53 protein-coding genes and 8 pseudogenes (2 of these 61 only partly in view) are annotated in these 55,786 nt (G+C 57.4%); 36 read left to right on the top strand and 25 right to left on the bottom strand.

Annotated elements, in window-relative coordinates:
• From QK293_RS15565 to QK293_RS15540, 6 genes are all read right to left on the bottom strand, one after another.
• On the bottom strand, positions 1-414 hold the 5' end (the start) of the coding sequence (locus QK293_RS15565; protein ID WP_282378414.1) for a zonular occludens toxin domain-containing protein. Its footprint begins 678 nt before the window's first position; the window shows 414 of its 1,092 coding nt (coding positions 1-414); its start codon is at positions 412-414; its stop codon lies beyond the left edge, outside the window.
• The gene (locus QK293_RS15560; RefSeq protein ID WP_282378412.1) at positions 414-701 is read right to left on the bottom strand and encodes a DUF2523 family protein; all 288 of its coding nucleotides are present in this window, start codon (positions 699-701) and stop codon (positions 414-416) included. The genes QK293_RS15565 and QK293_RS15560 overlap by 1 nt, the downstream gene beginning before the upstream one ends.
• 9 nt (positions 702-710) lie before the next feature.
• The gene (locus QK293_RS15555) at positions 711-2,015 is read right to left on the bottom strand and encodes a hypothetical protein (RefSeq protein ID WP_282378410.1); all 1,305 of its coding nucleotides are present in this window, start codon (positions 2,013-2,015) and stop codon (positions 711-713) included.
• Positions 2,016-2,152: 137 nt separating this feature from the next.
• A complete protein-coding gene (locus QK293_RS15550; RefSeq protein ID WP_282378409.1) occupies positions 2,153-2,380 on the bottom strand; it encodes a hypothetical protein in 228 nt (75 codons plus the stop codon).
• Positions 2,381-2,625: 245 nt separating this feature from the next.
• Positions 2,626-2,958, bottom strand: a complete 333-nt coding sequence (locus tag QK293_RS15545) for a DNA-binding protein (RefSeq protein WP_282378408.1) — start codon at positions 2,956-2,958, stop codon at positions 2,626-2,628.
• A 260-nt stretch (positions 2,959-3,218) separates the two neighbouring features.
• Positions 3,219-4,508 carry a phage/plasmid replication protein, II/X family gene (locus QK293_RS15540; RefSeq protein WP_282378406.1) on the bottom strand — a complete coding sequence of 430 codons (1,290 nt, stop codon included), beginning with the start codon at positions 4,506-4,508 and terminating at the stop codon, positions 3,219-3,221.
• 137 nt (positions 4,509-4,645) lie between these two features.
• Between QK293_RS15540 and QK293_RS15535 the strand changes: the two genes are divergently transcribed.
• The 3 genes from QK293_RS15535 to QK293_RS15525 all read left to right on the top strand — a co-directional run bounded on the left by QK293_RS15535 (position 4,646) and on the right by QK293_RS15525 (position 6,793).
• Positions 4,646-4,849, top strand: coding sequence for a hypothetical protein (locus QK293_RS15535; RefSeq protein WP_080520536.1), 204 nt, complete (start codon positions 4,646-4,648; stop codon positions 4,847-4,849).
• A 215-nt stretch (positions 4,850-5,064) separates the two neighbouring features.
• A complete protein-coding gene (locus QK293_RS15530; RefSeq protein ID WP_282378389.1) occupies positions 5,065-5,472 on the top strand; it encodes a hypothetical protein in 408 nt (135 codons plus the stop codon).
• 1,015 nt (positions 5,473-6,487) lie between these two features.
• Entirely contained in the window at positions 6,488-6,793 is a 306-nt protein-coding gene (locus QK293_RS15525; RefSeq protein ID WP_282378387.1) for a hypothetical protein, read from the top strand.
• A 96-nt stretch (positions 6,794-6,889) separates the two neighbouring features.
• Here QK293_RS15525 and QK293_RS15520 read toward each other — a convergent pair whose 3' ends face one another.
• Positions 6,890-6,997 carry a bacteriocin immunity protein gene (locus QK293_RS15520; protein ID WP_282378403.1) on the bottom strand — a complete coding sequence of 36 codons (108 nt, stop codon included), beginning with the start codon at positions 6,995-6,997 and terminating at the stop codon, positions 6,890-6,892.
• A 37-nt stretch (positions 6,998-7,034) separates the two neighbouring features.
• Positions 7,035-7,169 (bottom strand): annotated as a pseudogene (locus tag QK293_RS15515) (replication initiation protein); the annotation flags it as partial.
• A 137-nt stretch (positions 7,170-7,306) separates the two neighbouring features.
• Here QK293_RS15515 and QK293_RS15510 point away from each other — a divergent pair.
• The 3 genes from QK293_RS15510 (at position 7,307) to QK293_RS15500 (ending at position 9,454) form a co-directional block, all read left to right on the top strand.
• A complete protein-coding gene (locus QK293_RS15510; RefSeq protein ID WP_080520536.1) occupies positions 7,307-7,510 on the top strand; it encodes a hypothetical protein in 204 nt (67 codons plus the stop codon).
• A gap of 215 nt (positions 7,511-7,725) precedes the next feature.
• Positions 7,726-8,133: a hypothetical protein gene (locus QK293_RS15505; protein ID WP_282378389.1), complete on the top strand. Its 408-nt coding sequence runs from the start codon at positions 7,726-7,728 to the stop codon at positions 8,131-8,133.
• Between the two features lie 1,015 nt (positions 8,134-9,148).
• Positions 9,149-9,454: a hypothetical protein gene (locus QK293_RS15500; RefSeq protein ID WP_282378387.1), complete on the top strand. Its 306-nt coding sequence runs from the start codon at positions 9,149-9,151 to the stop codon at positions 9,452-9,454.
• Between the two features lie 96 nt (positions 9,455-9,550).
• On the opposite strand, the gene QK293_RS15495 is transcribed toward QK293_RS15500, so the two are convergent.
• The 4 genes and pseudogenes from QK293_RS15495 to QK293_RS15480 form a co-directional block, all read right to left on the bottom strand.
• Positions 9,551-9,805, bottom strand: a complete 255-nt coding sequence (locus QK293_RS15495; RefSeq protein ID WP_282378385.1) for a bacteriocin immunity protein — start codon at positions 9,803-9,805, stop codon at positions 9,551-9,553.
• 8 nt (positions 9,806-9,813) lie between these two features.
• Positions 9,814-11,055, bottom strand: coding sequence for an S-type pyocin domain-containing protein (locus QK293_RS15490; protein ID WP_282378492.1), 1,242 nt, complete (start codon positions 11,053-11,055; stop codon positions 9,814-9,816).
• A gap of 419 nt (positions 11,056-11,474) precedes the next feature.
• Positions 11,475-11,895 (bottom strand): annotated as a pseudogene (locus QK293_RS15485) (cupin domain-containing protein); the annotation flags it as partial.
• A 187-nt stretch (positions 11,896-12,082) separates the two neighbouring features.
• Positions 12,083-12,607: a transporter suffix domain-containing protein gene (locus QK293_RS15480; RefSeq protein ID WP_282378381.1), complete on the bottom strand. Its 525-nt coding sequence runs from the start codon at positions 12,605-12,607 to the stop codon at positions 12,083-12,085.
• Between the two features lie 118 nt (positions 12,608-12,725).
• Between QK293_RS15480 and QK293_RS15475 the strand changes: the two genes are divergently transcribed.
• From QK293_RS15475 to QK293_RS15465, 3 genes are read left to right on the top strand one after another with little or no spacing between them, the layout of a single operon-like run.
• The gene (locus tag QK293_RS15475; RefSeq protein WP_282378379.1) at positions 12,726-14,282 is read left to right on the top strand and encodes a TolC family protein; all 1,557 of its coding nucleotides are present in this window, start codon (positions 12,726-12,728) and stop codon (positions 14,280-14,282) included.
• A complete protein-coding gene (locus QK293_RS15470) occupies positions 14,275-15,414 on the top strand; it encodes an HlyD family secretion protein (RefSeq protein WP_282378377.1) in 1,140 nt (379 codons plus the stop codon). Before QK293_RS15475 ends, QK293_RS15470 begins: the two co-directional genes overlap by 8 nt.
• A complete protein-coding gene (locus tag QK293_RS15465; RefSeq protein ID WP_282378375.1) occupies positions 15,404-16,432 on the top strand; it encodes a DUF2955 domain-containing protein in 1,029 nt (342 codons plus the stop codon). The genes QK293_RS15470 and QK293_RS15465 overlap by 11 nt, the downstream gene beginning before the upstream one ends.
• Here the strand turns inward: QK293_RS15465 and QK293_RS15460 are convergent.
• Positions 16,417-16,872, bottom strand: coding sequence for a YMGG-like glycine zipper-containing protein (locus QK293_RS15460; protein ID WP_282378372.1), 456 nt, complete (start codon positions 16,870-16,872; stop codon positions 16,417-16,419). The genes QK293_RS15465 and QK293_RS15460 overlap by 16 nt on opposite strands.
• Positions 16,873-17,023: 151 nt before the next feature.
• Here QK293_RS15460 and QK293_RS15455 point away from each other — a divergent pair.
• Positions 17,024-17,719, top strand: a pseudogene (locus QK293_RS15455) (mechanosensitive ion channel domain-containing protein); the annotation flags it as partial.
• Between the two features lie 2 nt (positions 17,720-17,721).
• On the opposite strand, the gene QK293_RS15450 reads toward QK293_RS15455, so the two are convergent.
• Positions 17,722-18,624 carry a helix-turn-helix domain-containing protein gene (locus tag QK293_RS15450; protein ID WP_282378370.1) on the bottom strand — a complete coding sequence of 301 codons (903 nt, stop codon included), beginning with the start codon at positions 18,622-18,624 and terminating at the stop codon, positions 17,722-17,724.
• Between the two features lie 161 nt (positions 18,625-18,785).
• Here QK293_RS15450 and QK293_RS15445 point away from each other — a divergent pair, with 161 nt between their 5' ends.
• The 10 genes from QK293_RS15445 (at position 18,786) to QK293_RS15400 (ending at position 30,086) form a co-directional block, all read left to right on the top strand.
• Positions 18,786-20,144, top strand: coding sequence for a glutamine synthetase family protein (locus QK293_RS15445; protein ID WP_282378368.1), 1,359 nt, complete (start codon positions 18,786-18,788; stop codon positions 20,142-20,144).
• A 129-nt stretch (positions 20,145-20,273) separates the two neighbouring features.
• Positions 20,274-21,362: a polyamine ABC transporter substrate-binding protein gene (locus QK293_RS15440; protein ID WP_282378366.1), complete on the top strand. Its 1,089-nt coding sequence runs from the start codon at positions 20,274-20,276 to the stop codon at positions 21,360-21,362.
• Complete coding sequence (locus QK293_RS15435) at positions 21,359-22,660, top strand: FAD-binding oxidoreductase (protein WP_282378364.1); 1,302 nt, start codon at positions 21,359-21,361, stop codon at positions 22,658-22,660. Before QK293_RS15440 ends, QK293_RS15435 begins: the two co-directional genes overlap by 4 nt.
• A 137-nt stretch (positions 22,661-22,797) precedes the next feature.
• Entirely contained in the window at positions 22,798-23,394 is a 597-nt protein-coding gene (locus tag QK293_RS15430) for a paraquat-inducible protein A (RefSeq protein ID WP_282378362.1), read from the top strand.
• Positions 23,391-24,047 carry a paraquat-inducible protein A gene (locus QK293_RS15425; RefSeq protein ID WP_282378360.1) on the top strand — a complete coding sequence of 219 codons (657 nt, stop codon included), beginning with the start codon at positions 23,391-23,393 and terminating at the stop codon, positions 24,045-24,047. Before QK293_RS15430 ends, QK293_RS15425 begins: the two co-directional genes overlap by 4 nt.
• Positions 24,028-25,683 carry an MlaD family protein gene (locus tag QK293_RS15420; protein ID WP_282378357.1) on the top strand — a complete coding sequence of 552 codons (1,656 nt, stop codon included), beginning with the start codon at positions 24,028-24,030 and terminating at the stop codon, positions 25,681-25,683. The genes QK293_RS15425 and QK293_RS15420 overlap by 20 nt, the downstream gene beginning before the upstream one ends.
• Before the next feature lie 16 nt (positions 25,684-25,699).
• Entirely contained in the window at positions 25,700-26,260 is a 561-nt protein-coding gene (locus tag QK293_RS15415) for a PqiC family protein (protein WP_282378355.1), read from the top strand.
• A 143-nt stretch (positions 26,261-26,403) separates the two neighbouring features.
• On the top strand, positions 26,404-27,417 hold the full coding sequence (locus tag QK293_RS15410; protein WP_282378353.1) for an iron ABC transporter substrate-binding protein: 1,014 nt from the start codon (positions 26,404-26,406) through the stop codon (positions 27,415-27,417).
• A 3-nt stretch (positions 27,418-27,420) separates the two neighbouring features.
• Positions 27,421-29,019 carry an iron ABC transporter permease gene (locus QK293_RS15405; protein WP_282378351.1) on the top strand — a complete coding sequence of 533 codons (1,599 nt, stop codon included), beginning with the start codon at positions 27,421-27,423 and terminating at the stop codon, positions 29,017-29,019.
• Entirely contained in the window at positions 29,016-30,086 is a 1,071-nt protein-coding gene (locus tag QK293_RS15400) for an ABC transporter ATP-binding protein (RefSeq protein WP_282378349.1), read from the top strand. Before QK293_RS15405 ends, QK293_RS15400 begins: the two co-directional genes overlap by 4 nt.
• A 10-nt stretch (positions 30,087-30,096) precedes the next feature.
• Here QK293_RS15400 and QK293_RS15395 read toward each other — a convergent pair whose 3' ends face one another.
• Entirely contained in the window at positions 30,097-30,942 is an 846-nt protein-coding gene (locus QK293_RS15395) for a tyrosine-type recombinase/integrase (RefSeq protein WP_282378489.1), read from the bottom strand.
• Positions 30,943-31,364: 422 nt separating this feature from the next.
• Here QK293_RS15395 and QK293_RS15390 point away from each other — a divergent pair, with 422 nt between their 5' ends.
• The 3 genes and pseudogenes from QK293_RS15390 to QK293_RS15380 all read left to right on the top strand — a co-directional run bounded on the left by QK293_RS15390 (position 31,365) and on the right by QK293_RS15380 (position 33,712).
• Positions 31,365-32,744, top strand: a complete 1,380-nt coding sequence (locus QK293_RS15390) for a UDP-glucose/GDP-mannose dehydrogenase family protein (protein WP_282378346.1) — start codon at positions 31,365-31,367, stop codon at positions 32,742-32,744.
• A 3-nt stretch (positions 32,745-32,747) separates the two neighbouring features.
• A pseudogene (locus QK293_RS15385) lies at positions 32,748-33,105 on the top strand (glycosyltransferase); the annotation flags it as partial.
• Between the two features lie 112 nt (positions 33,106-33,217).
• Positions 33,218-33,712, top strand: a complete 495-nt coding sequence (locus tag QK293_RS15380; RefSeq protein ID WP_282378344.1) for an Hcp family type VI secretion system effector — start codon at positions 33,218-33,220, stop codon at positions 33,710-33,712.
• 510 nt (positions 33,713-34,222) lie between these two features.
• Here the strand turns inward: QK293_RS15380 and QK293_RS15370 are convergent.
• Positions 34,223-34,493 (bottom strand): annotated as a pseudogene (locus QK293_RS15370) (LysR substrate-binding domain-containing protein); the annotation flags it as partial.
• On the opposite strand from QK293_RS15370, the pseudogene QK293_RS15365 reads away from it, so the two are divergent.
• The 4 genes and pseudogenes from QK293_RS15365 to QK293_RS15350 form a co-directional block, all read left to right on the top strand.
• Positions 34,489-35,153, top strand: a pseudogene (locus tag QK293_RS15365) (MFS transporter); the annotation flags it as partial. The pseudogenes QK293_RS15370 and QK293_RS15365 sit on opposite strands and share 5 nt — an antisense overlap.
• A gap of 160 nt (positions 35,154-35,313) precedes the next feature.
• Positions 35,314-36,021: an HPP family protein gene (locus tag QK293_RS15360; RefSeq protein WP_282378342.1), complete on the top strand. Its 708-nt coding sequence runs from the start codon at positions 35,314-35,316 to the stop codon at positions 36,019-36,021.
• A 143-nt stretch (positions 36,022-36,164) separates the two neighbouring features.
• The gene (locus QK293_RS15355) at positions 36,165-37,271 is read left to right on the top strand and encodes an enoyl-CoA hydratase/isomerase family protein (RefSeq protein WP_282378339.1); all 1,107 of its coding nucleotides are present in this window, start codon (positions 36,165-36,167) and stop codon (positions 37,269-37,271) included.
• A 3-nt stretch (positions 37,272-37,274) separates the two neighbouring features.
• A complete protein-coding gene (locus QK293_RS15350; RefSeq protein ID WP_282378336.1) occupies positions 37,275-38,426 on the top strand; it encodes an acyl-CoA dehydrogenase family protein in 1,152 nt (383 codons plus the stop codon).
• Between the two features lie 99 nt (positions 38,427-38,525).
• On the opposite strand, the gene QK293_RS15345 is transcribed toward QK293_RS15350, so the two are convergent.
• From QK293_RS15345 to QK293_RS15320, 6 genes are all read right to left on the bottom strand, one after another.
• Positions 38,526-39,299, bottom strand: a complete 774-nt coding sequence (locus tag QK293_RS15345; protein WP_282378487.1) for an enoyl-CoA hydratase — start codon at positions 39,297-39,299, stop codon at positions 38,526-38,528.
• A 28-nt stretch (positions 39,300-39,327) separates the two neighbouring features.
• On the bottom strand, positions 39,328-40,455 hold the full coding sequence (locus tag QK293_RS15340; protein WP_282378334.1) for an acyl-CoA dehydrogenase: 1,128 nt from the start codon (positions 40,453-40,455) through the stop codon (positions 39,328-39,330).
• Between the two features lie 9 nt (positions 40,456-40,464).
• The gene (locus QK293_RS15335; RefSeq protein ID WP_282378332.1) at positions 40,465-41,658 is read right to left on the bottom strand and encodes an acetyl-CoA C-acyltransferase; all 1,194 of its coding nucleotides are present in this window, start codon (positions 41,656-41,658) and stop codon (positions 40,465-40,467) included.
• A gap of 12 nt (positions 41,659-41,670) precedes the next feature.
• Positions 41,671-42,432, bottom strand: a complete 762-nt coding sequence (locus tag QK293_RS15330) for an SDR family NAD(P)-dependent oxidoreductase (RefSeq protein ID WP_282378330.1) — start codon at positions 42,430-42,432, stop codon at positions 41,671-41,673.
• A gap of 16 nt (positions 42,433-42,448) precedes the next feature.
• Positions 42,449-44,113 (bottom strand): AMP-binding protein, encoded by a 1,665-nt coding sequence (locus QK293_RS15325; protein ID WP_282378328.1) that lies wholly within the window; start codon positions 44,111-44,113, stop codon positions 42,449-42,451.
• A 151-nt stretch (positions 44,114-44,264) separates the two neighbouring features.
• Complete coding sequence (locus QK293_RS15320; protein WP_282378325.1) at positions 44,265-45,281, bottom strand: AraC family transcriptional regulator; 1,017 nt, start codon at positions 45,279-45,281, stop codon at positions 44,265-44,267.
• Positions 45,282-45,435: 154 nt separating this feature from the next.
• Between QK293_RS15320 and QK293_RS15315 the strand changes: the two genes are divergently transcribed.
• From QK293_RS15315 to QK293_RS15290, 6 genes and pseudogenes are all read left to right on the top strand, one after another.
• Positions 45,436-47,139, top strand: coding sequence for a molecular chaperone HscC (locus tag QK293_RS15315; protein WP_282378323.1), 1,704 nt, complete (start codon positions 45,436-45,438; stop codon positions 47,137-47,139).
• Positions 47,136-47,264 carry a J domain-containing protein gene (locus QK293_RS15310; protein WP_282378321.1) on the top strand — a complete coding sequence of 43 codons (129 nt, stop codon included), beginning with the start codon at positions 47,136-47,138 and terminating at the stop codon, positions 47,262-47,264. The genes QK293_RS15315 and QK293_RS15310 overlap by 4 nt, the downstream gene beginning before the upstream one ends.
• 15 nt (positions 47,265-47,279) lie before the next feature.
• Positions 47,280-48,815: a hypothetical protein gene (locus QK293_RS15305; protein WP_282378319.1), complete on the top strand. Its 1,536-nt coding sequence runs from the start codon at positions 47,280-47,282 to the stop codon at positions 48,813-48,815.
• Positions 48,812-49,819: a DUF3829 domain-containing protein gene (locus QK293_RS15300; RefSeq protein WP_282378317.1), complete on the top strand. Its 1,008-nt coding sequence runs from the start codon at positions 48,812-48,814 to the stop codon at positions 49,817-49,819. The genes QK293_RS15305 and QK293_RS15300 overlap by 4 nt, the downstream gene beginning before the upstream one ends.
• A gap of 117 nt (positions 49,820-49,936) precedes the next feature.
• Positions 49,937-50,705: pseudogene (gene efeU / locus QK293_RS15295) on the top strand (iron uptake transporter permease EfeU); the annotation flags it as partial.
• A pseudogene (locus QK293_RS15290) lies at positions 50,700-51,280 on the top strand (EfeM/EfeO family lipoprotein); the annotation flags it as partial. The pseudogenes efeU and QK293_RS15290, both read left to right, overlap by 6 nt.
• 93 nt (positions 51,281-51,373) lie before the next feature.
• Here QK293_RS15290 and pssA read toward each other — a convergent pair.
• Positions 51,374-52,717, bottom strand: a complete 1,344-nt coding sequence (pssA, locus tag QK293_RS15285; protein WP_282378315.1) for a CDP-diacylglycerol--serine O-phosphatidyltransferase — start codon at positions 52,715-52,717, stop codon at positions 51,374-51,376.
• A 215-nt stretch (positions 52,718-52,932) separates the two neighbouring features.
• Between pssA and QK293_RS15280 the strand changes: the two genes are divergently transcribed.
• From QK293_RS15280 to QK293_RS15270, 3 genes are all read left to right on the top strand, one after another.
• A complete protein-coding gene (locus QK293_RS15280) occupies positions 52,933-53,496 on the top strand; it encodes a TetR family transcriptional regulator (protein WP_282378311.1) in 564 nt (187 codons plus the stop codon).
• A 56-nt stretch (positions 53,497-53,552) separates the two neighbouring features.
• On the top strand, positions 53,553-54,029 hold the full coding sequence (locus tag QK293_RS15275; RefSeq protein ID WP_282378309.1) for a nuclear transport factor 2 family protein: 477 nt from the start codon (positions 53,553-53,555) through the stop codon (positions 54,027-54,029).
• A gap of 122 nt (positions 54,030-54,151) precedes the next feature.
• Entirely contained in the window at positions 54,152-54,922 is a 771-nt protein-coding gene (locus QK293_RS15270; protein ID WP_282378307.1) for a TSUP family transporter, read from the top strand.
• Here QK293_RS15270 and nudC read toward each other — a convergent pair.
• The gene (nudC, locus tag QK293_RS15265; protein WP_282378303.1) at positions 54,890-55,720 is read right to left on the bottom strand and encodes an NAD(+) diphosphatase; all 831 of its coding nucleotides are present in this window, start codon (positions 55,718-55,720) and stop codon (positions 54,890-54,892) included. The genes QK293_RS15270 and nudC overlap by 33 nt on opposite strands.
• Before the next feature lie 6 nt (positions 55,721-55,726).
• A protein-coding gene (locus tag QK293_RS15260; RefSeq protein ID WP_282378302.1) for a crotonase/enoyl-CoA hydratase family protein crosses the window boundary here: on the bottom strand, positions 55,727-55,786 show its 3' end. Its footprint extends 753 nt past the window's final position; the window shows 60 of its 813 coding nt (coding positions 754-813); its start codon lies beyond the right edge, outside the window; it ends in the stop codon at positions 55,727-55,729.

Raw genomic sequence — 55,786 nt, 5'->3', positions numbered from 1 at the left:
AGTTGTTTCTATAAGAGTTCTTGCCCAACTGGGAATCTGCGAGAGGTCTTGCGTAACAATGACAATGCGCATGGAGTTGTTTTTAGCATCAACCATATGTCGATGCTCGGCTAACAGTTTTTTATCCCACGGATTAGCCTGATTAGACTTTTGACCTTCCGGCCACCGTCGCCATGCTTCATCAATGATCAAAACACAGCCATTAATCACATATTCAGCCAGATCAGGAAGCTCAAACCATTCAACAGGAAGCTGCTGAATAGTCCCCCCAAAATCAGCCAGCAAATCATCAGCATTCAACGGAATATTGGTTACCACATGTCGGCCCTGTTTTAAGGAGGGAATAATGACACGCTCAACAACACCGTAGCTTTTGCCGTGACCTGGTTTGCCCACATAAGCATGAATAGCCATCAGCCCACCACTGGAAGTCGACGAATAAAGAAGCGCAACCCATAAGCCGACATAATCAAACCCAAGCCAAATTGAATTTCAAACATATTCATAAAATACCAAACTGAATCTGGTATTGAGTCGAACGCATGGGCGGCTCCTTCAACTTGCTCTGCTATACCCAATGTATCAAGAAGCGCGATGAAAGCTGACCAAATCCAACCAAGGACTAAGAACACGGTATCTATAGCAAATTGCGCTAGCTGTTCAAAAACCCCTTTAAGCCATGCAGCAAAACTAGAAAGCATATCCATTCCTTAAGCCGACAATACAATACGCACAGCAAGCAACATCCACATCGCTATAAACACCATTCTTAGAATGGGTGCGATCATTGCAAACAACTCACAGTGAGCATCGAATATGATATTTTTCCCAAACAAGAACACTGACCCAGTTGGGCATGTCGCGGCAGAATGATTACTGCCGCCGAAGGCATTGTTAAGTGATTGAAAGGTTTTGCTTGATTCGATGTCACTTTTAAATTCGGCGAACTGTTGTTTGACTTCTGCACCTCGTTGCTCATTCTTACCATTGAGATCTAATTCACCTGGTGACGTAAAACCTTCTTCCGTCCCACCATCAGAACCATCGCCGTCGGTACCTCCCGAAGAGCCGTCTCCACCGGTAGTTCCTCCTGGGTTTGTACCTCCGCCTGTACCACCAGTGCCGGTGCCTCCGTTGCCGCCAGTGCCGGTTTCTCCGCCGTTACTGCCAGTCCCGCCAGTGCCCGAACCAGTGCCTGAGCCTTCGCCTGAGCCGCTTCCAGAGCCGCTTCCGGAGCCAGAGCCTGAACCTTCGCCAGATCCGTCATCGGTTCCTGAACCATCTCCATTACCGTCTCCATCACCACCCTCCTCTGTGCCCGGATCGGTCGGTTGTGGCGGTTCTTCTTTGCCGTCGAGAGGATCACCTTCGTCTCCTTCCTCAAGCGCTGGATCTGATTCGCAAGCTTGCTTTTTTCCGTCCGAACCAAGTTCAGCCTTATATTCAAAATTGCAGAATCCTTCGTTTGTTTTGCCTGTTACTAAGTAGCAGTCCACGGATTTCGGCGAGGCGTATTTGCAATTATTGGTGCAGATGTTCTCACCGGGATTTCTGGACAATACATACTTTTTGGCACCCGAAACAATAACGGTGCCAATACTTCCTTTTAGTTCCGCAGTGTCATTACAAATTACTTCTTCTATCTGCTGTTTGTTGATGAGAATCGGTAACGGCTGTTTCAGAAATACCGAGGGTTTTCCCTCTGCATCCAGCTTGTGATAGGTGAGCTGAGCAACACATTGCAAAACATACTCCATCCCGTAGTAACTGGCGCAGGAGTCGAGCGTATAAGTTATCTCGGAGTAGCCCGTCTGCTGAGCAATAAAAGCCTTGATCACGGGCAATGCAGCTGCTTGTGCGCTGGAGTAAATATAGGCAGGGTTCGAACACCATCCTTGCATCACATAGTTATCACAGCTGAATTTTTCAGCATCAGCAGCCTTACTAAAAGAGGAAAAAAATAAAATCGCTACCAAGTAGGCGCACACAACGAGCTTGAAAATAATCCCCCTCATGTCACCAACCCCAGAAAGCCGCATATGCGCAGGACGCACCTATTACAAAAAAGGAAAATATATATAACTGATCCATGACGACTGCCCATATGAAAAAGGGCTCAACGAAGAGCCCTTTATATCTGTGGCTTTTGCTCTTAGCGTAGGAAGGCCAGAACGATCTTTGCACCTTTAATGCCTGCATATACAGCTGCTAGCAATGCTGCAACGGCGAGAACACCTGTGCCGATCTGAGAGAAGTCGATTCCAGAGGTCAGCTTAGTGTAATCCCAAGCTACAGCACCTTCAGCTGCGAAAGCATTTGCCGAGACAACCGAAGTGAATGCCACAACAGCGAGAGCTTTATTGCTTACTTTTTTGAACATGATGAAACCTCAACCTTGTTTGATGAAACTTAAGAATGCACGGATACCCATTGCCATAACCATGAAGGTTGCAACCAAAGTGAATCCGGCGCCGAATGCTTGACCCAAGATGAATGGATCTAGCTGGGATGGATCAAAAGGAGGTTGAACTTGAACAGCCTCCCAAGATCCCGAACACTGAGGATAACCACCCTCAGTTCTTAGCTCGCCAGTGCAGCGAACAAAATCGGACATTGGGCCTACCGCTATGAAGCCTTGGAAGGAGTGATTTCGAAGTTCTGCGGTTTGCCATCGCCGGAAAGGTAGAAGTCGAAGCCTGCATTGCCGGCTTTAGAGGCCCATGCTGCGACGAATACAGGAACAGATACAGCCTTACCTTTGTGTTGATTCCAGACGTTATTGAGGCCCAGCTCCATATTCTTTTTGGAGAGTTTCACTTTGAGGGTCTTCACTTCTGGAAGGCCATATTGGTTGACGTCTTGAACCTCAAGCAGAATGAGATTTTCGGTAAAAGTGTTTTGGCCGACAGTACGGTTGTCAGTATGAAAACCGTGGCACAGGCCAGTTAAAGTCAACATGGTTTACCTCACAGGATTATATTTTGGGCGAATGCCCGGTTCACGATATGCCCAGCCAGGAATTTGGGCGTTTGGATCTCGACGAAAACCACGCAGAGCAAGGCGTCCTTTATGTCTCTGGACGACTTCAGCGCATGAAAACGAAAGGAAGTGGCGCATGATCGAATTGATCAAAGCGTTCGACTCGGCGGTGACGCCGAGCTGATCAATCACTTCAAGTTCAACGGTGCTACGCAGGATTAAATACTTTGACCGTTCCATCATGCTGCCTCGACAGTAGGTTCTACGTACCAGCCCGGGCGCTGGCCATTGAAGTCGACCTGCACAAACCGAAGAATCGGGACAACGTTATTTTGCTGGTCCGACACTTTGAGTTTCTGCAAAGCGGCCTTTGAAATTCCACATTCACAGATGTCTCTGATGTGGTTGTAAAAACTGGCCCGATTCATCGACGCCTGGGTTTCTTCCCAGCCATAATCTTTCAAGCTACGGTACGTACGAAACAGGCTACGAGCGTAAGCGTCAGAGGTTTTACCAGGGACAAAGATTGGCGGCACCAAGATCCCACCGACCATTTTTTCCTTGGTGTAACGGCCTTTGCCTTGTTTAGTGTGTTTTTCAAGAAGTGCGGCCAGCACTTTTTCATCGTTAATAACTCGCATCTGGATTCCCTCAAAGGCCGCAAAAAGGTCTTTAGTCACTTGCTCCCAACACCACTGAATAAAACAAATGCCCTGCTCTGACAGCGCTTGCTGATGACGAATCAGGTCATTAAGTAAATTTGAAATTCCGCGACGGTTGAACCATCGCTTTGCAACTGTTACTTCAAGACGAAGCAGATTTTCTGACCACGCTTGTAGGTCTGGATTGCTGAGGACTTTTACAGTCCTTGCAGCGGACAGATCGCCGCGACCGGCTTTCTTTGCATCCTCCAACTGCTTCATGAACTCGGGATGCTTGAGGTAAATCTTCAGCCGTCGCAGGCGAGAGTCTTTGGCTCCGAAATAAGCCGTTGTTTCGTAGTCGTCTCCCCTGCCCTTCATTTGGCCGTTCGAAACGCCGCGAATGGCCTGAATGGCTTGGCGCGCGGTGCGTTCGTCGGGCAATCGACTGGAGTAAGTGCAATCGATGTCGTAGACCTCACAGCTGTCTACCGCGAGCATTTCAAAAAGTTTGGGGTACGTGCCTGCAAGCCACTTGAGCATTGTCAGAGCGCCCTTCTCGATGCAGGTCGGGCCAAAAACGTTGTGCCCCTGCATCAGTTTTGCGGGTGAGGCTTTCAGTTCAACACCCGGCATCAGGCGTTTACCCATGCTTTCGTGGAAAACTTTCATGGCCATCGGGGTGAAACCAGTCCCCAAAGACTCCCAAGCGTGACGCAGGTAATCGGCGTGTTTATTGCCCTCCTCGTCGACGGTGATTTGCGCCTGAAGTGGAATGCCTAACGACTCGATATCGACCAGATGCACAGGATCAACTCGACCATCAACACCCAGTAAGGTGATGTGCTCAAGCTTGAACGGCACAAAGAGGTGGATTCGATCTAGCACTTGTATACACGCAACAAATCACAATTCAGGCAATCGTATGCGAGTGACAAGTAACGTGTCAATACGCAACTTGTATACACGCAACTGTTGAGCAAGAATCAGCGCTTACGTGATTGCACCGGCATACAGGAAACGCGATGAGCACCGTCAGAATCGATCAGGAACGCTGGGAGCGGCTGGAGAAGAAGGAAGTAGAATTCACCCTGAAACGCAAGAAACTGACCAAAAAGTCAGAGATCATTAACATCTTGTTGGACAGGGTTTTGGACAAGGTAAAAATGAATGCCGATGGAGAAATCTACATCGAGCAGGATGATGGGAAGCCACCAGTAAAAGTCTAACCGTTAGACAAGAGTCCACCATTAGAGATAGTGGACCCTGCTGCGCAGGGAGTGCCCGTTCTCTCCCCCTCCTTCGCCTCGATCTGAGCTGGTTATCCAGCTTTTTTCGCGTCCGCGAAAATGGGGTTTTTAACGCAGTTTCAATGCGTTAACCTCGCGGAATCCCAAGCTAAGCGGCTGTTCAAGCCGCTGAAAGCCCCTCTAAGGAAGTAACCATGGCATCAGATAAAAAGCAGGCCAAACGGGCTAAGCGCGCCAAAGCGAAAGCCAAGCAGGCACGGGCAGTCCGTAATAACACGCCTCAAGGATTGTCTGAAGAAATGCTAGATGACATCGCAGAAGGATTGGTCGCCATACTCTGGCGGTTGGCAGAAGCAGAGGCCATTAGCCAGGTCGAAATGCTCACCACCCTGATCATTGAAACGGGCATGTCTAAAGCAAAAACGTTGGACGACGAAATCGATAATCAGATCGTCATTCTCACGACGTACGGAAGGAAGATCGTGGGGCGACCAGAAAATTGGATGGAAGACGCTGGATTCCTAGATGCCTATGCAGAAGCTGCACGTAAGCTCGGCCGGGAAGAGCTAATCGAAGCTTGGCATGACGCTCACGACTTTTAATATCTAGTCGCTAGAAAATCGGACCTACCGGGACCTGTCCAAATGCGGCGCTGCCCGTCATGGATCCGCGGAGGCTTCGCAGTAGGTTACGTGCATAAAAGCTTGGTTAAACAATGCGCGAAGTGCCTTCCTCGTGACCTGGTAAAACTAGTCCGCGAATAAACCCTCAGTGACTTAACGATCGCTGGGGGTTCTTCTTTGCCTGAATACCGGCCGGCGTTGCCGGGTATCGGCGCGGAAAGAGCTCCTTTCCACTGTGAAAAACCATGGCGCCTAATGCCCTTCGGGCAGTCGAGGAACGCCTGATTCACAGTGCTCAGCTTGAAGGATGTTTTTTCGCGTACGCGAAAATGGCTGGTTTTCACGCTGAAAAAGCATAGGCCGATGTCCCTGCCAGCTCAAAAGAATTACTCCCTAAAATGTACATTTAGGGGAGTAATCAACGCGGCCGAAGGTGATTTTCGCGTACGCGAAAACGATGGCCTCCACGGTGAAAACCATCCTCAGGCTCAGGCGGGAAGTTTCCGATTCGGAAACTTATGCGGAGACTCAGCCGGAATCCTTCCCTGATTGATCACAACCGAGGCCAAGCGAAAGTTTTCGCGGGCGCGAAAATGCTGGTTACCAGGTGAAGTTTCCGATTCGGAAACTCTCGCCGAAGACCTAGCCGGAATCCTTCCCTGATTGGTAGTCACCGAGGCCGGACGAAAAGTTTCGCGGACGCGAAACTGCGGGGTTACAGGGCCAGTTTCCGATTCGGAAACTTACGCCGAGGGGGTTAGCCGGAATCCTTCCCTGATTGGTCGTAGCCAAGGCAAGGCGAAAAGTTTCGCGGGCGCGAAACTGCGAGGTATCAGAGAGAGTTTCCGATTCGGAAAATCATGATGAAAGGCATAGCCGGAATCCTTCCCTGATGGGCAAAAAGCCAGCAGGTTTTTCGCGGACGCGAAAAAGCTGTGACAGAATCTCAGGCGTTCAATGAAGAACACTTACTCATGAGTCAAAGGAGTCATTGATGTCGAAGAAATTTATCACCACCTGGTTCTACAGCCCGGTCGATTCAGAAGAAAAAGCGGCGGGTCTTTTCGGAAACAAAATCAAAAAGGTTTACGACCCTCGATCTGTAAACTTTGACCTTTTCGCACAAACCTTGGAGGAAACCTACAACAGCTTCGATGACCAGGGCTATGACGTGGTGAACGTTATCCCGGTCGCAATGGGGACCTCGGAGCATTGCAAGCAGAGCAATGGCAACTATGTCGGCGATGTAGGTTTTTCCCTTACCCGAGGGGCGGTTGTTGTAGGAAAGCGCAGGGACTAAGGTTCAGGCTTCCGCAAATTTCCGATAACGATCAGTTATCGGAAATCGCTACGGAAATCCTAAGCTGTCGAGCCAGTAGGACTTAATGCTCTGCAGTCAGGCGTCTTTGAAGCCGGGCAGACCATTGGAAAGGCAGTAGCTTTTGATTGTTTGTACTACGCCGTCCGGCGAGTCATCTAGGCCATCTTCTGGGTAGAACAGCAAGTCGCTAATCGGCGTGTTTATTGCCCTCCTCGTCGACGGTGATTTGCGCCTGAAGTGGAATGCCTAACGACTCGATATCGACCAGATGCACAGGATCAACTCGACCATCAACACCCAGTAAGGTGATGTGCTCAAGCTTGAACGGCACAAAGAGGTGGATTCGATCTAGCACTTGTATACACGCAACAAATCACAATTCAGGCAATCGTATGCGAGTGACAAGTAACGTGTCAATACGCAACTTGTATACACGCAACTGTTGAGCAAGAATCAGCGCTTACGTGATTGCACCGGCATACAGGAAACGCGATGAGCACCGTCAGAATCGATCAGGAACGCTGGGAGCGGCTGGAGAAGAAGGAAGTAGAATTCACCCTGAAACGCAAGAAACTGACCAAAAAGTCAGAGATCATTAACATCTTGTTGGACAGGGTTTTGGACAAGGTAAAAATGAATGCCGATGGAGAAATCTACATCGAGCAGGATGATGGGAAGCCACCAGTAAAAGTCTAACCGTTAGACAAGAGTCCACCATTAGAGATAGTGGACCCTGCTGCGCAGGGAGTGCCCGTTCTCTCCCCCTCCTTCGCCTCGATCTGAGCTGGTTATCCAGCTTTTTTCGCGTCCGCGAAAATGGGGTTTTTAACGCAGTTTCAATGCGTTAACCTCGCGGAATCCCAAGCTAAGCGGCTGTTCAAGCCGCTGAAAGCCCCTCTAAGGAAGTAACCATGGCATCAGATAAAAAGCAGGCCAAACGGGCTAAGCGCGCCAAAGCGAAAGCCAAGCAGGCACGGGCAGTCCGTAATAACACGCCTCAAGGATTGTCTGAAGAAATGCTAGATGACATCGCAGAAGGATTGGTCGCCATACTCTGGCGGTTGGCAGAAGCAGAGGCCATTAGCCAGGTCGAAATGCTCACCACCCTGATCATTGAAACGGGCATGTCTAAAGCAAAAACGTTGGACGACGAAATCGATAATCAGATCGTCATTCTCACGACGTACGGAAGGAAGATCGTGGGGCGACCAGAAAATTGGATGGAAGACGCTGGATTCCTAGATGCCTATGCAGAAGCTGCACGTAAGCTCGGCCGGGAAGAGCTAATCGAAGCTTGGCATGACGCTCACGACTTTTAATATCTAGTCGCTAGAAAATCGGACCTACCGGGACCTGTCCAAATGCGGCGCTGCCCGTCATGGATCCGCGGAGGCTTCGCAGTAGGTTACGTGCATAAAAGCTTGGTTAAACAATGCGCGAAGTGCCTTCCTCGTGACCTGGTAAAACTAGTCCGCGAATAAACCCTCAGTGACTTAACGATCGCTGGGGGTTCTTCTTTGCCTGAATACCGGCCGGCGTTGCCGGGTATCGGCGCGGAAAGAGCTCCTTTCCACTGTGAAAAACCATGGCGCCTAATGCCCTTCGGGCAGTCGAGGAACGCCTGATTCACAGTGCTCAGCTTGAAGGATGTTTTTTCGCGTACGCGAAAATGGCTGGTTTTCACGCTGAAAAAGCATAGGCCGATGTCCCTGCCAGCTCAAAAGAATTACTCCCTAAAATGTACATTTAGGGGAGTAATCAACGCGGCCGAAGGTGATTTTCGCGTACGCGAAAACGATGGCCTCCACGGTGAAAACCATCCTCAGGCTCAGGCGGGAAGTTTCCGATTCGGAAACTTATGCGGAGACTCAGCCGGAATCCTTCCCTGATTGATCACAACCGAGGCCAAGCGAAAGTTTTCGCGGGCGCGAAAATGCTGGTTACCAGGTGAAGTTTCCGATTCGGAAACTCTCGCCGAAGACCTAGCCGGAATCCTTCCCTGATTGGTAGTCACCGAGGCCGGACGAAAAGTTTCGCGGACGCGAAACTGCGGGGTTACAGGGCCAGTTTCCGATTCGGAAACTTACGCCGAGGGGGTTAGCCGGAATCCTTCCCTGATTGGTCGTAGCCAAGGCAAGGCGAAAAGTTTCGCGGGCGCGAAACTGCGAGGTATCAGAGAGAGTTTCCGATTCGGAAAATCATGATGAAAGGCATAGCCGGAATCCTTCCCTGATGGGCAAAAAGCCAGCAGGTTTTTCGCGGACGCGAAAAAGCTGTGACAGAATCTCAGGCGTTCAATGAAGAACACTTACTCATGAGTCAAAGGAGTCATTGATGTCGAAGAAATTTATCACCACCTGGTTCTACAGCCCGGTCGATTCAGAAGAAAAAGCGGCGGGTCTTTTCGGAAACAAAATCAAAAAGGTTTACGACCCTCGATCTGTAAACTTTGACCTTTTCGCACAAACCTTGGAGGAAACCTACAACAGCTTCGATGACCAGGGCTATGACGTGGTGAACGTTATCCCGGTCGCAATGGGGACCTCGGAGCATTGCAAGCAGAGCAATGGCAACTATGTCGGCGATGTAGGTTTTTCCCTTACCCGAGGGGCGGTTGTTGTAGGAAAGCGCAGGGACTAAGGTTCAGGCTTCCGCAAATTTCCGATAACGATCAGTTATCGGAAATCGCTACGGAAATCCTAAGCTGTCGAGCCAGTAGGACTTAATGCTCTGCAGTCAGGCGTCTTTGAAGCCGGGCAGACCATTGGAAAGGCAGTAGCTTTTGATTGTTTGTACTACGCCGTCCGGCGAGTCATCTAGGCCATCTTCTGGGTAGAACAGCAAGTCGCTACCCGCAGGGTGCGGCACGACCTTGTTGAAGTGTTCCACCAACTCCCCGCGATCCTCTTCCGTTCCAGCATCGTCAATAGCGTCAATCAGGGCTTTGAACTCCTGCTCTGTGTAGTCGGCAAGATCACTCTTAAATTCCATTACTCACCTCATCTATGTATGTCGATATGACGTCTTGGCGTAACAGCTCGCAGATTGTCGGCATCGTACACAGCACCACCGTCTTTGATTAATTCTACGTGGTGCAACTCGAATGCGATTCGCTTTCCTGCATGCTCACTTTTCGGTGCTGCGGGAGCCAAGCCTTTCGCCATGCCGGACAGGTTGCGTGAGCTGAACTGCTGACTTAACTCAGAGTCATTAGCTACCGCAATCCAAAATGCCTTCCTGAACGCATCAAAACTACTGAAATTTTTGCCACGGAGCTGATCGGCAATACGAGTCGGAATCGGTGCACCAAGCCCAGCCCCTGCACCGGCTAACCAGATCCCCGAAACGTCCTGCCCCTGCCCTGTCACTGTCCCCGGATCGAGGCGCACGTTCATCACGATGTAGAGCGGTTTTATGCCCGAGCCAGCCGGAAAAATGAGGATAAAATCCTTGTAATCAGGCGGATGAATCGGGTTAACGATCATCGTGTCAGCTTGTTCTGTCGGTGGGTAAATCCAGATCTGCGGGGCTTGCGGAGCAGCCTCAAGCGCGGGAATTCCTAGCGTGTCTGAGGGATTGGCGGCAGGTGTCCAAATCAGGGTGACACCATCACCAAAATCAGCCACCTGCTGTTCGCCCTGGGTAATGAATTGCACTACAGGAATCATCTCCCAATCGCGGCGCTTCTGAGTGTTGTAACCGTAACCTTTCAGAGTGCCATCGGCTTGTTGCTCGATATGCAACCGAACACGTGTGCGGCCTTCCTTGAGCGACTTAAGCTGTTCGTCGGTGTACAGACTGCTATCACCGAGGCTTGATGGCCAGAGCAGTGCAACCACACCGGCCAAGGCACCGGCAGCAACACCTGCCGTGACTACACCTGCTCCAGTCCCCGCACCGGTTGCAGCAGTCCCTGTACCCGCAGCAACGGCCGCTCCAGCGGTGCAAAGACCGCCACAGGATGCACCGGCAGAGGCAAGAGCCGACCCGCCCAGTAAGAGGGTTCCCAGTGCAGTAGGTAAGGCATTACCGCTGATTTTCTTAAGCGGGATGTTGCCCAAGGCATCCGTTTGACGACCGCCGAGCAAGGCAAACTCGCCATACTCTTTGACCGCATCGGTGGGAATGGCCCCAGATGGACTGACGTAATTAATGGAGCCATCAGGCAGCTTGCAAGGTTTGGTAAACGAACACCCGGCAGGTTCCGGCTTTTCCAGAGGGGCAGGCTTTGGAGGCGGCATGTATTCGCGAGTTTGAGCTACTGGAGCATCCGGCGCGCGTTTGGGTGGACCATTCTTTAATGCCGGTCGTAAGACGTTCGGCGCTGGCCCGGGGCCTTGATTACTTGCCATAAGACATCCTTGTTTCGTATACAAAAAAGCCTCCATACAAGGAGGCCAAAAAGCAAAGCAGTAGTATTCCAGTCAGCCCAACCTTACCCGAAAAACCAACGCTGATGATGTAGGAATTGTCTGAAAGTAAGGCAGGAAAAGCCTCGCATAATGGACGTTATGGCTAAATTCAGCGCCGGAGCTTCGCTATTATCCCGGCGCTAAATTCGTCGATCACGACGGCAGAGCTACCATAACGTCATCGATATTACGCGTAACAAGATGCTTCGAGACTAGCCCGGTTGCACGCAGATTTTGAAGCGCTCAATTCACCTCAGCCAATCATTCCTTGTTAGCTTCTCAAACAGCTCCGCATACTCCGGAAATTGCTCGCTAAGCTGCTGCTGACTGCCCAACTCCATATCTGCCAAATCAAGTCCTGGTGAAACCGCTTCACTGATCAGACCGTATCCCGCCAATCCATTTGTAAGCTGCGAAGCTTTCCAGACGCCACCAGGCACACGCAACTGCAAACATTGGCCGGCGATGATATCGCTGCCCATCACAACCGTTTTCAATGTGCCGTCCGGAAATATCAGGCTGTACTGAATCGCATCTCCTAGATGGTAGTAATGCACGATGTGCGATTGATTCAGATGAAAATGACCTATCGGCGAATCCTTGGTCAGCAAGTAATAAATAAATGGATATCATCAAATAGCGCCGGCCGCCCGCGGTCTCGACCATCGAAGCTTTTGCCAGTCATTTTGATTGGGTTCTCCAGCCTTGAAATAGCACCCACTAAATACATGGCATCTATCTACAACATACAACCAATTAATATTAACTATTCTAAATAGCTCTTTAGTAGAGCTAGCTGTTAGAGCCGGGACGCACCGTATTGCCTCGCCCACAGCTGCTATGTCGATTTTTTTATTCACACCGCATTTGTGTTTGCCACACGAGCGGTGCGAATAAACAAGGCGCGCACCTTCTCCCAGAAATTTCCCCCCAGCACAAAAAAGCTGCCGATCAGCATTGCGTCGCCCAACGCTTGAAGCTGCCAGAGGTTGGGCCTGAGCCCTGGCCAAAGGCTGTCGACGTAGGGTTCAAGCAGCGATGAGATCAGCGGCAAACAAAACATGACGATGCCGATTCGATGACGAGCCGACCCTACTTCGAGATCTGCTTTGGGCGCGAGCGTGGACACGTAACCGAATACGCTGCGTTTGAGTTGCTGGAAGCCCGACTTGCCCATGATGGTGATGACAAGAATCAGCAGAACCTTGTTGCTGATGAACAGCACGCCGGTCAGCGCAGCGATCTTTGAGCCCGGTACACCGGCCGCTGCTGCGGCAGGCACCATCAGCCAGGACCCCAACATCAGGCAGATAATGGTTATGCCCACTTTGAAGCGCCAACCGGCTGAATGAGGTTCAACACTGCCCTGGGTGTTATTCATGATCGTCGTACCTTTTTAGCCGGTTGCAGCAGATGTGAAGGAGCTTGAAAAGCGTAGCAGCCGCCTGTCGATTTGGGCGGCTATGCTCCAGTGATCTTCGTTGGTCGGGAAAGGGTTAATGCATCCAAGTAGACCTCTGCTGAATCGGTCAGGCCAGCTCCTGCTGCTGGGTGTGTTCGGCCTCAGTGGTTGCGTACGGCTGGGTCCGGACTTCCAGTCGCCCAGCGAAGAATGGGTCAAGCACTGGAACACTCCTGCCCTCCAGCAATCCAGCCAACGCGGGCTTCACCCGGATCTGCGTCAGTGGTGGCAAGTCTTCGCCGATCCGGTTCTCGACCACCTGATTGCCGAATCGGATGCACACAACTCCAGCCTTAAGATCGCCGGCCTGCGCGTGATGGAAGCCCGCGCCCAGTTGGGCATCGCCCAAAGCGGGCTTTACCCGCAACTGCAGCAGGCCAGCGCCGATATTCTGTACTTCAATCGAAGACAATCTGGCGGCAGCAATCCGCAGGACAGCCATTTCTGGCAATACAGTGCCGGTTTTGACATTGGCTGGGAGCTGGACTTCTGGGGACGCTTCAGTCGTGCCATCGAGTCGTCCGATGCCAGCTACTTCGCCGCCCAGGCCAACTATGAAGACGTGCTCGTGCTGTTGCGGGCGCAAGTGGCCGACACCTACTTCTCGCTGCGTACCACCGAAGCGCGTTTGCGTGTCGCCCGGGAAAACGCCAGGCAGCAAAAACGCAGCTTCGAGATCACCGATAAGTTGTTCAACAGCGGTCAGACTGCCGAGCTCGACCTGCAACAAGCCAAGACCCAGTACCTGGGCACGCTGAGCACGATCCCCAATCTCGAAGACCAATTGTTGCGCACCCGCAATGCGTTGGCCGTGTTGATCGGTCAGCCGCCCGGCGCGCTGCCGCAGTTGATCGAAAATGAAGGATATATCCCGCTGGTCGACCGTGCAGTGTTGCAGGATGTTCCGGCCAATTTGCTGCTGCGTCGGCCCGACGTGCGCGCCGCCGAGCTCAATGTCGCGGCCCAGTCGGCGCTGATCGGCGTGGCCGAAAGCGATTTCTACCCGTCACTGACCTTGTTGGGCAGTATCGTCTGGTCGGCCGACACGCTGAAGGGCACCTCCAAAAGCCTGGACCTGATCGGCGGCCCCAGTCTGCGCTGGAACCTGTTCGACCACGGCCAGATCAGCAACAACGTGCGCGTGCAGGATGCCCGTTTGCAACAACTGATCGAGGCCTACCGCGACAAGGTTCGTCAGGCTGCACGCGAAGCTGACGATGCCGCCAGCGGCCTGATCAAATCACTGGAGCGTGAACGAATCCTGCGTGAGGCCGAAGTGTCGGCCAAGCGTTCGCTGGTGTTGGCCAGTTCGCTGTACCGCGAAGGGTATTCGGATTTCCAGCGGGTGCTGGATGCGCAGCGCGCATTGTTCGAACAGCAGGACAACTACTTGATCGCTCGCAGCAACGCGGTGAGCAATGTGATTGCGCTGTACAAATCCCTGGGCGGCGGTTGGTACAGCGCCCAGCCGAACGTTGACTACCTTACCCGCAAGCAGATGGAAAAACGCACGGACTGGGGCGATATTCTGAGTGAGCCTACCGCTGCGCAGCCAGCCTTTCCCATCCCACAGAAGGTAAAAAAAGATGAGTGAAGCCGCGCAGCCCTCCCCCGACGCGCCCTCCTCCAAGGCGCCAGCGCCGGCCCCCGACTCGGCGAAAAAAGGCATCAAGTGGGTGTTGCTGTTGATCATCCTGAGCCTGGCCTGGTACCTGTTGGCGGACCGCTTCACACCCTATACGCAGCAGGCACGGGTGGGTGCCTTTGTGATTCCGGTGGCCGCGGAAGTGGCAGCCCGAGTGACCCGTGTAAACGTGCGTAACAACCAGGACGTCAAGGCCGGCGAAGTCCTGTTTGAGGTGGATTCTCAGCCCTATCAGATTGCCGTCGATCGCGCGCGCGCTGACCTTGAGTCGACGCGCCGGCAGATCGGTGCCAGCACTGCCGGAATCGCGTCGGCGCAAGCGTCCTTGCGTGCTGCTCAGGCCAACGAACGCAAGGCCCGACAGGACAATCAGCGTCTTGAAGGTTTGTATCGCGAAGACCCGGGCACCGTATCCGTGCGCCTGCTTGAAGTGTCCCGCGCCAACCATGAACAGGCGGTCAGCCAGGTGGCCGCCGCCCGTGCCGAAGTTCAGCGTGCGCAAGAGCAGGAAGGTGGCAGCGACGAAGAGAACGCCCTGCTGCGCAGCGCCGCCACGGCGCTCTCAAAAGCCGAACTGGACCTGGCCAATACGCAGATTCGCGCGCGCTCGGCCGGCCTGATCACGGACCTGCGCACTGACGTTGGGCAATTCGCAGCGGCCGGTACCCCGGTCATGACCCTGATCGCCATCCGCGATGTGTGGATCAGTGCGGACATGACCGAGAACAACCTCGGCCTGGTGAAGCCCGATACTGCGGTGGCGATAGTACTGGATGCGTTGCCAGGCCAGGTTTTCGAGGGCCGCGTGCGCAGTGTCGGCTACGGTGTCAGCGTGGGTCAGACGCCTGCGCCCGGCACGTTGCCCAGTGTGCAGAACAGCCGTGACTGGCTGCGTCCGGCACAGCGCTTCCCGGTGATTATCGAGTTTTCTACTGACTCAATAAACACTCTGCGTGAAAGTCACGCCATCCGGGCCGGTGGACAGGCCGAAGTCATGGCCTTCCCCACCCAGGGCAACCCGCTCAACCCGCTCGGTCGCGTATTCCTGGGACTGATGAGTTGGCTGTCCTATGCCTACTGAACGCCCCCCCCGGGTTCAACGCGCACTGCGCCTCGCCACCGGCACGGCGTTGTGCCTGGCGACCAGTTTCGGCCTGGGTTTGCCGATCCCGTTTATCGCGCCAGTGCTTTGCTTGCTGCTGCTGGCCACGCTCAATCGTGCGCTGCCATTTAAGGCTGGAGTAGTGCTCGCACTGACCGCGATGTTGACCACTGGCGTCGGCCTGTTATTGATCCCGATCCTACGTTATTACCCTTTCAGCGGCGTGTTACTGATCGGCGCCAGTCTGTTCCTGGCTTTTCGTTTTGGACTGCGTGGCGGTAACAATCTGATTGTCACTTTTCTGGTGATTGGCCTGACCATGATCTCTTCGGCCGGTGTGGCGGATTTCGATTTGGCCGCGATGGTCATCGGTGCGTTGGTCAAGGGGTTGCTCCTGGCCGTCATAGTGCTGGCACTCAGTCATTGGCTGTTTCCCGAGCCGATCAATGCCCCGTCACCACCGCCTCCTCCGGTTCTACCGGACGAAGAAGTCGGTCGAGTGGCGCTGCGTGCCACCCTGATCGTGCTGCCGACATTCCTGCTGGCGCTGATCGATCCGGCCAGTTATCTGCCGATCATCTTGAAGGCGGTCAGCCTGGGTCAGCAAAGCTCGACGACGACCACACGCCATGCCGGTCGTGAACTGGTCGGTTCAACGTTGCTCGGTGGCTTGCTGGCCATTCTGTTCTGGTGTGCCCTCAGCCTGTTTGTACATCTATGGATGTTCTTTCTGTGGATGCTGCTGTTCGGCCTGATAGTGGCGCGCAAGCTGTATGCCCTGAATCCCACGCGATTGAGTCCGGGGTTCTGGCTCAATAGCCTGATCACGCTGATTATCCTGCTGGGCCAATCGGTTCAGGACAGCGCAGCGGGCAAGGACGTTTACACCGCGTTTGCCGTGCGCATGGACTTGTTCATCGCCGTGACGCTGTATGCCTGTCTGATGGTTCATCTGCTCGATCAGCGGCAGCCAAATAATGCTCAAGGATTAACCTGATACCCCTTCCCTTGCAGGCAGCTTGTGTAGCCCGTTGAACTGGTCGCGGCACTGGTTTTCTGCTGTGCCCGGCGTTCCTGACGCTGGCGTGAGCCACCGACCACCGCGCCCGCTGTCGCGGTTCCTTTTGCCTGGTTCTGGCGATAGTCCTGCTTCACGTCATCATCGACGCGATCATAAAACTCGTCGTGCTGACGGCCGCGCACCTGCGCCCCCGCAGCCCCTGCGGCAGCGCCCACAGCGGCGCCCTTCAGCCTTCCACCGGCAGGAGGCGGTGCAGTCGAGGCGCTCTGACTGGCCGCGATGTTGTGGCAATCGGTGATGTCCACTTGGGTTTGTTGCGAACTCTGCCCTTTCATCGGCACGACCGTTTCCGCCCATCCCTGGGTCGAGGAAACCGACAGTGCGATGCACAGACTAATCGACGACAACGTTCTCATGATGACCTCCTAAAGAGCCCTTGCTACTCCACACACCGTGATTCTGAACCGAGTTCAACACAGAAGATTGTAGATCACCCCTCCTCGCCCCCCACTCCACGGGGGCTGTGCGGTCGAATAACAATTTTTCGCGGCGTGCAATTAAGGCTGGATACTCATATCGCTGGTACAAATAACCAATGCGACGGGGATGAGTTCGCAGGTGGTTCTCTTCAGCCGTGGTGTCGTGTCATTAGTCGTCATCTTGATTATTGGCGCGTTATTGCTACGCGTCAGTAAAACCCGCCGCGCGATGGTCATTGCCGGGGAAGCCCCTGAATCTGGTACTACGCTGGCGGGTGTGATTTATAGCGGCGTCAGCATCGCTGTTTTGATCTCGATTTTTGGCCTGCTGGTCGGTTACATGTCTTCATCGGGCGTCAAATGGACGAATCTGGCCTGGATCGTCAGTGCGTTGTCGGTGGGGATCGGCTTCGGCTTGCAGGAGATCGTCAAGAACTTCGTCTCCGGGTTAATTCTGCTCACCGAGCGTTCGGTCAAGGTCGGCGACCTGATCAGCATCAGTGGGGTTGAAGGCGATATCCGGCGGATCAATGTCAGGGCCACCGAGATACAGCTCAGTGACCGCTCGATCTTGATCGTGCCCAACTCCCAGCTGATTTCCCAGAACCTTCCCAATGTGACCATTGGCGGTAGCGCCCAAGGGGTGTCCACACTCGAGCTGGTGTTCCCTCTGGATATCGACCCCGAACAAGTCAAAACCCTGCTGTACACCGCCTAATTGCAGATCCTGAAGCGATTGAGTGCGGCCGGCATCGAATTGGCCAAGCCTGTTCCTGCGCCATGACATTAACGACTGCGCTTCAGCGTTTCACTCGGCAATTCCTTAAATAACGCCCGATAACTGCTGGAAAATCTTCCTAAATGCCAGAACGACCAACGCATCGCGACATCTGCCACCGTGGTGTCCTTGGCCGTGCGGCTGAGCAGTTCTCGGCGCGCACTGTTGAGTCGACGCAAGCGCAGCCAATGGGTCGGGGTCATCCCGGTATAGGCCTTGAACGCATGCTGCAATTGACGCAGTGAAACCCCGGCGACCTGCGAAAGCTCCAGCAGGTTCAGGGTTTCTTCCGGGGCATCAGCCGCCCACTCACCGATGCGTTTCATCACCGATCGCTCTTCGGCGCGGCGCTGTAGACCTCCGCGATCAAGGCACACACACGCGTTGTCGAGGATGTACAGGCAGTCTTCCAGCAACTGCTGGGTCAACGCGTCCTTGCTCGGTGGATCGAGCGTCTGCGCCAGTCGGGTTAACGTCCCGCTGAGCCAGCGACTGAACAGCGCGTTCTGTCCCGAGTTCAGTGGCGCCATGAACAGGCCTTCGAGCCTGGCCACATTCAGACCGTGACGCTGAACGAACGCCGGACCGAACACCACGGCGATTTCCTGGTAGTTCTCCGGGGTGATCCAGATGTTGCGGCTTTCACCATTCAACACGTAGAGCGCGTTGTCGCTGCGATCGAAACAGAACGCCAGCGAGCCTTCAGGGGCGCTGAAATTCTGTTCGACCCGCGTGTTCATGTGTTCCTCGTAAATCTCCACGCCTTGCAGGTCCAGATAGCGCACCCTCCCTGCGAAATGTCCCGGCGACATTTGCTGATAATGCTGCACCCAACCCGGTGTGGCGCGGATTTGCTCGGCCACGTCGGCGGTGTTGAACGCTTGGACTTGTAAGGGGTTGCACGTTGTCATGGGTGACCTTACGCACTCGTTTGGTGCGTTTTGGTGCTGCTGAAAGTGGATAGATAGAACGTCAAGGCTCGCCCAAGATAGTCGTCAACGCGCCACAGGGGAAGTGTGTGGTGGATGAAACCCGCCTCCCCGGCGTTAATAAAACCAATAACGAGGTCTTTATGAATGTCCCTTTCGATCAGTTGCTCACGTGGCTGAAAGATCACAAGATTACCGAAGTCGAGTGTGTGGTCAGCGACTTGACTGGCATTGCACGCGGCAAAATTGCACCCACCAACAAGTTCCTGCATGAGCGAGGCATGCGCCTGCCGGAAAGTGTGCTGTTGCAAACGGTAACCGGGGACTTTGTCGATGACGACATCTACTACGACCTGCTCGACCCGGCTGACATCGACATGGTTTGCAAGCCCGTTTCCGACGCGGTTTACGTGATTCCATGGGCCATCGAGCCCACCGCTATCGTGATTCACGACACCTTCGACAAGTTCGGCAACCCGATCGAGCTGTCGCCGCGCAACGTACTGAAGAAAGTCCTGCAGCTGTACACCGACAAAGGCTGGCGGCCGATTGTCGCGCCGGAAATGGAGTTTTACCTGACCCAGCGCTGCGAAGATCCGGACTTGCCGCTCAAGGCGCCGCTGGGTCGTTCGGGGCGTGCGGAAAGTGGTCGCCAGTCGTTTTCCATCGACGCCGCCAACGAATTCGACCCGCTGTTTGAAGACGTTTACGACTGGTGCGAACTTCAGGGTCTGGACCTCGATACCTTGATCCACGAGGACGGCCCGGCGCAGATGGAAATCAACTTCCGTCATGGCGACGCACTGGACCTGGCCGACCAGATCACCGTGTTCAAGCGAACCCTGCGCGAGGCGGCCCTCAAGCACAACGTCACCGCGACCTTCATGGCCAAACCGATTGGCGATGAGCCCGGCAGCGCCATGCATATCCACCAGAGCGTCGTGGACATCGCCACCGGCCAGCCGATCTTTGCCGATGCCGACGGGCAGATGAGCGAACTGTTTCTGCACCACATCGGTGGCCTGCAAAAGTACATTCCCAAAGTGCTGCCGATGTTCGCGCCCAACGTCAATTCGTTCCGCCGCTTCCTGCCGGACACTTCGGCGCCGGTGAACGTCGAATGGGGCGAAGAAAACCGTACCGTGGGTCTGCGTGTGCCGACCTCCACACCCGATGCGATGCGCGTGGAAAACCGTTTGCCGGGGGCCGACGCCAACCCTTATCTGGCCATCGCAGCGAGCCTGTTGTGCGGGTACCTGGGCATGGTCGAGCGCATCGAACCCAGCGCTGCGGTGCAAGGTCGCGCCTATGAACGGCGCAACCTGCGCCTGCCGATCACCATCGAAGACGCGCTGACGCAGATGGAAGAGTGCGAAACCATCGGCCGCTATCTGGGCAGCAAATTCGTCCGCGGCTATGTGGCGGTCAAGCGCGCCGAACACGAGAACTTCAAGCGCGTGATCAGCTCGTGGGAGCGTGAGTTCCTGCTGCTCAGCGTCTAGCACTTGATCGTTCCCACGCTCTGCGTGGGAACGCCTCACCGGACGCTCCACGTCCGTTTTGGGACGCAGAGCGTCCCGGGCTACATTCCCACGCAGAGCGTGGGAACGATCATTCGAAGAGGTGTCGATATGCGTCTATTGAAATCCGTGGTTCCGGTCGCACTGGCGTTGTTGTTCAGCGCCGTTGCGCAGGCTCAGCCAACGGTCAGCGTCTACAACTGGACCGATTACATTGGCGAGACCACCCTCGTCGACTTCCAGGCGAAAACCGGGACCAAGGTGATCTACGACGTGTTCGACTCCAACGAAACCCTGGAAGGAAAATTGCTCGCCGGCCGCACCGGGTATGACGTGGTGGTGCCATCCAACCACTTCCTCGCCCGCCAGGTGAAAGCCGGTGCGTTCCTGAAGCTTGATCGTTCGCAACTGCCCAACTTTAAAAACCTCGACCCGAAACTGCTGGCGCTGCTGGAGAAAAACGATCCGGGCAACGAGCACTCGGTCCCATACCTGTGGGGCACCAACGGCATTGGCTACAACGTCGACAAGGTCAAACAAGTGCTGGGCATCGATCACATTGATTCCTGGGCAGTGTTTTTTGAACCCGAGAATCTGAAGAAGCTCAGTCAGTGCGGTGTGTCGATGATGGATTCGGCCGATGAAGTGTTCCCCGCGATCCTCAACTACATGGGCATGGACCCGCGCAGTGAAAACCCTGAAGACTACAAAAAAGCCGAGGCCAAGTTGCTCAGCATCCGGCCTTACATCACCTACTTCCACTCGTCCAAGTACGTCTCGGACCTGGCCAACGGTGATATATGCGTGGCCTTCGGTTACTCGGGGGACGTGTTCCAGGCCGCGAATCGGGCCAAGGAAGCCAAGAACGGCGTGAACATCGCGTACGCGATTCCCAAGGAAGGCAGTAACTTGTGGTTCGACCTGCTGGCGATCCCCGCAGACGCCAGCAACCCGAAAGAAGCTCACGCCTTCATCAATTACCTGCTCGACCCGCAAGTGATTGCCAAGGTCAGCGCCTCGGTCGGTTACGCCAACCCGAATCCGGCGTCCAAGCAGTACATGGACCCGGAGCTGGTCAACAATCCTGAGGTATACCCACCGCAGGAAGTCCTCGACAAACTCTACATTTCGACCACCCCGCCCCAGGCAATCATGCGTTTGATGACCCGCTCCTGGAGCAAAGTGAAGTCCAACAAATGAATCAGTACAGCAACGAACATGCTCGCTCCTATTACGCGGCGTCGGCCTATGGCATGGCGCCCTACCCCTCGCTGGCCGCAGATCTTGAAGCCGATGTCTGTGTCATCGGCGGCGGCTTTACCGGCGTTAACACCGCGATCGAACTGGCTCAGCGCGGGCTCTCGGTCATTCTGCTGGAGGGCCAGCGGATCGGCTGGGGCGCCAGCGGGCGTAACGGCGGGCAGCTGATCCGCGGTATCGGGCATGACGTCAGTGGTTTCGCCCGCTACATCGGTGAGGACGGCGTGCGTTACCTTGAGCGTGCGGGCGTCGAATCGGTAGCGCTCGTGGGTAACCGCATTCGTGAACATGGGATTGATTGCGACCTGCGCTGGGGGTTCTGCGAATTGGCGAACACCAAAGCGCAGTTCGCGGCGTTCAAGGTTGAGCAGCAAGGCCTTGTCGAATCGGGCTACGCCCACGAAACCCGACTCGTCGGGCCGGAGCAAATCCGTCAGCAGGTGGTGAACTCCGGCGTGTATGCCGGCGGTCTGGTCGACATGGGTTCCGGTCATTTGCACCCGCTCAACCTGGTGCTCGGCGAAGCGCGGCTCGCCGAATCTCTCGGGGTGCAGATTTTCGAGCAAAGCCCGGTGCTGGAGTTGATCCATGGCAGCACCGTGCAGGTTCGCTGTGCCGGCGGCACGGTACGCGCCGGCAGCCTGGTGCTGGCGTGCAACGCTCACCTGGAAGAACTCGAACCGAAACTGAGCGGCAAGGTGCTTCCGGCAGGCAGCTACATTATCGCCACCGAGCCGTTGACGCCCGACGTTGCAGCGCAATTGATCCCGCAGAATCTGGCGCTCTGCGACCAGAAAATCGGCCTGGATTATTACCGGCTCTCGGCAGATCGACGCTTGTTGTTCGGCGGGGCCTGCCATTATTCCGGGCGTGATCCGGCGGACATCGAAGCTTACATGCGCCCGCACATGCTCAAGGTCTTCCCGCAACTGGCCAACGTGCGCATCGACTATCAGTGGGGCGGCAAGATCGGCATCTCGGCCAATCGCTTCCCACAGGTCGGGCGCTTGAGCCAGCACCCGAACGTGTTTTACGCCCAGGGTTACTCCGGTCATGGCCTGAACGTGACCCACTGGTGCGCGAAGCTGTTGGGCGAAGCGATCCATGTCGGACACAGTCAGGGCTTTGACGTGTTCAGCGCCGTGCCGCACATGACCTTTCCCGGCGGACCTATGCTGCGTTCTCCGCTGCTGGCGCTCGGCATGTTCTGGTATCGCCTGCGCGAACTCCTGGGCTGACCGCCCTCCACCCTCGCGGTGCCCTAGCGCACCGCCCCTACTTATCCCATTGAGCAGCCTTTTAATTTGCTCAATCGCGAGGCGCTTCTATATTGAGGAAGTGCTCTGACTTCCCTGTGTCCTCGCGAGTGCGGCCTATGGCTACGACTGACCCACTGATCATCTGCGAGCACTGCGACTGCGTGTATGAAAAAGTCACGCTCGCCAAACATCAGAAAACCCTTTGTATGCGCTGCGGCGGCGTGCTGCAGCGCTATAACGGCCTGTCGGTGGAGCAGCGATTGGCCCTGACCTTCACCGCCGCGGTGCTGTGGATTTTCGCCAATTTCTATCCGGTTATGAGCATCAGCCTCAAGGGCCTGAAAAACAGCGCGACGCTCTGGGATTCGGTGCTGGCCCTGAGTCATGGGCCGATCACGTTTATTGCCATGGTGGCGGCAATTTCTATCATCATCGCGCCCATTTTCCAGTTAGTCCTGCTGATCTGGGTCCTGAGCTTCGCGCTCGTGCAGCGACGCTCGCCCGCTTTCAGGTTCTGCATGCGCTGGCTGGAAATACTCCGGCCCTGGAGCATGCTGGAAGTGTGCTTGCTGGGGGCCATGGTGGCGGTGTTCAAACTCGCAGGTTTGCTCGACGTGCTGCCCGGGATTGGCCTGTTTGCCCTGGCGGTCCTCAGCCTGATGATGATCCGCCTTGCCGGACGGGATATTCGCGATCTGTGGGACATCCTATGAACGCGCCACCGACCGCCAACGAACTCAACCTCTGCCTGTGTCACCGCTGCGGCCTGGCCTGCGACATGACCCATGACCCCCATGAATGTGAACGCTGCGGTGCGCCGCTGCATCGGCGCAAAAGCAACTCCCTGACCCGGACCTGGGCTTACCTGGTGACATCGCTGGTGTTCTACATCCCGGCCAATCTGCTGCCAGTGATGAACACCACTATGCTCGGCTCCGGTGCCGACAGCACCATCATGAGCGGTGTGCTGGAGTTCTGGCAGCACGGCGCCTGGGACATTGCTCTGATTATTTTCATCGCCAGCATCGCGGTGCCCGGCGTCAAGTTTGTCGCCCTGACGCTGCTGCTGGTCACCGTGCAACGCGACAGCTCATGGGCGCGCAAAGAGCGTTCGAAGCTCTACCGATTCGTCGAGCTCATCGGCTACTGGTCGATGCTCGACGTGATTGTCGTCGCGCTAGTGGCAGCGCTGGTGAAGTTCCAGGCGCTGGGCGATATCGAGCCGCGCGTGGGCATTCTGTTTTTTGGCCTGGTGGTGGTGTTCACCATGCTCTCGGCCATGAGTTTCGACCCACGCCTGATCTGGGATAAAAAAGAGCGGCATCACCCAAACGAGGAGGTCAAGGATGAAGTCGCAAGCCACTGACGCGCCGCAAGTCCCCGGTCAGGCCCCTGTCAAAACCCGTCGTTTCAGCGTTTCGCTGGTATGGATCGTGCCGATCGTCGCGGTGCTGGTGGGGATTTCCCTGGTCGTACACACCATGATGCAGGAAGGTCCGACCATTACCGTCACGTTCAAAACCGGTAGCGGCCTGACAGCCAACAAGACCGAGGTCAAATACCGCAACGTGGTGATCGGCCATGTCTCGGACGTGGAACTGAGCAACGATCAGAAGAGCGTCAACGCCACCATCAAACTGGCCAAGCAGGCGGAAAGTTTCACCCGCGAAGACTCGCAATTCTGGGTCGTGCGTCCACGTATTGGCGCCGGCGGAGTATCGGGTATCGATACCCTGCTGTCCGGGGATTACATTGGTGCCGACATCGGCCAGTCCAACGCTCGCGCAAAAAACTTTACCGGCCTGGAAAACCCGCCGCCGATTACCTATGGCGAGCCGGGTAAGCGCTTCACCTTGCACACCCAGGACCTGGGTTCGCTGGACATCGGCTCTCCGGTTTACTACCGCAAGATTCCGGTGGGTCAGGTGGTGGCCTATGCCCTGGACGCCGACGGTAAAGGGGTGAACATCGAAGTGTTCGTCCACGCGCCCAACGACGCCTACGTCACTGAAAACACCCGGTTCTGGAACGCCAGCGGGATCGACGTGAATGTCGGCGCCAACGGCTTTTCGGTGAAAACCGAGTCGCTGTCATCCATCCTGGTGGGTGGCATCGCCTTCCGCGCTCCGGAATACAGCCCCAACGATCAACCGGCCACCGAGGAGAAAGCCTTCGATCTGTTCGAAGACCAACTAACCGCCCTCGCCCCGCCCAGCGGCAAGGGACAATTCTTGAGTTTGCGTTTCGATCAGGCCTTGCGCGGGCTCAAGGTCGGTGCGCCGGTGGAATTCCTTGGCACAGAGTTCGGCAGAGTCGTCTCGGTCAATCTGGATTTCGACGCGAAAAAGAGCAGTTTCCCGGTCAATGTCGGCATCGTGATCTACCCGCAACGACTCGGCCAGGCCCACACTAAAATGCTCGAGGCCTTGAAGCATGACCCCAACGACGAAGCCGCAGGCGTACGGCTGATGGGCAGCTTCATCAACAACGGTCTGCGGGCCCAGGCCCGTAGCGGCAATCTATTGACCGGTCAGTTGTACATCGCGCTCGACTTCTACCCCAAAGCGGAGAAAGTCGTGTTCGATCCGACCGCCCGTCCTGTCTCTATCCCCACCATTCCTGGCAGCCTCGAGCAGTTGCAGGAAAAACTGGAGGGCATGGTCAACAAGATCAACCAGCTGCCAATCGAGCGCATTGCCGGCAACCTCGACAGCAACCTCGTCGAACTGCGTAAAGGCCTGGCGCAATTCAACGCCAAGACCCTGCCCGGCGTACAGACGACGCTGGCGGACGTCAGCAAGACCTTGCAATCGGCCAGTTCGACCTTGGCTGAAGACTCGCCGCAACGCGAACAATTAGGCCAGACCCTGGACGAACTCGGACGCATGTCGCGCTCCTTGCGTGAACTCTCGGATTACCTGGGACGCCATCCGGAATCGCTGATTCGCGGCCGTCCCGACAATGCCGCGCCGATGGACCTGCAGGGGCCGCCGCGCAAATGACCACAGGAGCATCACCATGGCTTTTCCGTTGAAGATCACCTTGGTCACCGCGTTGTTACTGCTCACGGCCTGCCGCAGTGAGCCGATCCAATTCCACACCCTGACCCCAGCCCAACCGAGTAGCAACTCAAGGACCAGCGCTGCGGATATCCAGATTGAGGGACTCAGCGTCCCTCCCCAGGTCGACCGCCCGCAGATCGTCATTCGTCAGGGCAACAGCGGCCTGGCCATCCTCGAAACCGAATGGTGGGGCGCGAGCCTGTCGGATGAGTTGCGAACGGCCCTGATCGATCAACTGGTCAACAGCAATCCCCAGCGCAAGGTATCGGTGCGGCTGGACGTGCAACGTTTTGACTCGATCCCCGGCCAATACGCGCTGATTGACGTCAAATGGCGTCTGCGCAATCTCGGCGAAAGCGATAACACGCTGGTCACTTGCCGCAGCACGTTGCAGACACCTTCAGGGCCTTCCATAGATGAACTGGTAGCGGCTCAGCAGAACAACGTCAAACGCCTGGCCGCGCTTATTAACCAGGCAGCGGATGGAACACAAAAAGGTTGCCCGGCGACACAGTGATTTGACGTTTTTTTCTCATTCTGCGCAGTACATTTGCCGCCGCCTCAATCCTGCAAATGATTCGTATTGACCTACAATAATTGACGACCGTCCCGGTTGAATCTACGCGCATGATTTTAAAAAATAACAGGAGCTGCCAACGCATGAATGCCCATTTCCCTTCTTTCCTGAAAACAGCACTGCTGACCACCGCTCTGCTGAGCGCCAGTCACGTGTCTGCAGCCGATACCGATGGCATCGTGGTCTACAACGCCCAACACGAAAGCCTGACCAGATCCTGGATCGAGGGTTTTACCAAGGAAAGCGGCATCAAGGTCACCGTACGCAATGGTGACGACACCGAAATGGGCAATCAGATCGTGCAGGAAGGCGCCGCCTCCCCCGCCGACGTGTTCCTGACCGAAAACTCCCCGGCCATGGTGTTGGTCGACAACGCGGGACTGTTTGCACCGGTTGCGGCGGCGACTCTGGAGCAGGTCGGCGATGCTTACCGCCCGGTCCATGGTAAATGGGTGGGGATCGCCGCGCGCTCCACGGTGTTTGTCTATAACCCGAGCAAACTGCCCGAAACCGAGCTGCCCAAGTCGCTGATGGACCTCGCCGACCCAAGCTGGAAAGGTCGTTGGGGCGCGTCGCCGGCCGGTGCCGACTTCCAGGCCATCGTCGCTGCCGTGCTGGCACTCAAGGGTGAAGCTGCCACTCTGGATTGGCTCAAAGGGTTGAAGGCCAATGCCACGATCTATCGCGGCAACAGTGCGGTACTGAAAGCGGTCAACGCCGGGCAGATCGACAGCGGCGTGATTTACCACTATTACAGCTTCGGCGACCAGGCCAAGACCGGCGAAAACAGCAAGAATACCGTCCTGCACTACTTTAAGCACAAGGATCCAGGCGCGTTTGTCAGTGTCTCCGGCGGCGGCGTTCTGGCGTCCAGCCAACACAAGGAACACGCCCAGGCGTTCCTCAAGTGGATTACCGGCAAAGAGGGCCAAGCCGTCCTCAAAACCGGCAAATCGTTTGAGTACGCCGTGGGCAAGAACGCTGAATCCAACCCCAAACTGGTGCCTTTGCAGCAACTCGACGCGCCGACAGTCGATGCTTCAAAACTCGACAGTAAAAAAGCCGTGGAGTTGATGACTCAGGCCGGACTGCTCTAATTGATGCCTGAAACCTTGCCGGCGGGTGTCGCTGAGGCGATACCCGCGAACTTGCGACGACGATCCCGCGGTATTTTCGCGGGGCGCGGCGGCGCGTGGGTGATCGGTTTGTCGGTGCTGGTGTCGCTGCTGTCGTTGCTGCCGATAGCCTTCGTTATCGGCGTTTCGTTTCAGACAGGCTGGGCGACCCTTGTGCCGCTGGTATTCCGGCCGCGGGTCGCTGAACTATTGATCAACACGGTTTTACTGGTCGTGATCACGATTCCGTTGTGCGTCACGTTAGGCCTGTCTCTGGCCTGGCTGACAGAACGCACCAACCTGCCGGGGCGGCGCTGGTGGTCGTTGTTGGCGACTGCACCGCTGGCGGTGCCGGCCTTTGTTCACAGCTATGCGTGGGTCAGTCTGGTCCCACCGATTCACGGGTTGTTTGCCGGCGTTCTGGTGTCGGTCATCGCCTACTTCCCGTTCCTGTACTTGCCGATTGCTGCGACGCTGCGTCGTCTCGATCCGGCCATCGAAGACGTTGCCGAATCGCTCGGTCTCAAACCCTGGGCGATATTTTTCCGCGTGGTGCTCCCACAACTGCGCCTGGCCATCTGCGGCGGCGCCTTGCTGGTGGGCCTGCACCTGCTGGCCGAATATGGCCTGTACGCGATGATCCGCTTCGACACCTTCACCACGGCAATTTTCGATCAGTTCAAGTCCACCTTCAACGGACCCGCCGCCAACATGCTGGCCAGCGTGCTCGCCCTGTGTTGTCTGGTGATGCTCACCGCAGAATCCGCCGCTCGCGGCACAGCGCGTTACGCCCGGGTCGGGTCGGGAAGCGCTCGCGAGCAGCGGGTTGTGCGCCTGAAATCCGCAGCCACCCTCCTCGCGCTGACACTGCAAATCTCGACCTGCGCGCTGGCGCTGGGCGTGCCACTGGTAACCTTGGGGCACTGGCTGGTCGCCGGCGGTACGCAGGTCTGGCAGATGGCCGAACTTCTGCCGGCGCTGGAACAGACACTGCTGTTCGGTGTTGCGGGTGCCGCCCTCACCACCTGCGCCGCCATCCCGATTGCCTGGTTGTCGATTCGTTCTCCGGGCCGGTTGCAACGTGTGCTGGAAAGCTGCAACTACATCACCAGCTCGTTGCCTGGGATCGTTGTTGCCCTGGCATTGGTGACCATCACCATCCATTTTGCCCGGCCGATTTACCAGACGACGATCACGGTGTTGCTGGCGTATCTGCTGATGTTTCTTCCGCGCGCCCTGGTGAGTTTGCGCGCTGGTATCGCCCAGGCGCCGGTAGAGCTGGAAAACATGGCCCGCAGCCTCGGCCGCTCACCCACCCGGGCATTGTGGCTGATCACCCTGCGCCTGGCCGCGCCCGGCGCTGCAGCAGGCGCCGCGCTGGTATTTTTGGCGATTACCAATGAGTTGACCGCCACCCTGCTGCTCGCCCCAAACGGCACGCGCACCCTGGCCACCGGATTCTGGGCCATGACCAGCGAAATCGATTACGCCGCCGCGGCGCCCTACGCCCTGTTGATGATCCTGCTGTCGCTTCCGTTAACCGGACTTCTTTACCACCAATCCAAACGAACGGCTGGCCGATGAACGCTCTTGAACTCCATTCCATATCCAAGTCCTACGGCGCCCATCAAGCGCTGGAAAGCATCAACCTGTCGGTGCCCGCGGGCAGCCGAACGGTCATCGTCGGCCCGTCCGGCTCAGGAAAAACCACGCTGTTGCGGATGATCGCCGGCTTCGAATTCCCGGACACGGGCCGTTTATCACTCAATGGCCAAACGCTCGTCGACGACACCCACGAAGTCCCGGCGCATCAGCGTTTGATTGGCTATGTTCCCCAGGACGGCGCCCTGTTCCCGCACATGACCGTGGCCGCCAATATCGGTTTCGGGCTTTCGATCAAGGGCGGCGCAAAACAGGAGCGAATCGCGGAGTTGATGGACAGCGTGGCGCTGGATGCAAACATGGCCAACCGTTGGCCCCATGAACTCTCCGGCGGCCAGCAACAACGCGTGGCGCTGGCGCGGGCGTTGGCACAACAGCCGCGCTTGATGTTGCTGGACGAGCCGTTTTCGGCCCTCGACACTGGACTTCGGGGCGCCATGCGCAAAATGGTCGCACGGCTGCTGACAGACGCCGGCGTGACCACCATTCTGGTCACCCATGACCAGAGTGAGGCCTTGTCGTTTGCCGATCAGCTGGCGGTGATGCGCGACGGTCGGCTGGTGCAGTCAGGCCATCCGCTGGATCTTTACCGCTACCCCGACGATGAACAAACCGCGCTGTTTCTGGGGGATGCCGTGGTCATGCCCGCCAGAATCGAAGCCGGCTGGGCTCATTGCGATCTCGGCCGTATACCGGTGAACAACCACCGGAACAACAGATCAGCGCAAATCATGCTGCGCCCCGAGCAACTGCAACTCATCAGCCTCCAGCCCAGCCCGACGAAGGCTGCCGGGTGCCGCGCCGTCGTGACCGAGCGTGATTTCAGCGGCAATACCTGCACGTTGACGGTGGAATTGGAGTCTTTGGTTTGCGGAGAACAGCCTGGTCGATCATTAATGGTGCGCAGTTCGGGCCTGTATGCGCCACCCGCTGGCAGTGCGGTTCACGTCTCGACGATCGGCCATGCCCACGTACTGCGCGAACCTTGAGTCCCGTCCATCAAAGATCGAACCGGTCCACTGCCCGACGCCGTTCGTTGTCATCGCGCACATCGTAGTTGGCCGTCGTCTGGATGTTGCTGTGATGGGCGAGTTTCTGGGCGATCGACAAGTCATGCTCCTCAATCACTCGGGTAATGAACGAACGCCGAAAATCATGCGGCATGATTTTCACCCCGACCTGTGCACCCCGTTGTCGGGCAATGTAATAGATCGCGTGCTTGGTGATGCGCTCGCGGGTGATGTGACTGCCGCGACGAATGCGGTTGAACAGGAACGGATCGTCCGATTCACCCTCCTTCAGCAGTGAGCGCCGCAGTTCCAGCCAGTCATTGAGTTTGGCGAACGCCCAGGCCGGTGCGTACTTGATCAATTGCTTGTTGCCCTTGGCGGTCACACACAGGCTACGCTCGGTGAAATCGATCTGGTTCAGGTCCAGGTTCACCGATTCCGATTTGCGCATCCCCGAACCGTACAAAATCCCGATAATCGCCGCGTCCCGCAGACCTTGTGGTCGTGGATCGGCGGCACAGACCGCCATCAACTCCTGGATTAGCGTGCGCTTGAGGTTGCGCCCCTGGGACAGCCGCGTCCCGGCAATGCCCTTGACCGAACGCATTTTCAGCAAGTGTTCCTGACTGATCAGGCTCATGCGCCACGCTTCGTTCATCACCCCGCGCACCGCGTTGACGTACAGCGAGGAGGTGTTCGGCGCGTAGCCGTCCGAGCGCAAGGTTGCCACTAACGCGATGACCGCTTCAGGTTGCAGGTTGTGCCAGGGAATCTCCTCGACGTTCATGTCTTCGAAGCCCAACCGGTCAGCGGCATCTTGCAAAACGTAACGCATGGTCAGTTGGCTGGAGGGCGCCAGGCGCGCCAGATACAGGGTCAGCGGGTTGGTCTTTGTGGGGATTAAGTCAGTAGCGGGTAAGTCAATCAAACGAAACGGCCTTGAGTAGAAACAGCTCATTAAACAACGAAGGATTGAAACATCCTTCCTATAAAGCGGAACACTTCTGTAAGACTTTCTACTAAAAAACTCGATGAACGGCAGAGGTCAGAACAGTGGCTGTATGACTTTCAGAATAAACAGAGGTGTTGGGCCTGGCGTATGAAGCGCCCGGACGTGGCGTTATACAACACGATAGGCGAATTGAAATATGGCCTTGCCTATTCTGATAGTGCACGGCTGCCCAGGGATGGCAAGCGCCTCGGTGTCGTCATCATCAACTCTCGCCCTGCTCGCGCGCCCGAACTCAGGAGTGCCCCATGAAAATCAGTGTATTTGGTAGCGGTTACGTTGGCCTGGTGCAAGCGGCTGTCCTGGCTGAAGTCGGTCACGACGTGGTCTGCATGGACATTGATGAGAAGAAAGTCGAGCTGCTGCAACAAGGCCACGTGAGCATTTTCGAACCGGGGCTGGCCAGCCTGGTACGCGAAAGCCTGGAAGCCAAACGTCTGCAGTTCACCACCGACGAAAAACTCGCGGTGCAGCATGGCCAGGTGTTGTTCATCGCGGTCGGTACACCGTCCCGGGATGACGGTTCGGCGGATCTGCGGTATGTGCTGTCGGTGGGCGAAGCCGTGGCGCGTCATCGTGAACAACCGGTGATTCTGGTGGAGAAATCCACGGTACCGGTGGGCACGGGTGACACCTTGCGCGCGCACATCGACAAGTGCCTGATCAAGGTAGGCCGGTTGTTGCAGTTCGATATCGTGTCTAACCCGGAGTTTTTGAAAGAAGGCTCGGCCGTGGCCGATTGCCGGCGCCCGGACCGAATCGTCATCGGCTGCGAACGCGATGATGTGCGTGATGTCATGCGCGACCTTTACGCGCCCTTCAACCGCAACCATGACCGGATCATGTTCATGGACCTGCGCAGCGCCGAGCTGACCAAGTACGCCGCCAACTGCATGCTGGCCACCAAGATCAGTTTCATTAATCAGATCGCCGAATTGGCCGAACACTTGGGCGCCGACATCGAATCGGTGCGCCTGGGCATCGGCGCCGATTCGCGCATTGGTTACCACTTTATCTACCCCGGTTGCGGTTATGGCGGTTCGTGCTTTCCCAAAGACATGCGCGCGCTGATCCACAGCGCCGAAGAGGCTCATTGCTCCAGCGATCTACTGCAAGCAGTGGAAGCGATCAACCAGCGTCAGAAGCACAAGCTGTTTGAGCGCATCAACGCGTTCTACAAGGGCGATTTGCGCGGCCGGACCTTCGCCGTGTGGGGGCTGGCGTTCAAACCGAACACCGACGACATGCGCGATGCGCCGAGTCGGGTGTTGCTGGAATCGCTGTGGGCCGCCGGGGCTAACGTCCGTGCGTTCGACCCGGAAGCCATGCAGGAAACCCAGCAGCTGTATCCCGATGAATCCAGACTGATGCTTATGGGCACGCCGGAATCGGTATTGTCCGGCGCCGATGCATTGATCATCTGCACTGAATGGCAGCAGTTCAAGGCACCGGATTTCAATCTGATTCAGCAGCGGCTCAACGCACCGGTGATCTTCGACGGACGCAACCTGTACGACGCCGACCGCCTGGCTCGCGCCGGGTTCATGTACTTCCCGATGGGCCGCGGTGAATCGCGCAATCTGCCGATTCCGCACCAGCAATGGCCAGTGGCTTCGGTTGTTGCTTGATTTGCGCTTTGGTCGTTTTACATTCTGGTGTTCGAACCGATTGAGCGTCGGCACTACGACACTCAGTCTTTCAACCGCGCAGCGTTAGCACGGGTGCAGAAAGAGCCAGCGCCACTGGTGCTGCATGGCATGGGCAAGGACGCCGCGGCGATCAAGTTCATGGTCAATATCGATCAGGACTTACAGCCAGTGTTCACCGAATCAATCCACGAACTGGAAAGTCTTCAGGGCCGCAGTGGCTGATGATGGATAAAAGTGACTACCGCACCCTCTGCAGGGCACGCCTTTGGGAGCGTTGCTGCCCGTGTTGAGCGGGCGCTTCGACAAAAACGATTACGTGTTGCTGCATTCCACTCTGTAGCGCGTTACGCCCGCAGATTCGCTCTCGTCCTACCGGATACCCGGAAACGCCCTACATATACCCGAAGACGTTTTCAATAAGGTGCCCCATCGACAAAAGGAGCGGCACCTACATGGCTAATCACGGCTATATGACCATCACAGGAAAGACTCAAGGACTGATATCGGCGGGTTGTTCAACTCAAGATTCAATCGGCAATAAATGTCAAACAGCGCATACCGATGAAATCATGGTGCTGTCTTACAGTCACAACATGTCCAATATAGGAAACATTAATAAGCCTACACACTGCCCGCTCGTCATCACAAAAAATGTTGACAAGTCATCTCCTCTACTCGCGCAAGCGCTATCAAGTAGAGAGGAAATTAGCTGTGCGATAAGTTTCTACCGAATTTCTTCGTTCGGTCTTCAGGAGAGATTCTTCAGTATTGAAATTGAAGGCGGCATTATTGCCGACCTGACACTTGATATGCCCCACGTAGTTCTACAGAACGATGTCGAGCCTCAAGAGCACGTTGCTATTCGTTACCGAGAGATTACATGGAGGCACCATCTGGCAGGAACCAGCGGATACGCTTCATGGGGAAATAACGAATGGGACAATTAAAGAATCGCTGCGAGTCAAGTAGTTGTGATTATTGGGCAGTTAGTAAGGCGGCGGGCAATTTGACCAATCAGGCTTGCACACTGGCTTCTCGACACCTAAAAGATGGCACGTTGCGCTTACAGTTCAATCGCGAAGTTTCTTATTACGCGAGAGGTATTGTTAATGATGTAGCACAGGGGCGGAAAAGTGCTGGGCAGGGTCTCAAGGAAATCAAGAACGAACAGAGTAGTTTGCTGAGCCAGTACTATCTAGAAATTCGGACGGTTATATGCTTGCTCTCGAAAAAATAGTTTCTGCTGCGAGGATGTATATTTTTATCATTGCCTGTTCCTGCTTTCATACAATCTGGATCGCTCTTTTGATTATTGAATTTTTTGAGTTGGATTTCCTCCGGGCTAGAATAGTGGGTGTTATTTGCTTTGTGACTGTGTCTGGATATGCTTTGAAAGTCATGCCAAAAGAGCTACGAAAACTTGAAGGAAAATAAAAAATTTTTCTCCATATGGCCTTTCAACCCAATGCCCTCAAATCAACCTTCAACGCCTGGGCAAACGCCTTCACCAGCGGACTGCGCACGGTGTTGTGGCGAAGGATCAGATTGAACCGGGTGACGATGTGGATCAGGTCCGGGCGCACCGCGCGAAATTTGCCCCTGAGCCACCATCGACGCGGCGAAATGTTGCGGCAGGAAACCCACGAAACGCCCGGGCCTGATCAACAGTGCCACCGCTTCGACCTGGGTGGCTGAGTCAGAAAAGCTGTCGGAGTGGGCGAAATTCAGTATTTTCTTGATGATCGGGATATCGAAGGACTCGGCCCAGGCACCCGCGATCGGCCAGCCCCAGAGTTTTCTCAAGACGCTGGTCACCCTGAAGAACGACCGCACGCTGATCATGTTCACCTGCGACTGCCTGCTCAGTACCGTGGTCCACGGCCGTTTTACCCTATACCTGTCGCCATACCTGCTGGTGACCCACGATTCCAAACGGGCACTGAAAACCATGGCCGCCCTGCTCGCCTGCAACGCCATCAGCGTGATCCTGCTGCAATACCAGATCGGCCGTATCCTCAAGCGTGAACAACTGCGTTACTGGATCGCGAGCGGTACCAGCCTGTTCATCGTCGGCCTGATCGGGTTTAGCCTGGCCGACAGCCTGGTGTCGTGGTGCGTGGCAATGTTCATCTTCACCCTCGGTGAAATGATCATTTACCCCGCCGAATTCCTCTTTGTCGACACCCTGGCCCCGGAAGAACTGCGCGGTAGCTATTACGGCGCGCAAAACCTCGCTGCCCTCGGCGGTGCCCTGAGCCCGGTGATTTGCGGTTTCCTGCTGATGCCCCCCCCGCGCCAACGATGTTCTATGCCTTGAGCGCGCTGGCTGCCATGGGTGGTTCCCTGTGTTTCATGAGTGGTTGTCGAGTGGCATTACAGCAAAATTAATGCACTGAAACTGCATTAATATGAATTTGTCAGCATCAGGAATCAACGGCACACTGCGCCTCGTTCCTCCCCCAACAGTTGGAACTACTTCAAAGGCTTTCTGGGTATCCCAGCTAAGCCTTTTTTTTGCATAGATTTTTGCCAACGGATTGTCTGCCTTATGTTCTCTCGCTGGTTTCCCGCCGCCATCAACACTCGCCCTTCCGAATGGAGCCGGGCCGCCATCGGCATGTCCCTGGGCACACTGTTCAGCGTCTGGCTTTGCAGCCAGGTATTTGGCATGGCAGTGGCGCAACACCTGATCGGTCCGCTGGGCGCATCGGCCGTGTTGCTGTTCGCAGTGTCCTCCGGCGCCCTCGCCCAACCTTGGTCGATTCTTGGCGGCTACCTCAGCGCCGGGGTGGTTTCGCTGCTGGTCGCTCACGTGCTCGGACGAACCCTCGGCAGCGCTAGCCTGGCGGCCGGCATGGCGCTGATTCTGATGTGCTGGCTGCGTTGCCTGCACCCACCGGCCGGGGCCTTGGCGCTGCTGTTGGTGTTGGCAGACCCGGCGACCATTGCTCTGGACTGGAAAGCCCTCGGCCCGGTGATGCTTGGCGCATCGACCCTGCTGCTCAGCGCCCTGGCCTACAACAACCTGACGCGCATTCGTTATCCGAAACGCGCCAGTGAACCGGTGGCCGTGGTGCCGGCGGACCATCCGCCCACCGACAGCCAGGCGATCACCACCCAGGACCTGAAACTGGCGCTGGCTGACATGGAGGCGTTCTTCGACGTTACGCCTGAAGACCTCGAACAGTTGATTCATGCCAGTGAACTGCATGCTAAACGCCGCAGTATTGGTGATGTGTTTTCCAGAAAAGATTGAAGATAAAAAATTCGCTCCAAGGCAAAAACGCAAACTAACCCTGCACATATCCCGGTTGTACAAGGCAAATTTGCACTGTTACGATCCAGCATCGCTCGCGCGCGGGCTTCTCTATAAAGAACAATAAAAGCAGGGAGTTAGTGATGACTGCTCAGGTTTCTTCTCCGGGGACTCAGCCCATGGATGCCACGCAAAACGAAGTGCTGGCCGAGGTTCGCAACCACATCGGTCACCTGACCCTCAATCGCCCCGCCGGCCTCAACGCCATTACCCTGGACATGGTGCGCAATCTGCAGCGTCAACTCGACGCCTGGGCGCTGGATCCGCACGTGCACGCGGTGGTGTTGCGCGGTGCTGGCGAGAAGGCTTTCTGTGCCGGCGGCGATATTCGCTCGCTGTATGACAGTTTCAAAAACGGCGACACGCTGCACGAAGATTTCTTCGTCGAGGAATACGCCCTCGACCTCGCAATTCACCACTACCGCAAACCTGTGCTCGCCTTGATGGACGGTTTTGTCCTTGGCGGTGGCATGGGCCTGGTGCAAGGCGCCGACCTGCGTGTAGTCACCGAGAAAACCCGTTTGGCGATGCCGGAAGTGGCGATCGGTTATTTCCCGGATGTCGGTGGCAGCCACTTCCTGCCGCGCGTTCCCGGTGAACTGGGTATTTACCTCGGCGTCAGTGGCGTGCAGATCCGCGCGGCCGATGCGCTCTATTGCGGCCTGGCCGACTGGTACCTGGAAAGCGACAAATTGGGCACCCTGGACGAGCGACTCGATCAGCTCCAATGGCATGAGACACCGCTGAAGGACTTGCAAGGTCTGCTGGCAAAACTTGCCGTGCAGCAATTACCCGATGCGCCACTGAGCAAGCTACGCCCGGCCATCGATCACTTCTTCGCCCTGCCCGATCTGCCGAGTATTGTTGAGCAACTGCGTGAAGTAACGGTCGCCGACAGTCACGCGTGGGCCACGACCACCGCCGACCTGCTGGAAAGCCGTTCACCGTTGGCCATGGGCGTGACCCTGGAAATGCTCCGTCGTGGTCGGCACTTGAGTCTCGAAGACTGCTTCGCCCTGGAGCTGCACCTGGACCGTCAGTGGTTCGAGCGCGGCGACCTGATCGAAGGCGTGCGCGCCTTGCTGATCGATAAAGACAAGAGCCCGCGCTGGAACCCTCCGACCTTGCAGGCGCTGGACGCCGAGCACGTCGCGAGTTTTTTCACGGGTTTTGAGCAGAGCGGGAGCTGAGCCATGCACGATATCGAATTGAGCGAAGAGCAAGTCATGATCCGCGACATGGCCCGGGACTTTGCCCGCGGCGAAATCGCGCCCCACGCCCAGGCCTGGGAAAAAGCCGGCTGGATCGATGATGGTCTGGTGGCGAAGATGGGCGAGCTGGGGCTGCTGGGCATGGTGGTGCCCGAGGAATGGGGCGGCACCTATGTCGACTACGTCGCCTACGCCCTGGCGGTGGAAGAGATTTCTGCCGGCGATGGCGCCACTGGCGCGCTGATGAGCATTCACAACTCCGTGGGCTGCGGTCCGGTCCTCAACTACGGCACTGAAGAACAGAAACAGACCTGGCTGCCGGATCTGGCCAGCGGTCAGGCCATCGGCTGCTTCTGCCTGACCGAACCCCAGGCCGGTTCCGAAGCCCACAACCTGCGCACCCGCGCTGAACTGCGCGACGGCCAGTGGGTCATCAACGGCGCCAAGCAATTCGTCAGTAACGGCAAACGGGCGAAGCTGGCCATCGTGTTCGCGGTGACCGATCCGGATCTGGGCAAGCGCGGCATCTCGGCGTTCCTGGTCCCGACCAACACCCCAGGTTTCATCGTTGATCGCACCGAACACAAAATGGGTATTCGGGCGTCCGACACCTGCGCGGTAACCCTGAGCAACTGCACGATTCCCGAAGCCAACCTGTTGGGTGAGCGCGGCAAGGGACTGGCGATTGCCCTGTCGAACCTTGAAGGCGGCCGCATCGGCATTGCGGCACAAGCGTTGGGCATTGCTCGCGCGGCATTTGAAGCGGCGCTGGCGTACTCGCGGGATCGGGTGCAGTTCGACAAGCCGATCATCGAGCACCAGAGTATCGCCAACATGCTGGCCGACATGCACACCCGATTGAATGCTGCACGACTGTTGATCCTGCATGCCGCGCGTTTGCGCAGTGCCGGTAAGCCGTGTCTGTCGGAGGCTTCACAGGCCAAACTGTTTGCGTCGGAAATGGCCGAGAAGGTGTGTTCGTCGGCGATGCAGATTCATGGCGGGTATGGGTATCTGGAAGATTACCCGGTGGAGCGTTATTACCGGGATGCGCGGATTACACAGATTTATGAAGGGTCTAGCGAGATACAGCGGATGGTGATTGCTCGGGAACTGAAGCACTACTTGGTGTGAAGCCCAAAAAGCTTCGCGGGCAAGCCTCGCTCCTACAAGGATACGTATTACCCTGTAGGAGCGAGGCTTGCCCGCGAAGGCGTCGGTGAGGACGCTACATTACTTACCCTGGAACTCGGCTTCACGCTTACCAATAAACGCCGCCATCCCTTCCTTCTGATCCTGCGTCGCAAACGCCGCATGGAACACCCGACGCTCAAAGCGCACACCTTCCGACAGGCTCACTTCAAACGCGCGGTTGACGCTTTCCTTGATCATCATTGCAATCGGCAACGACTTCTTGGCAATCAGCGCCGCGACTTTCAACGCTTCTTCCAGCAACTCATCCGCCGGGACAATCCGCGCGACAATCCCGCAACGCTCCGCTTCCACCGCATCGATCAGTCGGCCGCTGAGGCACATTTCCATGGCCTTGGCCTTGCCCACCGCGCGGGTCAGGCGCTGGGTGCCGCCCATGCCTGGCAGTACGCCGAGGTTGATTTCCGGTTGACCGAACTTGGCGTTGTCGCCGGCCAGGATGAAGTCGCACATCAGCGCCAGTTCACAGCCGCCGCCCAAGGCAAAACCGTTGACCGCCGCGATGATCGGCTTGCGGCGGTTGGCCACGCGATCGCTGTCGCTGAACAGGTCGTCGAGGTAGATCTGCGGGTAAGTCAGCTCGGCCATTTCCTTGATGTCGGCGCCCGCGGCGAAGGCTTTTTTCGAGCCGGTCAGCACGATGCAGCCAATGTTCGAATCGGCTTCGAGGCCATCGAGGGCCTGGTTCAGTTCGCTGACGATCTGTGCGTTCAACGCGTTCAAGGCTTGCGGACGGTTCAGGGTAATCAGGCCTACACGGCCATGGGTTTCCAGCAAAATCGTTTCGTAACTCACAGAGCTCTTGTTCATAAATCAGTCCTTCTCAAAGATTGCGCGAAATAACCATGCGCTGAATATCACTGGTGCCTTCGTAGATCTGGCAGACCCGCACGTCGCGGTAGATCCGCTCCAGCGGGAAATCGTTCAAGTAACCGTAACCGCCGAGGGTTTGCAAGGCAGCGGAGCAAACCTTCTCAGCCATTTCCGAGGCGAACAGCTTGGCCATGGAGGCTTCGACCAAGGCCGGTTTACCACTATCTCTTAACGCCGCCGCGTAATGCACCATCTGCCGGGCGACGGCGATCTGGGTTGCCATATCGGCCAGGCGGAACGCTACGGCTTGATGCTCGATGATCGGCTTGCCGAAGCTTTCACGCTCACGGGCGTAGTCGCGGGCCGCTTCGAACGCTGCGCGGGCCATGCCCACCGATTGCGAAGCAATGCCGACACGGCCGCCTTCGAGGTTGGCCAGGGCGATCCGGTAACCTTCGCCCTCCTCGCCCAAGCGGTTGGCCACCGGCACCTTCACGTCTTCAAACAGAATCTGACAGGTGTCGGACGCGTGCTGGCCGAGTTTGTCTTCGACCCGCGCGACTGTGTAGCCCGGCGAATCGGTCGGCACGATCAGCGCTGTAATGCCCCGCTTGCCGGCACTCGGATCTGTCACGGCGAACACGATCACCACCCCGGCGTTCTGCCCGGAGGTGATGAACTGTTTGCAGCCGTTCAACACGTAATGATCGCCTTCCAGACGGGCACGGGTTTTCAGGCCGCTGGCGTCCGAGCCAGCCTGCGGTTCGGTCAGGGCAAAGGCCCCCAACATCGAGCCGCTGGCCAGCGGTTTGAGGAAGCGTTCTTTCTGGTCGTCGTTGCCGTACTTGAGGATCGGTACGCAACCCACCGAGTTGTGCACGCTCATGATGGTCGAGCAAGCGCCGTCGCCGGCCGCAATTTCTTCCAGGGCCATGGCGTAGGCCAGGTAACCGGTGTCGCAACCGCCCCACTGCTCCGGCACCAGCATGCCGAAGAAGCCCAGTTCAGCCATCTCGCCGATGGCTTCCTTGGGGAAGCGATGCTCGCGGTCCCACTCGGCGGCGAACGGTTTCAGCCGTTCCTGGGCAAATTGCCGGGCCGCGTCGCTGATCTGAAGTTGTTCGTCAGTCGGGAGCATAGTGATTCCTTAATACAGGCATTCAACGGCCATGGCCGTGGCTTCACCGCCGCCGATGCAGATCGCTGCAACGCCGCGTTTCAAGCCTTTCTGGCGCAGGGCCGAGAGCAAGGTCACGAGGATCCGCGCGCCAGACGCACCGATCGGGTGACCCAGGGCGCAAGCGCCGCCGTGAACGTTGATTTTCTCGTGGGGGATTTCCAGTTTGGTCATGGTGACCAGACTGACCACGGCGAAGGCTTCGTTGACTTCGACCAGATCGACTTCGTCCAGGGACCAGCCAGTTTTCTTCATCAGCTTCTCGATCGCGCCCACCGGTGCCACCGGGAACAGGCCCGGGGTGTCGGCAAACGCCGCGTGGCCGTGAATCATTGCCAGCGGTTTCAGGCCGCGCTTTTCAGCTTCGGAACGGCGCATCAACACCAGTGCGGCGGCGCCATCGGAGATCGAGCTGGAGTTCGCCGCCGTCACTGTGCCGCCGTCGCGGAACGCCGGTTTCAAGGAAGCGATCTTGTCCAGTTTGGCTTTTGGTGGCTGTTCGTCGTTGCTGATCAGCACTTGCTCTTTACCGACGGTCACGGTGAGCGGCACGATCTCGTCTTTGAAGCTGCCGTCCTTGATCGCCTGCTGCGCGCGGGTGGTCGAGGCAATGGCAAAGGAATCCTGGGCTTGACGGGTAAAACCGTTGGTTTCAGCGCAATCCTCGGCGTAGGTGCCCATCAGACGGCCCTTGTCGTAGGCGTCTTCCAGGCCGTCGAGGAACATATGATCGAGTACGCGACCGTGGCCCATGCGGTAACCACTGCGGGCGCGGTCCAGCAGATAGGGTGCGTTGGACATGCTTTCCATGCCGCCGGCGACGACTACTTCGGCGCTGCCAGCCACCAGCATGTCGTGGGCCAGAATGGCCGCTTCCATGCCCGAACCGCACATTTTGTTCAGGGTGGTGCAGCGGGTCGATTTATCCAGCCCGGCGCCCAGTGCAGCCTGGCGTGCCGGGGCCTGGCCAAGGCCGGCGGACAGGACGCAACCGAACAGCACTTCTTCAACCGAGTCTGGCGCCACGCCGGCGCGTTCGACGGCGGCGCGGATCGCGGCGGCACCGAGTTGGGGTGCGGTCAGGCTTTTCAATTCGCCCTGGAAACCACCCATTGGGGTGCGGACGGCGCTGACGATAACAATCGGATCGTTGGACAGAGTCATGACAAATTCTCCTTACTTGGCGGCCATGCGCAAGGCGCCGTCGAGACGGATCACCTCGCCATTGAGCATGCTGTTTTCAATGATATGCCTGACCAGCCCGGCATACTCGCTTGGTTTACCCAGACGCGGCGGAAACGGCACGCCAGCCGCCAGGGACGCGCGGACTTCCGGGGTCATGCCGGCCATCATCGGTGTTTCGAAAATGCCCGGGGCGATGGTCATCACTCGAATGCCGAAGCGCGCCAGTTCACGGGCGGCGGGCAAGGTCAGGCTGACGATCGCGCCTTTGGACGCGGCATACGCGGCCTGGCCGATCTGGCCGTCGTACGCGGCGGCCGAGGCGGTGTTGATGATTACGCCGCGCTCGCCGTCGGCATCCGCTTCGGTTTCAGCGATTGCCGCGGCGGCAAGGCGCAGCATGTTGAAACTGCCGATCAGGTTGACGTTGATCACCTGGCTGAAATTGGCCAGCGCGTGCGGGCCGTTTTTGCCGAGGATCTTCTCACCCCGCACGATGCCGGCGCAGTTGACCAGACCATTCAGGCCACCGAAGGCCTTGACCGTCGCCTGCACAGCGGCTTCGGCCGCGGCTTCGTTGCTGATATCCGCCACCACGCTTTGCGCGCCGAGTCGTTCAGCCTGGGCCGCAACGGCCTCGGCGTTCATGTCCACCAGCATCACTTTGGCGCCCGCCGCGACCAGCATTTCAGCCGTGGCCGCACCGAGGCCGGACGCACCGCCGGTGACGAGAAAAACCTTGTTTTCGATCTGCATCATTGTTTCCTTGGATTCAAGCTGAAAGGTTCTTCGCGGCGGCCTCTTGAGCCTTGGCGATTTCCTGGTTGCGCAAGATAAAGCGCTGCAATTTGCCGCTAGGGGTTTTCGGCAACTCGCTGACAAATTCAATTTCACGGGGGTACGAGTGCGCAGCCAGCCGTTTGCGCACGTGTTGGCGCAGTTCTTCGGCCAGTTCCGGCGCAGCGCGGTATTGCGGGCTGAGCACAACAAAGGCTTTCACCAGCTCGGTGCGCTCCGGATCGGGTTTGCCGACTACGGCCGCTTCGACCACGGCGGGGTGTTCAATCAATGCGCTTTCCACGTCGAACGGACCGACGCGATAACCGGAGGTGGTGATCACGTCGTCGCTGCGTCCGACGAAGCTGATGCTGCCGTCCGGGTTCCATTCGACGGTGTCGCCGCTCAGGTAATAGTTGCCGACGAAGGCCTTGGTCGGTGCGCCTTCGTAACCGACGAACCAGCACATCGGCGACTGGGTGCGATCAATGGCCAGAATGCCCGGCTGGCCGACGCTGAGCTCTTTGTACTCGTCGTCCAGCACCACAATGCGGTGGCCTGGCGAAGTGAAACCTGCGGCGCCCATGTGGATCGGATGCTCCAGGCCATGGTGATTGCACAGGACCATACCCAGTTCGGTCTGGCCGTAATGATCGTGAATGACCACGCCGAGGTTGTCAGCGAACCAGCGGATCACTTCCGGATTCAACGGCTCGCCGGCGCTGCTGACAATGCGCAGCTTGCCCTTGATCGAGCGGGCGAATTCGTCGCCTCCGGCGATCAACAGACGATAGGCTGTCGGCGAGCCGGTGAGGTTGGTGATCCCGTATTTGTTGATCACCCGGCAGGTGCTTTCGAGGGTGAACGGGCCATCGTAAAAGGTGATCGGATGCCCCATGGCCATCGGACCGGTGACACCGAAATAGATGCCATAGGCCCAACCTGGATCGGCGACGTTCCAGAAGGCGTCTTCAGGGCGCAAGTCCACGGCGTCACGGGTGTAGCTCTGGAAGGCGACGATAGCCTTGAGCGGAACGGACAGCGCTTTCGACGGGCCGGTGGTGCCCGACGTGAACATCAGCAGGAACGGGTCTTCGCCGGTCAGCAGGACCGGTTCGCACACGGGAGAATAATTGGCCAGTTCGGCCCAAAAGCTGTAATCGCCGCGGACGATGCCTTGGCCTTTTGGACCGGCGACGGTGACGATGGTCGGGCAGTCCGCGACTTCAGTGAGTTTGGAGCGATTGCCCGCGTCGGTGACCACCACTTTGGCGCCCGAGCAGCTGAGGCGGTGCTCGATGGCTTTTGGGCCGAAGGCCGTAAAAAGCGGTTGATAGACCGCACCGATGCGCCAGGTGGCGAATACGGTGATCAGTAATTCGATGTTGCGTGGCAGGAGACCGGCCACCTTGTCGCCTTTTTTCACGCCCTGGGCCAGCAGGAAATTGGCGAAACGCGCGGCTTTGTCCTGCAAGTCGCTGAAGGTGTACGTCGCGCTGTCGCCGTCGCGGCCTTCCCAGAACAGCGCGATGCGCCCCGGCAAGGCATGCCGGTCGCAACACTCGACGCAGGCGTTGAGGGCACTCAAATCGCCGGTGAGCGCGGCGTCGACGGTGTGCTGATAATTGAACTGTGATGTCGCAGACAAATAATCGCGCATTGCCAGAATCCCTTTGTATTTTTATTAGGTCGCGGGAACCGTAATTAACAGGGAAATACTCGCTCTGCGCGGGGCGCGGGACAATGGTCAAAGCTATCAAGTTGCGTGACTGGTTTGGCCAAGATTCGAGAGGTGCGCCAATGATCGGTGCCTAGCTGGCTTCGTTGAAGATCAGGCTCCGGTAATGCCCCGGATTAGACCCCGACCACTTGCGAAACGCCTTGTAGAACGAGCTGGTGTCGGCAAACCCTAAACGCGTGGCGATCTCGGCAAAGCTAATCGCAGGCTCGGCCAGCCAGACAATTGCCAACTCCTTGCGCACGCTGTCCTTGAGGCCTTGGTAAGTCTGGCCTTCTTCAGCCAGGCGCCGACGCAACGTCGAAGCCGACATGCACAGCTGCTGCGCCAGGGCTTCGGTTTCCGGCCAGTGTTCGGCGGGCAGTTGCCGCAAATCGTGCTTGATCCGGCTGGCCAGGCTCTCCGGGGCCCGATACTTGACCAGAATATTGGCCGGTGCATGGGCCAGGAAACGCTTGAGTTCTTCCGGGCTGCGCTTAATCGGCAAGTCCAGGCACTCGGCGGAGAAAATCATCCGCGTGCGCGGCCGGTCGAAACGCAGGTTCTCGGAGAACATCACCTGATAGTCATCGCAGAAATCAGGCACTGGGCAGCGCAACTCGATGGCCAGGATTGGAATCCGACGCCCCGCCAGCCAACAGGCGACGCCGTGGACGATCATCCAGTACGTGAAATACGTGAAGGCGCGGCGCGGGTCCTGGTCGTCCTCGAGCAGGACGATTTCCGCCAGACTTTGCTGGCGAACCAACTGCGCGGGCATGTACTCGAGCATCAACGACAAAAAGCTCAAACCCGAGGTCAGACCGGCGGCCAGGCTCGGCTGGACCATGGCGCAGCGACAGAGAAACGCCAGACTGCCGGATTTGAGTTTGCGCGGGTCCATGCCAAAAAACTCATCGTCCCGGCGCCGGGCCAATAAACGCCACAACCTTGCATAAGCCGTGGCCGGCACACGGGCGGCGGGGGTTTTCAGCAGCGCCGGATCGATGCCGACCTTGTTCAACACCTCTTCGGTGGTGACGCCCGGGGCGCAACTTTGCAATAGCGCTTCACGCACCAGTTGAATGGAGATGGTGTCTTTTTCCGACATAAACGTCACTCGGGTGCACTGATTAATCTGTCGGCCATCTTAGGCAGCACGGAGTAAAAAGCCAGTCTTGCGCAAAAGCCGGCTCAATTAACTGACCCTGTGGCCGATAGGCTGTTGCCTGGAATTCCCGAATAGACATGGAGTTGCAAACGTTATGATCGTCGGCATTGATTTGGGCACCACCAATAGCCTGGTTGCCGTTTGGCGCAACGGCGCGCCCGAGCTGGTTCCCAACGCCCTGGAAAGTCTGCTGACCCCAAGCGTGGTGGGCCTTGACGAGGAGGGTCGAGTGCTGGTCGGTCAGGCTGCAAAGGAACGTTTGCAGACTCATCCACAGTTGACGGTGGCATTGTTCAAACGACACATGGGCAGCGCTCATGAACTTCGCCTCGGCCCCCGATCGTTCCGACCGGAAGAGCTGTCGGCACTGGTGTTGCGCAGCCTGAAGGAAGACGTCGAACGCCTCTACGGAGAAAATGTCACTGAAGCGGTGATCAGCGTACCCGCCTATTTCAACGACGCTCAACGCAAAGCCACGAAAATCGCTGGCGAATTGGCCGGCCTCAAGGTCGAGCGACTGATCAACGAACCGACTGCCGCGGCCCTCGCTTATGGACTGCATCAACGCGACAGCGCCAGTTCGTTTCTGGTGTTCGATCTCGGTGGCGGCACCTTCGATGTGTCGATCCTCGAACTGTTCGACGGCGTCATGGAAGTACGCGCCAGCGCTGGCGACAACTTTCTCGGTGGCGAAGATTTCGACACCGTGCTGGTTCAGGCCTTTGTCGCCGCACACGCCAACCGTAGCGACATGCCCTCACTGACGGAACCGAATATCGCCCATCGCCTGCGCCGCGAAGCCGAGCGCGTGCGACACGCCCTTGGCCAGGCCGACAGCGCGACCTTCGTCCTGCGCCATGGCTCCGGCCAATGGGAGCAGACGTTCACCCAGACACAGTTGGCCGAACTCTGCGCGCCGCTGCTCCTGCGTCTGCGCACCCCGATCGAAACCGCGCTACGCGACGCGCGCATTCGGCCATCGGCGCTGGACGAAGTCCTGCTGGTGGGCGGCACGACCCGCATGCCGATGATCCGGCGGATGGTGGCAGGGTTGTTCGGTCGGTTCCCTTCGATTGCGCTTAACCCGGACGAATCGATTGCGCTGGGCGCAGCGGTGCAGGCGGCCCTGAAGGCACGGGATGCAGCCCTCGAAGAGGTGGTGTTGACCGACGTTTGCCCTTACACCCTTGGCATCGAAATCGCAATCAACGTCGGCGAAGGGGCGGAAGCGGGTCATTATCTTCCGATCATCGAGCGTAACTGTGTAGTGCCGGTGAGCCGGGTCAAAACGGTCTCCACCCTGCGCGATAGTCAGCGCATTGTGCAGCTGAAGATCTATCAGGGTGAAAGTCGTTGGGTAAAAGAAAACATTTACCTGGGTGAAATGGAAATTGAAGTGCCAGTGGCGCGGGCTGGTGAGATCAGCATCGACGTCCGCTTCACTTACGACAACAACGGCCTGCTCGAAGCGGAGGCGCTGATACAGCGCACCGGCGAGCGCCGGACGCTAGTGATCGAAAACAATCCCGGCGTACTCGCCCCTAAAGAGATTCAGCAACGCCTGGCTGCGCTGGCCAACCTCAAGGTTCATCCGCGCGAGCAACAGGTCAACAGCCTGCTGACTGCGCGCCTTGAACGGCTGTATCAGGAAAGTCTCGGCGATTTGCGCCAACGGCTCGATCACATGGCCAACCGTTTCCAGCAGATGCTCAACACCCAGGACGAACGAGCGATACGCGAACTGCGCTTGCAACTGACGCAACAGCTCGATGAACTGGAACAGGGGCTGTGGCGGTGAATTGCTGGGCCATTCTGGGGCTGGAAGCCGATGCTGACTCACGCAGCATCAAACGCCAATACGCAACGCTTCTCAAGGTACACCGCCCGGATGAAGACCCGACCGGTTTTCAGCGTCTGCGCTAAGCCTACGAGCAGGCGATGGAGTGGAGCCGCCGCGAACCCAAGGTTGAACGACAGACTCTTGCTCCGTCTCTCGAAGCGGGGCTCAGTTTCGAGCTGGAACATGTACGGCTTGAGCAGCGCGCCGGAGCGCAACAGGCCGAGCAGTTACTGGAAGACGTTACAGTAGAGCGGCTCGATGAACGTCTGGCGCAGGCACGGGTGTCTCGTTGCGCCCGAGAGTTCGAAGATCAGTTGTTGATGATGTGCCTGTCACCGCGCGACGACGGGATGTTGCTGGCCGCCTGGGGGCTGGTGCAGTTCAACTGGCTCAGTGCCTGGCAACGCCTGGATTTATCCTCGCAAACGCTGGAGTTGCTGCTTCGCGCTTACTGTAAGCATGTGGAAAAGGACTTGCGCGAGTTGCTTGACGCGGGCCAGGTCGACGCGTTCATCGAGCGCTTTGTGGCGCTCAAACAGGCCGACTGGTTGCAGCCGTTCGAACGCCACGACTGGTTTAATGAAACCCTGGCCCGTTTACTGGTGGATTCGAGCTTCTGGTCGGTCCACGTGTTCGAAACGCTGTGTTCACATCAGCACTGGTACGTCGCCGCGAACGAAGCCGAAATCGAAGGGCGTTGCCCGCCACCTTATTGGACGGCACTGTTGCAGCGCCGAGATGACCAGGTTTTTGTTGAAACCCTGGAACGTCTGGCCGACCTGAATGATCGTGAGCCCCAGAGCCGCGCAGCACGCTTGTTACTGACGCCAATGACCGACACCGAGCGAAGCGCCTTCGCCCGGAGGTTTTTTGAAGCGGACTGGAATGCCTGCCGCACCCTCAGCGAGAAGCTCCAGCGCCTGGGCCCGGCCCGATGCCGCCAAATGCCAAACGGCGATCCATTTTTCTGGAAGCCCCTTGTGCAGCCCCGCCAGGCCTGGCCCATGTTTGCCGGGTTGCTGGGGGCATCACTTACCTGGGCAGCCGGTGAATACCTCAGTGATAAATCGGGTATCGGCGCAAGCTTTGCCGCGATGCTGTTCTGGCTGTGCGTGTTGGCTACGCCGAGCGCGGCATTGTTGTGGGTCTGGTGCCCGATGGCGGACCGGTTCTGGTCATTGGACGTGCGTTTGAGTCGCGCTGTTTCGCCTCGACTCAGCCTCAGACGCCCTGCGCCGCTAGTGCTGCGCGAGTTGCTGCCCTGCTGGTTGATGGGGGCGCTGACATGGGCCTGTTGTGGCGCGGCGGCATTTGCCAGCTACACCGTGGTGCTGCTAGCGCTAGGAGGATTGAGTCGTATCGCCTGGCCGGAAACGCTGCACATCAAGCCTCCCAAGGTTCGGCTGCCCGCTTTGGGACGCGCACCGTCGATTGCTCTGATGATTGGGGTCATTGGTCTGACGCTCCTGTTTTACACCATTGCCAGCAGTCAGTTGATGGGCCCGGACCAAGGATTACAACCTTTTTCAAAACGCAGTTGCAGTGGGCCCCTCGACAGCCGTCAGGAATGCCGGATCGCCCCCACGCAGGAGCAATGGTATGGGCAATCACGCGCGCAGGAGGGTCATCGATGAACAAACGCGTTAAGGCAATCGCAATTACCGCCGTGCTGACAGTCACCTTTCTCGGTATGTTGAGAGAGCATCAAAGCACCCTCCTGACCCCGATTCAGCGCTGGATCCATGAACCCGACCTCGCCGAGCGAGAAAAGTCCATCGCCCTTCGCCCGCTGATTGCCTGCCTCAATTCAGTCGACAGCCGCTGGCGTCACGCCTACGCCAACTACTTGAACCGGGACCGCAAAGTCGACCCGACCCTGAAAGAGCGCTTTCCCGAGGACTTCGACCAGAGGATGGGCATCCGCGAACGGCTCAATTACCCGAGCGTCCACGATGCTTATTCCTGTCAGTTGAACGCGTTGCAAAAAAACAGCCTTCAGAAAACGGTACCTGAGTTGCTAGCGATGCAAAATCGCTTCGAAACGTCTCTGCGGGCCGCCAACGAAGCAGCCGGGCGCTTCGATTTTTTCAGTCCCAGGCCGACCTATTCGCCCAGCCCTGCGGACAAGGCCGAGCGCGACGGCCTGTTTATCCCGTTAGTCAATGACTACCTCAATGCTTCTGACCAACTGCGTCGCGAGCTTGATGCCGAGGACCTGGGTTTGCGGCAGATTCAGCTCGAGCAACTCAAGACCCGGGATCAACTCAAGTACGCGCACATCCTCACCTACATGCTGGAAGCACGAACCCTCATGCGCAAGCTCGACAGCCGTGTGCGTGAGCGTACCTTCACCGCCAGTGATCTGAGCGACGCGACACTCATGCTGCAACAGGCCTGGGACGACGGCAGCCGTTATCTGCAAGCCAACCCGGCAACCAGCAACGCCGATTACCCGGAAAACATCTGGAACTATGTGCGTTCACCCGGCAAGAACTATCTGGATGCCGTTAACAGGCTGCGCGACGACTGGGCGGCCAACGCCTCGCCACAACAGCTGAGTGATGACTTCGAGCGGATCGGCCGCCGCTATGATCAGTTGATCGAGGTGTACAACGATCGGGTGAATCCGCTGTTTTGACGACGCATTGAACAATGCGTTCAGGTTAGGCTCAGGTAAATGCCAATGAATGCCATTTGGGAATTAGTGTCATTATGTTGCAAATTAGCACCCTATCTAATGACGCCACGGTGCTGAATGCTTGTTCCTTTTCTGATCATGTTGCGCGAAGGCATTGAAGCCGCGCTGATTGTTGGCATCATCGCCAGCTACCTCAAGTAGACCGGCCGAGGCCAGTGGAGGCCGGCGGTGTGGATCGGCGTGTTCCTCGCCGCTGCCCTGGCCCTGGCCCTGTTGGTCGGTGGTGGCCTGGAACTGGTCAGTGCCGAGTTCCCGCAGAAGCAACAGGACCTGTTTGAAGGGGCGGTCGGCGTGGGCATTCTCAGCTCCATGGTGTTCTGAATGCGCAAAGTCGCGCGTTCGATCAAACAGTCGCTGCACGTTTCTCTCGATCACGCGCTGACCGGTTCCAAACACCAGGTCACGGCGCTGATCGCCATGGTGTTTTTCGCCGTGGCCCGAGAAGGTCTGGGAACGGTGTTCTTCCTGCTCGCCGTGTTCCAGCAGAGCGAAGGCCCGGCAGCACCGATCGGCGCCCTCCTCGGCCTGATCCTGGCGATCATCGTCGGCTTCCTGATCTACACCGGCAGCATGCGCCTGAACCTGGGTGCGTTCTAGCGCTGTTCCGGGTTGTTCATTCTGGTGGTCGCTGCCGGGATCCTCGCCAACTCGGTGCAAGCGCTGCATGAAGCCGGCGTGTGGAATCACCTGCAAAACCGTGCTCTTCGACTTCAGCGCGACGCTGCCGATGGATGGCCCGCTGGGCTCGGTGTTGGCCGGGATGTTCGGGTACCAGGACGCGCCGACCGTCAGCACCCTCGGGGCGTACCTGATTTATCTGGTGGTGGCCTTTGCCGGCCCACTGTCGGAATTCCGCGTTTACCTGAGCACTCAGAGCAGCGCACTGATCAAAGCCGTCACCGTCCTTGAACACGCCATCGAAGCCGGCGACCTCAACCAGGCGCAAGCCTTGTATGTGCCGGCCCTCGCCGCGTATCAACGGATCGCCCCGGCCGCCCAGCGTCTGGCCGAGCTGGACAACACGATCAACGCCCGCGCCATTACTTCGACAAACGCGAGCAAGATCCGGCCTTCGTCGGCTTCCACCGGATCGAATACGCACTGTTCCAGCAACGCAACCTCGACGCACTGACGCCAGTCGCCCAACGTCTGATCGCCGATGTCACCACGCTCAAACAGCAACTGCTGGCCCAGTCACTGCCGCCTGAACAACTGGTGAGCATTGTGGTGCGCAATCTCAACAGCCTCGCCGATGTGCGCGCCAGCAGCGGTGAATAAGAACGCTACAGCCACACCGACCTGAACGGTTTTGCCGCCAATCTCTTTGCCGCCCGCAAAGTCGTCGACCTGTTCCGTCCGCAACTCGAAAAACAGGACGCGGCCTTCATTGCCAAAGTCGACAAGAACTTCGCTACGGTGAACAAGACGCTGGCCAAGTACACAACCAAAGACTGTGGTCTTCGACACGTTCGGACGATCTTTTGCTTTTAAGCCTCACAGAATGCGATAGAGCAACCGCTCAATCCGCACCCGACTCACGCGTTTGAGGAACTTGGCCACGGCCGCCGGGTATTCCAGCAGCGTGTCCAGGTCCTGGTAACGCTCGATGCGACGGGTGTTCTCGAAAATCTCCGCCAGCTCTTTACGACGCGGCTCCAGCAGCTCGCCTTTCGGATCATCGATCAGCAAGGCGTTTTCCAGATCGAGACGAAACGCCCGCGGGTTGAGGTTGTTACCGGTCAGCAAGGTGTAGCGCTGATCGATCCACATGCCCTTGAGGTGATAGGTGTTGTCGCCGTCACGCCACAAATGCAGGTTTAACTGGCCGCTGTCGACGCTGCGATGATGCCGCTTGGCGAAACGCCGAAGGCTGATCTCGTAAAGGTACGGCAGCGCCGAAATCACCTTGAACGGCTCGCTCGGCGGGATGTAGAAATCGTTGGCCGTCTTGTCGCCGACGACGATGTCGATCTTCACGCCCCGCGCCAGTGCCCGGTTGATTTCCCGGGTCACGGCCAGCGGCAGGTTGAAGTACGGGGTGCAGATGGTCAGTTGATGTTGAGCGCTGGCGATCAACTCGCAAATCACTCGACTGAGCGGATTGTTCTTGCCGACACCGAGCAATGGGCTGACCGACAAACCGCCCTTGTCCGTTGTACCCGTCGTGGTGTCGTACGCCGCGTGCTTGAGGCGGCTGCGCAAGTCGCCAATGTCGTTGCGCAGACTGCGGGTGGTCGGCAGGTTCGGCAAATCGAGACGATGCACCGCTTTAGAGGCGATCAGGCCGTGCTGTATCAGGTGCTGCATCGAATCGGCCAGGGCGTGGTTGTGCAGCAGGTGATAACGGTCGTAGCGGTACTTGTCGAACTTGTGCAGATAAACGTTGTTCAGGCTCGCGCCGCTGTAGATCACACAGTCATCGATCACAAAGCCTTTCAAATGCAGCACGCCAAACAACTCTCGGGTCTGCACGGGAACGCCATACACCGGGACTTCACTGGCATGAGTCCGGGTGGTTTCCTGATACCAGGCCGAGTTGCCCGGCTGCTTGCCGGCACCGATCAACCCGCGCTGGGCGCGCAGCCAGTCAACGACCACCACCACGTCCAGTTCAGGACGCGCCAGTTTGGCCGCGTGCAAGGCATCGAGAATTTCCTGGCCGGCTTCGTCCTGTTGCAGATAGAGCGCGACGATATAGATGCGCTGGGTGGCGCTGGTGATCTTTTCCAGCAGGCAACGGCGGAACTCGGCAGCGCCGGAAAGGAGAGTGACGGCATCGGCGGTCAGCGGAAAACTGCGCAGTTTGGGCAGCAGAGAGCGTTTGAAAAGCGACGGCATAGGGCTCGCAATGGGTCGAATCCGAAGAACCCGAGAGCTTACACCATGGATCCGCTTGGGTCTTGTTAGCGTCTGTAAAGGCCCCTTCGCGAGCAGGCTCGCTCCCACATTGAAATGCATTCCCCTGTGGGAGCGGGCTTGCTCGCGAAGGCGATTTTGTAGGCAGCGGAAATATCCTGTTGACCATGAAGAATGATCGTTCTACTGTTCGCCGCATGAACGAAATAACCAGCAACGACACACGCGACATCATTCTTGATGTCGCCGAAAAGTTGATCTACAAAAGTGGCATCGCGGCCACCGGAATGGACCTTCTGGTGAAAACCGCCGGCGTCTCCAGAAAGAGTATTTACCGCTACTTCGCCAACAAGGAGGCGCTCACCGTCGCGGCCCTGCAACGGCGAGACTTGCGCTGGATGCACTGGTACACAAGCGCAGTCGACCAGGCTGAAACCCCGGCCGACCGGCTGCTCAACCTGTTTACCGTGCTCAAGGCCTGGTTCGCTTCCGAAGGCTTCCGTGGCTGTGCATTCATTAACACCAGCGGCGAAACCGGCGATCCGCAAGACCCGGTTCGCCTGGTCGCCAAAGACCACAAACAGAAGCTGCTCGACTACGTACGCGAGCTCTGTACCGAATATGGCGCAACTGCCCCGGAGACGCTGGCCAAACAGCTGCTGATCCTGATCGACGGCGCCATTACCGTGGCGCTTGTCATGGGTGATCACAGTGCCGCCGATAATGCGCAATGCATGGCGCGAAAGTTATTGGACCTGTAACACTTCAATCAAGCCCGACACCGTGTTTGAACTTTAATTTTATAGGGAGACTATCAATGTCTAACGCCGAAGTTCGTCCGCCATTACCACCATTCACTCGTGAGTCGGCCATCGAAAAAGTACGCCTGGCCGAAGACGGCTGGAACTCTCGCGACCCGGAACGCGTGTCGCTGGCCTACACCCTGGACACGAAATGGCGGAACCGCGCCGAGTTCGTCTATAACCGTGAAGAAGCCAAAGGTTTCCTGACGCGCAAATGGGCAAAAGAGCTGGATTACCGCCTGATCAAAGAACTCTGGGCCTTTACCGGCAATCGCATCGCCGTGCGTTATGCCTATGAATGGCACGACGACTCGGGCAACTGGTTCCGTTCCTACGGCAACGAAAACTGGGAGTTCGACGAGAACGGTTTGATGGCCCATCGGTTTGCCTGCATCAACGACATGCCGATCAAGGAAAGCGACCGCAAGTTCCACTGGCCGCTGGGTCGCCGGCCTGACGATCACCCAAGCCTGTCCGACCTGGGTCTGTAAACCAACACTGCTCGTTCCCACGCGAGCGTGGGAACGAGCAGCTGTAAGAGAATAACTTTATAGGTAAGATATCGGCCCTTCCCCGCAGCCCTGTTCTGCACCCCGCCGAATAAGCCGACTCCATGCCTTTCGAACTCAGTGTTGACCTCACCACCCTGGCCCTTGTCGCTTTCATTGCCGGTTTCATCGACGCCATTGCCGGCGGCGGTGGTCTGTTGACCACCCCGGCGCTGCTGACCGCAGGCCTGCCGCCGCACCTGGTGCTCGGCACCAACAAACTCAGTTCGACATTCGGCTCGGCCACCGCCAGTTTCACCTTCTACCGACGCAAGCTGTTCCATCCCAGGCAGTGGATGCACGCCATTGTCGGCACTCTGGTGGGCGCGCTGACCGGCGCCGTGGTCGCTCACTACCTGCCAGCAGAGTGGCTGAACAAGATGCTCCCGGTGATCATTTTCGCCTGTGGCCTCTACCTGTTGTTTGGCGGCACGCCGAAAGCGCCGCTGGACAGCGACGCACCGATCAAGAAAAAGTGGCAATCGACGCAAGGCTTCGGCCTCGGGTTTTACGACGGCGTGGCCGGCCCCGGCACGGGTGCGTTCTGGACCGTCAGCACGATGCTGATGTACCCCATCGACCTGGTGAAGGCCAGTGGCGTGGCGCGCAGCATGAACTTCGTCAGCAACATTGCGGCACTGTCGGTGTTCGTGTTTTCCGGGCAAGTGGACTGGATCATCGGCCTGAGCATGGGCCTGTCGGTGATGGTCGGGGCGTTCTTCGGGGCCCGCACCGCCATCAGCGGCGGTGCGAAGTTCATTCGTCCGGTGTTCATCGCCGTGGTGCTGGGCTTGACCGTGCGGTTAGCCTGGCAACACTGGTTCAGCGTGGCCTGAGCGCCGCGCCACATAGACGTCGATCAGGTACCGGGCAATCGAGCGTGCCGCCGGCAACGGCGGCAAGTCGCGCACGTTGAACCACTGGGCATCTTCGATCTCGTCTTCCTGACACACGATCTCGCCACCGGCGTATTCGGCGTGAAACCCCAGCATCATCGAATGCGGGAACGGCCAGCACTGGCTGCCCATGTATTGGATGTTCTTGACCTCGATCTGCACTTCTTCGCGAACCTCACGAATCAGGCAGTCTTCGGCCGACTCGCCCGGTTCGGCAAACCCCGCCAACGTGCTGTAGATCCCGGTGACAAAGCGCGGCGAACGGGCCAGCAGGACTTCATCGCCACGGGTCACCAGCACAATCATGCTCGGCGATATGCGCGGGTAGCTGCGTAAATCACACGGTTCGCAATACATCGCCCGTTCCCGGGTCACTTGGGTCATCGCCTGCCCGCAGTTACCGCAGAAGCGGTGTTCGCGGGCCCAGGTGCCGATTTGCGCGGCATAACCGAGCACCTTGAACACCGTATGATCGCCTTCAAGCATGAACGCCCGCAGGCCTTTCCAGTTGCAGCCCGGCACATCGCTGTGACTGAGCAGTTCCAGCAGGTAGACCGGTTCGCCATCCAGATGGCCGATGCCATGTTCAGCGAGAATCGACAAATCCTGGCGCTTGAGCCATTCGCGAGAGAACAGCGCGCCATTGTCATCGAACAGAAAACCTTCGGGGCTGCGGGCCACGGCCCAGCCGCCGGGTTGGTTGGTGTCCAGTACTGCGGTGGTCCAGCGTGAAATCATTTTTAATCAATCCAGAAATTCGGGTTTCTGTTTGCTCATATGGGCGGCCATGGCCACGCGCAGATC

The organism is Pseudomonas sp. AL03 (assembly GCF_029960815.1).
Lineage (GTDB): Bacteria > Pseudomonadota > Gammaproteobacteria > Pseudomonadales > Pseudomonadaceae > Aquipseudomonas.
Note: the sequence above shows the minus strand (reverse complement) of the source record. Positions and strands in the feature narration are given on the sequence as shown.

What these genes read in the sequence shown, in the direction of transcription:
- QK293_RS15360 (WP_282378342.1), top strand. Translation starts at nt 35,314, where the DNA reads ATGTTCTCTCGCTGGTTTCCCGCCGCCATCAACACTCGCCCTTCCGAA.
- QK293_RS15270 (WP_282378307.1), top strand. Translation starts at nt 54,152, where the DNA reads ATGCCTTTCGAACTCAGTGTTGACCTCACCACCCTGGCCCTTGTCGCT.
- QK293_RS15490 (WP_282378492.1), bottom strand. Translation starts at nt 11,055, where the DNA reads ATGCCGCCTCCAAAGCCTGCCCCTCTGGAAAAGCCGGAACCTGCCGGG.
- QK293_RS15305 (WP_282378319.1), top strand. Translation starts at nt 47,280, where the DNA reads ATGGAGTGGAGCCGCCGCGAACCCAAGGTTGAACGACAGACTCTTGCT.
- QK293_RS15415 (WP_282378355.1), top strand. Translation starts at nt 25,700, where the DNA reads ATGGCTTTTCCGTTGAAGATCACCTTGGTCACCGCGTTGTTACTGCTC.
- QK293_RS15450 (WP_282378370.1), bottom strand. Translation starts at nt 18,624, where the DNA reads ATGACAACGTGCAACCCCTTACAAGTCCAAGCGTTCAACACCGCCGAC.
- QK293_RS15470 (WP_282378377.1), top strand. Translation starts at nt 14,275, where the DNA reads ATGAGTGAAGCCGCGCAGCCCTCCCCCGACGCGCCCTCCTCCAAGGCG.
- QK293_RS15545 (WP_282378408.1), bottom strand. Translation starts at nt 2,958, where the DNA reads ATGTTGACTTTAACTGGCCTGTGCCACGGTTTTCATACTGACAACCGT.
- QK293_RS15435 (WP_282378364.1), top strand. Translation starts at nt 21,359, where the DNA reads ATGAATCAGTACAGCAACGAACATGCTCGCTCCTATTACGCGGCGTCG.
- QK293_RS15395 (WP_282378489.1), bottom strand. Translation starts at nt 30,942, where the DNA reads ATGCGTTACGTTTTGCAAGATGCCGCTGACCGGTTGGGCTTCGAAGAC.
- QK293_RS15465 (WP_282378375.1), top strand. Translation starts at nt 15,404, where the DNA reads ATGCCTACTGAACGCCCCCCCCGGGTTCAACGCGCACTGCGCCTCGCC.
- QK293_RS15400 (WP_282378349.1), top strand. Translation starts at nt 29,016, where the DNA reads ATGAACGCTCTTGAACTCCATTCCATATCCAAGTCCTACGGCGCCCAT.
- QK293_RS15405 (WP_282378351.1), top strand. Translation starts at nt 27,421, where the DNA reads ATGCCTGAAACCTTGCCGGCGGGTGTCGCTGAGGCGATACCCGCGAAC.
- QK293_RS15340 (WP_282378334.1), bottom strand. Translation starts at nt 40,455, where the DNA reads ATGCTCCCGACTGACGAACAACTTCAGATCAGCGACGCGGCCCGGCAA.
- QK293_RS15355 (WP_282378339.1), top strand. Translation starts at nt 36,165, where the DNA reads ATGACTGCTCAGGTTTCTTCTCCGGGGACTCAGCCCATGGATGCCACG.
- QK293_RS15530 (WP_282378389.1), top strand. Translation starts at nt 5,065, where the DNA reads ATGGCATCAGATAAAAAGCAGGCCAAACGGGCTAAGCGCGCCAAAGCG.
- QK293_RS15335 (WP_282378332.1), bottom strand. Translation starts at nt 41,658, where the DNA reads ATGACTCTGTCCAACGATCCGATTGTTATCGTCAGCGCCGTCCGCACC.
- QK293_RS15320 (WP_282378325.1), bottom strand. Translation starts at nt 45,281, where the DNA reads ATGTCGGAAAAAGACACCATCTCCATTCAACTGGTGCGTGAAGCGCTA.
- QK293_RS15280 (WP_282378311.1), top strand. Translation starts at nt 52,933, where the DNA reads ATGAACGAAATAACCAGCAACGACACACGCGACATCATTCTTGATGTC.
- pssA (WP_282378315.1), bottom strand. Translation starts at nt 52,717, where the DNA reads ATGCCGTCGCTTTTCAAACGCTCTCTGCTGCCCAAACTGCGCAGTTTT.
- QK293_RS15480 (WP_282378381.1), bottom strand. Translation starts at nt 12,607, where the DNA reads ATGAATAACACCCAGGGCAGTGTTGAACCTCATTCAGCCGGTTGGCGC.
- QK293_RS15460 (WP_282378372.1), bottom strand. Translation starts at nt 16,872, where the DNA reads ATGAGAACGTTGTCGTCGATTAGTCTGTGCATCGCACTGTCGGTTTCC.
- QK293_RS15330 (WP_282378330.1), bottom strand. Translation starts at nt 42,432, where the DNA reads ATGCAGATCGAAAACAAGGTTTTTCTCGTCACCGGCGGTGCGTCCGGC.
- QK293_RS15495 (WP_282378385.1), bottom strand. Translation starts at nt 9,805, where the DNA reads ATGGAATTTAAGAGTGATCTTGCCGACTACACAGAGCAGGAGTTCAAA.
- QK293_RS15430 (WP_282378362.1), top strand. Translation starts at nt 22,798, where the DNA reads ATGGCTACGACTGACCCACTGATCATCTGCGAGCACTGCGACTGCGTG.
- QK293_RS15505 (WP_282378389.1), top strand. Translation starts at nt 7,726, where the DNA reads ATGGCATCAGATAAAAAGCAGGCCAAACGGGCTAAGCGCGCCAAAGCG.
- QK293_RS15535 (WP_080520536.1), top strand. Translation starts at nt 4,646, where the DNA reads ATGAGCACCGTCAGAATCGATCAGGAACGCTGGGAGCGGCTGGAGAAG.
- QK293_RS15550 (WP_282378409.1), bottom strand. Translation starts at nt 2,380, where the DNA reads ATGTTCAAAAAAGTAAGCAATAAAGCTCTCGCTGTTGTGGCATTCACT.
- QK293_RS15555 (WP_282378410.1), bottom strand. Translation starts at nt 2,015, where the DNA reads ATGAGGGGGATTATTTTCAAGCTCGTTGTGTGCGCCTACTTGGTAGCG.
- QK293_RS15410 (WP_282378353.1), top strand. Translation starts at nt 26,404, where the DNA reads ATGAATGCCCATTTCCCTTCTTTCCTGAAAACAGCACTGCTGACCACC.
- QK293_RS15420 (WP_282378357.1), top strand. Translation starts at nt 24,028, where the DNA reads ATGAAGTCGCAAGCCACTGACGCGCCGCAAGTCCCCGGTCAGGCCCCT.
- QK293_RS15380 (WP_282378344.1), top strand. Translation starts at nt 33,218, where the DNA reads ATGGCTAATCACGGCTATATGACCATCACAGGAAAGACTCAAGGACTG.
- QK293_RS15315 (WP_282378323.1), top strand. Translation starts at nt 45,436, where the DNA reads ATGATCGTCGGCATTGATTTGGGCACCACCAATAGCCTGGTTGCCGTT.
- QK293_RS15560 (WP_282378412.1), bottom strand. Translation starts at nt 701, where the DNA reads ATGCTTTCTAGTTTTGCTGCATGGCTTAAAGGGGTTTTTGAACAGCTA.
- QK293_RS15325 (WP_282378328.1), bottom strand. Translation starts at nt 44,113, where the DNA reads ATGCGCGATTATTTGTCTGCGACATCACAGTTCAATTATCAGCACACC.
- QK293_RS15510 (WP_080520536.1), top strand. Translation starts at nt 7,307, where the DNA reads ATGAGCACCGTCAGAATCGATCAGGAACGCTGGGAGCGGCTGGAGAAG.
- QK293_RS15390 (WP_282378346.1), top strand. Translation starts at nt 31,365, where the DNA reads ATGAAAATCAGTGTATTTGGTAGCGGTTACGTTGGCCTGGTGCAAGCG.
- QK293_RS15500 (WP_282378387.1), top strand. Translation starts at nt 9,149, where the DNA reads ATGTCGAAGAAATTTATCACCACCTGGTTCTACAGCCCGGTCGATTCA.
- nudC (WP_282378303.1), bottom strand. Translation starts at nt 55,720, where the DNA reads ATGATTTCACGCTGGACCACCGCAGTACTGGACACCAACCAACCCGGC.
- QK293_RS15300 (WP_282378317.1), top strand. Translation starts at nt 48,812, where the DNA reads ATGAACAAACGCGTTAAGGCAATCGCAATTACCGCCGTGCTGACAGTC.
- QK293_RS15440 (WP_282378366.1), top strand. Translation starts at nt 20,274, where the DNA reads ATGCGTCTATTGAAATCCGTGGTTCCGGTCGCACTGGCGTTGTTGTTC.
- QK293_RS15445 (WP_282378368.1), top strand. Translation starts at nt 18,786, where the DNA reads ATGAATGTCCCTTTCGATCAGTTGCTCACGTGGCTGAAAGATCACAAG.
- QK293_RS15275 (WP_282378309.1), top strand. Translation starts at nt 53,553, where the DNA reads ATGTCTAACGCCGAAGTTCGTCCGCCATTACCACCATTCACTCGTGAG.
- QK293_RS15525 (WP_282378387.1), top strand. Translation starts at nt 6,488, where the DNA reads ATGTCGAAGAAATTTATCACCACCTGGTTCTACAGCCCGGTCGATTCA.
- QK293_RS15475 (WP_282378379.1), top strand. Translation starts at nt 12,726, where the DNA reads ATGCATCCAAGTAGACCTCTGCTGAATCGGTCAGGCCAGCTCCTGCTG.
- QK293_RS15425 (WP_282378360.1), top strand. Translation starts at nt 23,391, where the DNA reads ATGAACGCGCCACCGACCGCCAACGAACTCAACCTCTGCCTGTGTCAC.
- QK293_RS15350 (WP_282378336.1), top strand. Translation starts at nt 37,275, where the DNA reads ATGCACGATATCGAATTGAGCGAAGAGCAAGTCATGATCCGCGACATG.